The sequence below is a fragment of the Velocimicrobium porci genome (assembly GCF_009696045.1).
GTDB classification, from domain to species: Bacteria; Bacillota; Clostridia; order Lachnospirales; family Lachnospiraceae; genus Velocimicrobium; species Velocimicrobium porci.
The window spans coordinates 57,672-115,342 of sequence record NZ_VUMT01000001.1; the positions used below are offsets into that span (position 1 = coordinate 57,672).

Annotated in this window: 51 protein-coding genes, 1 riboswitch and 1 other annotated feature (1 of these 53 only partly in view); of the genes, 9 read left to right on the forward strand and 42 right to left on the reverse strand. The window is 35.2% G+C overall.

The genetic code is table 11. The features are described from left to right. Positions 1–172: 172 nt before the first annotated feature. Positions 173–1,963 (forward strand): methyl-accepting chemotaxis protein, encoded by a 1,791-nt coding sequence (locus tag FYJ58_RS00260; protein ID WP_154515495.1) that lies wholly within the window; start codon positions 173–175, stop codon positions 1,961–1,963. Positions 1,964–2,043: 80 nt separating this feature from the next. Here the strand turns inward: FYJ58_RS00260 and ade are convergent, their stop codons facing one another. The 11 genes from ade to gnpA form a co-directional block, all read right to left on the reverse strand. Beyond that, entirely contained in the window at positions 2,044–3,738 is a 1,695-nt protein-coding gene (gene ade, locus FYJ58_RS00265; RefSeq protein ID WP_154515498.1) for an adenine deaminase, read from the reverse strand. A 35-nt stretch (positions 3,739–3,773) separates the two neighbouring features. Next, complete coding sequence (xdhC, locus tag FYJ58_RS00270) at positions 3,774–4,283, reverse strand: xanthine dehydrogenase subunit XdhC (protein WP_154515502.1); 510 nt, start codon at positions 4,281–4,283, stop codon at positions 3,774–3,776. Then, positions 4,276–5,163 (reverse strand): xanthine dehydrogenase subunit XdhB, encoded by an 888-nt coding sequence (gene xdhB / locus FYJ58_RS00275; RefSeq protein WP_154515505.1) that lies wholly within the window; start codon positions 5,161–5,163, stop codon positions 4,276–4,278. The genes xdhC and xdhB overlap by 8 nt, the downstream gene beginning before the upstream one ends. A 1-nt stretch (position 5,164) precedes the next feature. After that, positions 5,165–7,471 carry a xanthine dehydrogenase subunit XdhA gene (gene xdhA, locus FYJ58_RS00280; RefSeq protein ID WP_154515508.1) on the reverse strand — a complete coding sequence of 769 codons (2,307 nt, stop codon included), beginning with the start codon at positions 7,469–7,471 and terminating at the stop codon, positions 5,165–5,167. A gap of 70 nt (positions 7,472–7,541) precedes the next feature. After that, entirely contained in the window at positions 7,542–8,807 is a 1,266-nt protein-coding gene (gene guaD / locus FYJ58_RS00285; protein ID WP_154515511.1) for a guanine deaminase, read from the reverse strand. A 75-nt stretch (positions 8,808–8,882) separates the two neighbouring features. Continuing rightward, positions 8,883–8,979: riboswitch (purine riboswitch) on the reverse strand. A gap of 71 nt (positions 8,980–9,050) precedes the next feature. Next, positions 9,051–9,227, reverse strand: a complete 177-nt coding sequence (locus tag FYJ58_RS00290) for a DUF6903 family protein (protein WP_154515514.1) — start codon at positions 9,225–9,227, stop codon at positions 9,051–9,053. 27 nt (positions 9,228–9,254) lie between these two features. Then, positions 9,255–10,127, reverse strand: coding sequence for a carbohydrate ABC transporter permease (locus FYJ58_RS00295; protein ID WP_154515517.1), 873 nt, complete (start codon positions 10,125–10,127; stop codon positions 9,255–9,257). Between the two features lie 12 nt (positions 10,128–10,139). Next, positions 10,140–11,033: a carbohydrate ABC transporter permease gene (locus tag FYJ58_RS00300; protein WP_154515520.1), complete on the reverse strand. Its 894-nt coding sequence runs from the start codon at positions 11,031–11,033 to the stop codon at positions 10,140–10,142. A 72-nt stretch (positions 11,034–11,105) separates the two neighbouring features. Then, a complete protein-coding gene (locus FYJ58_RS00305) occupies positions 11,106–12,071 on the reverse strand; it encodes a carbohydrate ABC transporter substrate-binding protein (RefSeq protein ID WP_328597759.1) in 966 nt (321 codons plus the stop codon). Then, positions 12,072–12,476 carry a hypothetical protein gene (locus FYJ58_RS15115; protein ID WP_328597760.1) on the reverse strand — a complete coding sequence of 135 codons (405 nt, stop codon included), beginning with the start codon at positions 12,474–12,476 and terminating at the stop codon, positions 12,072–12,074. A 173-nt stretch (positions 12,477–12,649) separates the two neighbouring features. Beyond that, positions 12,650–14,803: a 1,3-beta-galactosyl-N-acetylhexosamine phosphorylase gene (gene gnpA / locus FYJ58_RS00310; RefSeq protein ID WP_154515523.1), complete on the reverse strand. Its 2,154-nt coding sequence runs from the start codon at positions 14,801–14,803 to the stop codon at positions 12,650–12,652. Between the two features lie 326 nt (positions 14,804–15,129). Here gnpA and FYJ58_RS00315 point away from each other — a divergent pair, with 326 nt between their 5' ends. Beyond that, positions 15,130–15,969: an AraC family transcriptional regulator gene (locus FYJ58_RS00315; protein ID WP_154515526.1), complete on the forward strand. Its 840-nt coding sequence runs from the start codon at positions 15,130–15,132 to the stop codon at positions 15,967–15,969. A 77-nt stretch (positions 15,970–16,046) separates the two neighbouring features. On the opposite strand, the gene FYJ58_RS00320 is transcribed toward FYJ58_RS00315, so the two are convergent. Together FYJ58_RS00320 and FYJ58_RS00325 are read right to left on the reverse strand one after the other, a co-directional pair. Continuing rightward, positions 16,047–17,159, reverse strand: coding sequence for a phosphotransferase enzyme family protein (locus FYJ58_RS00320; protein WP_154515529.1), 1,113 nt, complete (start codon positions 17,157–17,159; stop codon positions 16,047–16,049). A gap of 53 nt (positions 17,160–17,212) precedes the next feature. Beyond that, positions 17,213–18,139 (reverse strand): nucleotidyltransferase family protein, encoded by a 927-nt coding sequence (locus FYJ58_RS00325; protein WP_154516247.1) that lies wholly within the window; start codon positions 18,137–18,139, stop codon positions 17,213–17,215. Positions 18,140–18,353: 214 nt separating this feature from the next. Between FYJ58_RS00325 and FYJ58_RS00330 the strand changes: the two genes are divergently transcribed. Then, positions 18,354–19,256 (forward strand): AraC family transcriptional regulator, encoded by a 903-nt coding sequence (locus FYJ58_RS00330; protein WP_154515532.1) that lies wholly within the window; start codon positions 18,354–18,356, stop codon positions 19,254–19,256. A 78-nt stretch (positions 19,257–19,334) separates the two neighbouring features. Here the strand turns inward: FYJ58_RS00330 and FYJ58_RS00335 are convergent, their stop codons facing one another. The 6 genes from FYJ58_RS00335 to FYJ58_RS00360 all read right to left on the reverse strand — a co-directional run bounded on the left by FYJ58_RS00335 (position 19,335) and on the right by FYJ58_RS00360 (position 28,728). Continuing rightward, positions 19,335–20,231: a DegV family protein gene (locus FYJ58_RS00335; RefSeq protein ID WP_154515535.1), complete on the reverse strand. Its 897-nt coding sequence runs from the start codon at positions 20,229–20,231 to the stop codon at positions 19,335–19,337. A gap of 118 nt (positions 20,232–20,349) precedes the next feature. After that, positions 20,350–22,461, reverse strand: coding sequence for a glutamine synthetase III family protein (locus tag FYJ58_RS00340; protein WP_154515538.1), 2,112 nt, complete (start codon positions 22,459–22,461; stop codon positions 20,350–20,352). A 219-nt stretch (positions 22,462–22,680) separates the two neighbouring features. Continuing rightward, positions 22,681–23,577, reverse strand: a complete 897-nt coding sequence (locus tag FYJ58_RS00345) for a mechanosensitive ion channel family protein (protein ID WP_154515541.1) — start codon at positions 23,575–23,577, stop codon at positions 22,681–22,683. A 36-nt stretch (positions 23,578–23,613) separates the two neighbouring features. Next, complete coding sequence (gene glgB / locus FYJ58_RS00350; protein WP_154515544.1) at positions 23,614–26,364, reverse strand: 1,4-alpha-glucan branching protein GlgB; 2,751 nt, start codon at positions 26,362–26,364, stop codon at positions 23,614–23,616. 10 nt (positions 26,365–26,374) lie between these two features. Then, positions 26,375–27,013, reverse strand: a complete 639-nt coding sequence (locus FYJ58_RS00355; RefSeq protein WP_154515547.1) for a YesL family protein — start codon at positions 27,011–27,013, stop codon at positions 26,375–26,377. Between the two features lie 218 nt (positions 27,014–27,231). Further along, a complete protein-coding gene (locus FYJ58_RS00360) occupies positions 27,232–28,728 on the reverse strand; it encodes an MFS transporter (RefSeq protein ID WP_328597761.1) in 1,497 nt (498 codons plus the stop codon). Positions 28,729–28,938: 210 nt separating this feature from the next. On the opposite strand from FYJ58_RS00360, the gene FYJ58_RS00365 reads away from it, so the two are divergent. Then, positions 28,939–29,451, forward strand: coding sequence for a flavin reductase (locus FYJ58_RS00365; RefSeq protein WP_154515553.1), 513 nt, complete (start codon positions 28,939–28,941; stop codon positions 29,449–29,451). A gap of 178 nt (positions 29,452–29,629) precedes the next feature. Here the strand turns inward: FYJ58_RS00365 and FYJ58_RS00370 are convergent, their stop codons facing one another. The 7 genes from FYJ58_RS00370 to FYJ58_RS00400 all read right to left on the reverse strand — a co-directional run bounded on the left by FYJ58_RS00370 (position 29,630) and on the right by FYJ58_RS00400 (position 40,030). Next, positions 29,630–30,802, reverse strand: coding sequence for a phosphoglycerate dehydrogenase (locus tag FYJ58_RS00370; protein ID WP_154516249.1), 1,173 nt, complete (start codon positions 30,800–30,802; stop codon positions 29,630–29,632). A gap of 33 nt (positions 30,803–30,835) precedes the next feature. Further along, entirely contained in the window at positions 30,836–31,918 is a 1,083-nt protein-coding gene (gene serC / locus FYJ58_RS00375) for a 3-phosphoserine/phosphohydroxythreonine transaminase (RefSeq protein WP_154515556.1), read from the reverse strand. 40 nt (positions 31,919–31,958) lie between these two features. Then, a complete protein-coding gene (gene ilvB, locus FYJ58_RS00380; protein ID WP_154515559.1) occupies positions 31,959–33,638 on the reverse strand; it encodes a biosynthetic-type acetolactate synthase large subunit in 1,680 nt (559 codons plus the stop codon). 25 nt (positions 33,639–33,663) lie between these two features. Then, entirely contained in the window at positions 33,664–35,322 is a 1,659-nt protein-coding gene (gene ilvD, locus FYJ58_RS00385; RefSeq protein ID WP_154515562.1) for a dihydroxy-acid dehydratase, read from the reverse strand. Between the two features lie 44 nt (positions 35,323–35,366). Further along, positions 35,367–36,452, reverse strand: coding sequence for a 3-isopropylmalate dehydrogenase (gene leuB / locus FYJ58_RS00390; RefSeq protein ID WP_154515565.1), 1,086 nt, complete (start codon positions 36,450–36,452; stop codon positions 35,367–35,369). A gap of 95 nt (positions 36,453–36,547) precedes the next feature. Then, positions 36,548–36,810: a binding site (T-box leader), on the reverse strand. Positions 36,811–36,943: 133 nt separating this feature from the next. Beyond that, complete coding sequence (locus FYJ58_RS00395; RefSeq protein WP_154515568.1) at positions 36,944–39,028, reverse strand: hybrid sensor histidine kinase/response regulator; 2,085 nt, start codon at positions 39,026–39,028, stop codon at positions 36,944–36,946. A 108-nt stretch (positions 39,029–39,136) separates the two neighbouring features. Then, positions 39,137–40,030: a LysR family transcriptional regulator gene (locus FYJ58_RS00400; RefSeq protein WP_154515571.1), complete on the reverse strand. Its 894-nt coding sequence runs from the start codon at positions 40,028–40,030 to the stop codon at positions 39,137–39,139. 183 nt (positions 40,031–40,213) lie between these two features. Between FYJ58_RS00400 and leuC the strand changes: the two genes are divergently transcribed. Together leuC and leuD are read left to right on the forward strand one after the other, a co-directional pair. Beyond that, positions 40,214–41,479 (forward strand): 3-isopropylmalate dehydratase large subunit, encoded by a 1,266-nt coding sequence (gene leuC, locus FYJ58_RS00405; protein ID WP_154515574.1) that lies wholly within the window; start codon positions 40,214–40,216, stop codon positions 41,477–41,479. Positions 41,480–41,512: 33 nt separating this feature from the next. Further along, on the forward strand, positions 41,513–42,007 hold the full coding sequence (gene leuD, locus FYJ58_RS00410; protein ID WP_154515577.1) for a 3-isopropylmalate dehydratase small subunit: 495 nt from the start codon (positions 41,513–41,515) through the stop codon (positions 42,005–42,007). Positions 42,008–42,087: 80 nt separating this feature from the next. Here the strand turns inward: leuD and FYJ58_RS00415 are convergent, their stop codons facing one another. The 3 genes from FYJ58_RS00415 to FYJ58_RS00425 all read right to left on the reverse strand — a co-directional run bounded on the left by FYJ58_RS00415 (position 42,088) and on the right by FYJ58_RS00425 (position 43,849). Beyond that, a complete protein-coding gene (locus FYJ58_RS00415) occupies positions 42,088–42,366 on the reverse strand; it encodes a late competence development ComFB family protein (protein ID WP_154515580.1) in 279 nt (92 codons plus the stop codon). Positions 42,367–42,395: 29 nt separating this feature from the next. Further along, a complete protein-coding gene (locus FYJ58_RS00420; RefSeq protein WP_154515583.1) occupies positions 42,396–43,301 on the reverse strand; it encodes a S8 family peptidase in 906 nt (301 codons plus the stop codon). Positions 43,302–43,378: 77 nt separating this feature from the next. Beyond that, positions 43,379–43,849 (reverse strand): methylglyoxal synthase, encoded by a 471-nt coding sequence (locus FYJ58_RS00425; RefSeq protein ID WP_154515586.1) that lies wholly within the window; start codon positions 43,847–43,849, stop codon positions 43,379–43,381. A 151-nt stretch (positions 43,850–44,000) separates the two neighbouring features. Between FYJ58_RS00425 and FYJ58_RS00430 the strand changes: the two genes are divergently transcribed. After that, positions 44,001–44,216: a chorion class high-cysteine HCB protein 13 gene (locus FYJ58_RS00430; protein ID WP_154515589.1), complete on the forward strand. Its 216-nt coding sequence runs from the start codon at positions 44,001–44,003 to the stop codon at positions 44,214–44,216. Between the two features lie 97 nt (positions 44,217–44,313). Here FYJ58_RS00430 and FYJ58_RS00435 read toward each other — a convergent pair whose 3' ends face one another. The 6 genes from FYJ58_RS00435 to FYJ58_RS00460 form a co-directional block, all read right to left on the reverse strand. Continuing rightward, positions 44,314–44,472, reverse strand: coding sequence for a hypothetical protein (locus FYJ58_RS00435; RefSeq protein ID WP_154515592.1), 159 nt, complete (start codon positions 44,470–44,472; stop codon positions 44,314–44,316). A 55-nt stretch (positions 44,473–44,527) separates the two neighbouring features. Beyond that, on the reverse strand, positions 44,528–46,165 hold the full coding sequence (locus FYJ58_RS00440) for an ASKHA domain-containing protein (RefSeq protein ID WP_154515595.1): 1,638 nt from the start codon (positions 46,163–46,165) through the stop codon (positions 44,528–44,530). A 361-nt stretch (positions 46,166–46,526) separates the two neighbouring features. Next, on the reverse strand, positions 46,527–47,066 hold the full coding sequence (gene rbr, locus FYJ58_RS00445) for a rubrerythrin (RefSeq protein WP_154515598.1): 540 nt from the start codon (positions 47,064–47,066) through the stop codon (positions 46,527–46,529). Between the two features lie 65 nt (positions 47,067–47,131). After that, positions 47,132–48,235, reverse strand: coding sequence for a chorismate synthase (gene aroC / locus FYJ58_RS00450; protein ID WP_154515601.1), 1,104 nt, complete (start codon positions 48,233–48,235; stop codon positions 47,132–47,134). 91 nt (positions 48,236–48,326) lie between these two features. Continuing rightward, entirely contained in the window at positions 48,327–48,884 is a 558-nt protein-coding gene (locus tag FYJ58_RS00455; RefSeq protein ID WP_154515604.1) for a hypothetical protein, read from the reverse strand. 46 nt (positions 48,885–48,930) lie between these two features. Continuing rightward, complete coding sequence (locus tag FYJ58_RS00460; protein ID WP_154515607.1) at positions 48,931–50,607, reverse strand: M3 family oligoendopeptidase; 1,677 nt, start codon at positions 50,605–50,607, stop codon at positions 48,931–48,933. A gap of 233 nt (positions 50,608–50,840) precedes the next feature. Here FYJ58_RS00460 and FYJ58_RS00465 point away from each other — a divergent pair, with 233 nt between their 5' ends. After that, positions 50,841–51,704 (forward strand): YitT family protein, encoded by an 864-nt coding sequence (locus FYJ58_RS00465; protein ID WP_154515610.1) that lies wholly within the window; start codon positions 50,841–50,843, stop codon positions 51,702–51,704. A gap of 61 nt (positions 51,705–51,765) precedes the next feature. Here the strand turns inward: FYJ58_RS00465 and FYJ58_RS00470 are convergent, their stop codons facing one another. From FYJ58_RS00470 to FYJ58_RS00495, 7 genes are all read right to left on the reverse strand, one after another. After that, positions 51,766–52,644 carry an aldose 1-epimerase family protein gene (locus FYJ58_RS00470; RefSeq protein ID WP_154515613.1) on the reverse strand — a complete coding sequence of 293 codons (879 nt, stop codon included), beginning with the start codon at positions 52,642–52,644 and terminating at the stop codon, positions 51,766–51,768. A 180-nt stretch (positions 52,645–52,824) separates the two neighbouring features. Further along, positions 52,825–53,019 carry a zinc ribbon domain-containing protein gene (locus tag FYJ58_RS15275; protein ID WP_334296393.1) on the reverse strand — a complete coding sequence of 65 codons (195 nt, stop codon included), beginning with the start codon at positions 53,017–53,019 and terminating at the stop codon, positions 52,825–52,827. Continuing rightward, positions 52,997–53,896 (reverse strand): RNA-guided endonuclease InsQ/TnpB family protein, encoded by a 900-nt coding sequence (locus FYJ58_RS00475; RefSeq protein ID WP_331464126.1) that lies wholly within the window; start codon positions 53,894–53,896, stop codon positions 52,997–52,999. Before FYJ58_RS00475 ends, FYJ58_RS15275 begins: the two co-directional genes overlap by 23 nt. Further along, positions 53,859–54,512: an IS607 family transposase gene (locus FYJ58_RS00480; protein WP_154515616.1), complete on the reverse strand. Its 654-nt coding sequence runs from the start codon at positions 54,510–54,512 to the stop codon at positions 53,859–53,861. Before FYJ58_RS00480 ends, FYJ58_RS00475 begins: the two co-directional genes overlap by 38 nt. 126 nt (positions 54,513–54,638) lie before the next feature. Next, the gene (locus tag FYJ58_RS00485; RefSeq protein ID WP_154515619.1) at positions 54,639–54,971 is read right to left on the reverse strand and encodes a branched-chain amino acid transporter permease; all 333 of its coding nucleotides are present in this window, start codon (positions 54,969–54,971) and stop codon (positions 54,639–54,641) included. After that, on the reverse strand, positions 54,961–55,662 hold the full coding sequence (locus FYJ58_RS00490) for an AzlC family ABC transporter permease (protein ID WP_328597762.1): 702 nt from the start codon (positions 55,660–55,662) through the stop codon (positions 54,961–54,963). The genes FYJ58_RS00485 and FYJ58_RS00490 overlap by 11 nt, the downstream gene beginning before the upstream one ends. A 31-nt stretch (positions 55,663–55,693) precedes the next feature. Next, positions 55,694–57,103 carry a beta/alpha barrel domain-containing protein gene (locus tag FYJ58_RS00495; RefSeq protein ID WP_154515622.1) on the reverse strand — a complete coding sequence of 470 codons (1,410 nt, stop codon included), beginning with the start codon at positions 57,101–57,103 and terminating at the stop codon, positions 55,694–55,696. Positions 57,104–57,325: 222 nt separating this feature from the next. On the opposite strand from FYJ58_RS00495, the gene FYJ58_RS00500 reads away from it, so the two are divergent. Next, positions 57,326–57,671, forward strand: the 5' portion of a protein-coding gene (locus FYJ58_RS00500; protein WP_154515625.1) for a hypothetical protein. Its footprint extends 140 nt past the window's final position; the window shows 346 of its 486 coding nt (coding positions 1–346); its start codon is at positions 57,326–57,328; its stop codon lies off the right edge, out of view.

Here is a 57,671-nt window from a genome sequence, read left to right on the forward strand (position 1 = left end):
ATTTTATTTTTGATTTTTGCAATTTTTTTAATTGACATCAATCCTTTGGTATTTTATACTTTTATCTATAAATACATTCCTTACTTAACGCTACCAATTAGCTTTTACTTAAAAGAATTTTCAAAAATCAAATGATAAAATATAAACTTTTTATCCAAGGAGGCTTTTAACTATGAAATGGTCAAAACGAACAGAACGCAGCATAAAAGAACGTATGACTTCTGTAACTAGTATTCTTTTATTAATTGCAATTCTTATTGAATCTGCTTTTTTTTATACTTGTTTGGACTATTCATACGACCAGGCAATCGAGAAAATAACGGATCATTTAGATAACTTAATCCAATCGGAAGTGCAAACTCTTATTAGCGTTTTAACTACAATAAACCAACGCTACGAAGATGGTGAAATCTCAGAAGAGGAAGCTTTTGCAACGGCAAAGCAAATTGTAAAAACTGCCCGATATAATAACAGTGATGAAACAAAACAGGGCTATTTCTGGGTAGATGACAAAGATGGAAACTGCATTGTTCATAACGACTCTGGCCTTGAACAAAAACAGAGATATAATCTTCAAGACGAAAAAGGTAATTATTATATTCAAAATCTATTAAAAGCCGGCAATCAGGCAGAAGGTGGATTTACTGAATATTGGGAAAAAAATGAACAAAATAAGCTCTCGCCAAAAAGAGTCTTTACTGCAAAGTTTGAACCTTTTAATTGGTATATAAGTACAGGTGTCTATACCGATGAGACAAATCCTATTATTGCAGAATCGCAAAAATCCTTTCAAATAAAAAAGATACTTGGTTCTCTTGTCTTTTTAGCAATCGGTCTTATTTTAGTTTTAATTGGTCGCAATAAGAGCAAGTATCATGCTAATGCAATTACTTTACCATTAAAAAATATCGCAGAACGTTTGACTCTCTTATCCAAAGGTGATTTGTCAACGCCTGTTCCTTCTATTCATTCACATGATGAAATTGAACAGCTGACTGTTGTAGCAAACTCTCTAACACATGATTTAAATGCAATTATAAATGACTTAGGAACGATGCTCGCCGAGATTAGTAAAGGAAATTTTGATGTTCATTCCAATACAAACTATTCCGGTGATTTCAAACAACTATACGAGGGAATGCGAAATATTAATATTCATTTAAGCCGTACTATGGCACAAATTACAGAAAGTGCAAACATTGTAAATAATGAAGCAAATCAAGTTTCAGTCAGTGCCCAAACTCTATCGCAGGGGGCATTAGAGCAGTCAGAGTCCATACAACAACTTTCAGATACAATGCAGCAAATATCAGAACAAATATCAGAAACAGCAGACAATACAATTGATGCCAGCAAAGAAGCAGCGAAAGCCGAACGTCTGATTGCACTTTGCAACCAAAAAATGAGTCAGCTAAACAATGCGATGGATAATATAAATGAATCTTCTGCTAACATTCAAGCTGTTATAGAAACAATTGAAGATATTGCCGGACAAACAAATTTACTTGCTTTGAATGCAGCAATTGAGGCTGCCAGAGCCGGTGAATCAGGAAAAGGATTTGCCGTAGTAGCAGATGAAATCCGCAAATTAGCGGAAAATAGTATGGCAGCCGCCGCTGACACAACAAACCTAATAAAAAATTCAACTGAAGCAGCAAAAAATGGAAAAGAAATAGCTGATGATACTTCAAAATCAATGGAAAACGTAATTCAACTTTCAAATAAAATTTCAAATAAAATTGAAATTATCGCAGAAGCTTCTAAAATACAGGCATCTGCAGTGCAAAACATAAATGACACTATTTCAAATGTATCAGCAATTATCGAAACAAACTCAGCAACTGCAGAAGAAAGTGCAGCAACCAGCGAAGAATTAAATGCTCAGGCCGATGCTCTTTCTAATTTAGTTTCTCGCTTTAAATTAAGACAAAGTGCGATTGAAGATATTATAAAAGATCTCTAATATTATTTTTGCCTTTTCATAATAAATATTTAAAAGGGCTTGAACTATTTTATCAGTTCAAGCCCTTTATTGATTTTTTGTCAAAAAAACATCTTATTTTCTACATCGTACATTCCATTTGGCGTAATACGATAAGATGGAATAACAGGCAATGCTAAAAAAGATAATGTGATAAACGGATCAATCTCTTTTGGTACTCCCATATCATGTGCTTGTTCAATCATAATTCTTAATGTTTCTTCTACTTCTTCATAGCTTTTTTGCGTCATTAATCCCATAATTTCTAAAGGCAATGTAAATGGTTCCTTTCCACTCCGAACAACCGTATATCCCCCTTTACAGTCAATCAGTTCCATTACCGCCCGATTCATATCCTCATCATTATCTCCGACCACAATTAAATTATGAGAATCATGTCCAACCGTAGAAGCAATTGCACCATTTTCAATCGAAAATCCCTCTACAATTCCAACACCTTTTTTTCCTGTATTATGATGACGCTCAAAAACTGCAATCTTTTGAAATTGCTTATTAGGCACAAATTCACCATCTTTTACATCAACTTCTTTTATCTCTCCGGTAGTCAAAATTTCCTTCGGTACTAATTCCAAAACAAATGCTTTTTGTTCTTTAAGAGGCAAAGAAAATTCTGACTTTCCCCGATAGTTAATATGCACGGTATCTGTTAATTTATTTCCTAACTTTTTCTCTTCTCTTTTTACTTCTTTTAGCCGTTTTCCTTTATAATAAACATCTTCTACTTCCACTTTTTCCAAATTCGAAAGAACCAAAAGATCCGCCTGATACCCGGCCGCAATTGCTCCCAAATGTTTCAGCTCATAGCAAGTAGCCGGATAAAGCGTTGCCATCTTAATTGCTTCTATTGGAGAAATCCCAAGCTCAATTGCCTTCTGAACATTATAACTAATATGTCCCTGTTGCTTTATGTCTTCAATATGCTTGTCATCCGTACAAAAACCAAACCGATTGCATGGCGTATGATGCTTTACAATTCCTGTTACAATCTGCTCCAGATTCTTTGCTGCTGTTCCCTCCCGAATCAGAACAAACATTCCGGCGCGCACCTCTTTTATTGCATCTTCATAAGTGCAGCACTCATGATCTGTCTTTATTCCTGCAAGTGCATAACAATCTGCTTCCTGCCCTTTAAAACAGCCTCCATGACCGTCAATCTGTTTGGAATAAAATAATTTTAATTTTTCAAGCATTCCCTCATCCGCATTTAATACAGCCGGAATATCCATAACTTCTCCTAAACCAAGAATTCTGTCTTCAGAAAGGTAGCTTTCCATGTCTTTTGCATTTAGCACTGCACCATTGCACTCAAATGGAAGGCATGGTACGCAAGACGGAACCATTACATAAATATTCGCCTGACACTCTTTTGTATCCTCTAAAATATAATCAATACCATCTTTTCCGGCTACATTCGCCGCTTCATGTGGATCAACAATAAAAGTAGTAGTACCTTTTCGACCAGCCTGATAAATTAACTGGCTTGGATTTAATAACGTGGACTCTAAATGCAGATGAGCATCAATAAATCCAGGGCAAATATATTTTCCGCTCATATCAATTTCTTCTTCACCTGCATATTGACCTACACCGACAATAACTCCCTCCTGAATTGCTATATCTGCCACAAACAATTCATTTGTGAACACATCGACGATAATTCCTTGTTTTAATACTAGTTCTGCTTTTCTTTTTCCAAGTGCTATATCTGCATAGTTTTTATTATACTTATATGACATCGAAATCTCCTTTTCTCAATTTAACAACTGGATATTTAGCAGTTCTTTTCTTCTGCAAAATTACGTTGCGTCACTTGATAAGTTTCCTCTACGATTCTTTCCATTGCATTTAATATATTTTCATATCCTGTACAACGACACAAATGCCCTGAAATAAGTTTTTTTAACTCTTCTCTATTATACCGCTTTCCTGTTCCCACAATTTCAACCGCCGACATAATTAAACCTGGTGTACAAAAACCACACTGTACCGCAGCCTCTTCCACAAATGCTTTTTGAATCGGACTTAATTCGCCATTCGGTCCTTTCAATCCTTCTGTCGTTAAAATATGCTTTCCTTCTGCACATACCGTCATATAAATGCAGGAATCAATTGCTTCGCCATCTACCAATACAGTACAGGCGCCACATTCTCCCACTTCACAGCCTTTTTTTACACTTGTTAAACCAAGACGGTTTCTAAGTGTTTCCAATAAGGATTCTCGTTCATCTACCGGAACCTCTACTTCTTTTCCATTCACAACCATATGTATTATCTTAAACATCGATATTTCCTCCCCCTGCAATAACTGTTTCCTCAAATGCTCTTCGAAGCATTTCTTCTACCAACTGCAAACGAAATTCCTTTGATGCTCTCCAACTGGAACGTGGATGAACCTCTTTAAGAACATTTTCACAAATACAATCTAATAATTCTCTCGAAACTGTCTTTCCCCGTGCCATCTGCTCTGCCTCTACACAACGCATTGGTACCGGTCCGGCTACACCATATCCTATTTTTAATTTTTCAATTGCTTTTTTATCCGGCGTTAATTTTGTCATAACAGAACATCCAAGTGTAGCAATCTCCATCGCTTTTCGCTTTCCATACTTAATATATCTGCCATGATATCCTTCATAATTTTCTTTTTCTATTCGAATTGCTGTTAATATTTCGTTTTGCTTTCTTACCGTTTTTCCGGCTCCCTGATACCACTCTGTAATTGGAATAATTCGAGTCCCTTCAGGACCTTTTAATTCCATCTTTGCATCTAATACACATAAAGTAGAAGCACTATCTGCACTTGTCACACCATTACAGACATTTCCACCTATTGTTCCCATATTTCTTATCTGCGGACCTCCAACCTGGTCAACTGCATCTCCCAGATTTGGTATATACTGTTTTATAATATCATCATTGGTAATATGAGAAAATACGGTTGCCGCTTTTATAATGATTGTTCCGTCTGAGTCCATCTCAATTCCTTTTAATTCAGGAATATTACTAATGTTAACCAAATGACATCCCGCCATTTTCCCTTCTCTTATTTTAATCAAAACGTCAGTTCCACCAGATATAACCTCAGCTTTTGGATTTTTTACCAGCTCTTCAATTGCTTCATCTACAGTTGAAGCTACAATTACTGATTCAATGTCGTACATGCTAATTCTCCCCCTTTCCTTTTATCAGACCATGCTCCATAAATTCTAATACCAGTTTTTCCGGATTTAAAGGTAATGTATCAAAAGCTACTCCCGTAGCATGCAAAATCGCATTTCGAATTGCCGGTGCCTGAGGAATTGCCGGTGGTTCGCCCAACGCTTTGTTACCAAAAGGTCCGGTCGGATCTTCTAATTCCACAAATGCAGTATTTAATTTTGGTGTGTCCATTGCTGTAGGCATTTTATAATCCAACAAATTATTATTGAGTGGTCTTCCGATTTTATCATATAGTAACTCTTCACCTAACGTATAACCAAGCCCCATACTCATACCACCGTGTACTTGTGCCTGGGCTAACTTTGGATTCAAAAGTTTTCCGCTATCATGAACATTTATAATATCTATAATTTCTACCGTTCCATATGGAATATCGACTTCAACCTCAACAAAGCAGGCACCTGTTGCAAATGTATTATTTTTGCACTGGCTTGTTGCCTCCGCAGTAATATGCTCACAATGCTCCAAACTATAAAACGCTTCTTCTGCAAGTTCCCCTAATGATAACAAAATTTCATTTGTATCTTTATCAACAATCTGATTTTGTTTCACATCCATTGTATCAGCCTTTTTCTGAAGCATATATTCTGCGTAAGCAAGAATCTTATTCTTTAAGATTTTACCTGTTTTCTTTACAGCCATACCACTTACATAAGACTGTCTTGAAGCATAAGCTCCCGTATCAAATGGTGTGATATCTGTATCCTGAACCGTTAAAATATGTATATTATCTTCTGTTATCCCCGTTACTTCCGAAGCCATCTGTGTAAATACAGTATCTGCTCCCTGTCCAATCTCAGTTGCACCCATTTGCAGCTGTATGGAACCATCTTGATTTAATATCATACGGCACGAAGCTGTTTCTAATGAAATTGGATATACCCCTGTCTTATAACAGAATATAGCCATTCCAACACCTCTTCGTTTTGAACCTGTTTGATTTTTATATCTTTCTCTCTTTTCGTCCCACTTAATATGTTCTCTTCCGATTTTAATACACTCCTGTAATCCATAAGAATGACAGGTTATTTTTGTATGCGGATCAACGTATCCTGCCTGCATACAATTTTTTAACCGAAATTCCAGTGGATCCATACCAATTGCATAAGCCAAATCATCAGCCAGACATTCTGTGGCAAAAGCTCCCTGTGGAATACCATAAGCTCGCATTGCCCCTGCTGTAATACAATTTGTATAAACAGTAAAGCTTTCGGATTCTAATACCTTTTCATCCCGGTACATCTGCTTAAAAATGTTGGCGCCATTTGCCACAATCGCATGTCCGTGAGAAGCGTAAGCACCTTGATTCGAATAAGCTTTAAATGTTCTTGCAACCAGCGTTCCATCTTTTCTAACTGCTGCTTTTATTTTATATTTAATTGCATGTCTTGTTCTTGTACAGGCAAGGGTTTCTTCTCTTGTCAATTCCAATTTCACACAACGACCACCTACCTGTGTACATAAGAAAGCATTTAATGGTTCATATAACACATCTTGTTTATTTCCAAAACCGCCTCCGATATATGGCTTAATTACCCGTACTTTTCCCCATGGAATTCCAAGTGCCTGACCGATTACTCTTCGAACGATATGTGGAATCTGTGTGGAAGAAACAACAACAATTCTTCCTTTTTCCATATAGGCAAATGAATGTGGTACTTCGATGTGGCAATGTTGCACCGGCTGCGTTTCATATTCTTTTTCCAGTGTAACCAATCCTTCTTCTTTTATTGCTTCTTCATAGGTTCCTTCACCTACCTGAAATGAAGAATGACCAACTATATTATCAGGACGTTCTTCATGAAGAATATCTGCACCTTCTTTCATTGCCTGTTCAACACAAAGAATTGGCTCATGCTCTTCATATTCCACCTTAATAAGCCGAACTGCCCGATTGGCAGCAATTTCATTTTCAGCAACTACGGCAGCAATATCATCACCATATACACGGACCCTTTGATTTAATAGCTTTCGATCCGCAATATCCTGATGAGCCTTTTCGGTTGACCATGGATGTCCCGGTGTTGGAAATTGATAATCCGGGACATCAAAACATGTCACAATTTTAACAACCCCAGGCACCTTAAGTGCCTCTTCCAAATCAAAACTTTTTACTACACCATTGGCAATCGTACTGTGTACAACTTTAGCTACCAATGCATCTTTTGGTTCCAAATCTCCTACATATTTTGCAGTTCCTGTAACTTTTTCCACTGCATCAACTCTTATTAGGCTGGTTCCAATACCCATAATAGTTCCCTCCTCTATCTGTCATCTTATTATATATAAATAGCAAATTGCCATTTATTAGCATAACAAATTATACAATACAACAACCTGCAATATATTTTGCATAAATATTTCTATCATCCGACAAGTATATCATTCGCTCTAAACGAGACCGAACCGTTAATTCCTGCGGATGAAGCAGACTAGTATCATCCAAAACAACTGCATCAAACTCATATCCTTTTTCAAAACTTCCAACTTTTCCAAAAAACTCGCCTCCGCCTTTTGTACCCATAAAAAAGGCTTCTTCTATTGTAAGTGGTGTTTCTTTTGTATTTAACAGTCGCCAGCGAAGTTTTGATACTTGTATCGCATCCGCCATAGCACGAAACATTGAAATCGAATGTCCTCCAGCAAGATCGGTTCCAAGTCCGATTTTTAAATCTCTTTCTAAATATTTTTTTGCCGGTGCAATTCCAGACGACAAGTTTGTATTTGACTGAGGGCAATGAGCAACATATACTCCATTTTCTTTCATTTTCTCAATCTCTTCCTCTGTTGAATAAACACAATGTGCCATAACTGTTTTTCCATATAAGCCAAACAGCCCTCTGCGGTCGTAAGCATCGCCATAACAAGTCGAATCCGGACAAAGCTCCTGCACCCATTTAATTTCTGATGGATTCTCTGACAAATGAGATTGTGCCGGCAATCCAGTTTCTTTCTGAAGCTGTGAAAGCCCCTTCATTAACAAGTCCGAACAACTTGGAATAAATCTTGGCGTTATAATAGGCAATACATTTTTATATTTTTTAATCGAGTTGCCTACCCATTCCTTTGTTTCTCGAATTGCTTCGGAAACATCATCTTCTCTTAAGTAATCCGGACAATTTCTATCCATATTTACCTTTCCTACATATGCTTTCATTCCCATTTCTTCCAATAAATCCATTAAAAGATAAGTTGCTTCTGTATGCAGTGTTGCAAAGATACAAGCCCTCGTTGTAGGACTATGCCGTAATTCTTCCACAAATTGTTTATAAGCTTTCTCCGCATAAGTAAGCTCCTTATATTTTGCTTCTTCTGGAAACGTATATTGATTTAACCAATCCAACAACTCCATATCCATTCCCAAACCACGGAACGAATACTGTGGAGCATGAACATGTAAATCAACCAACCCCGGAATAATCAACCGATCTCCGTAATCTTTTACCGTGATATTTTTATACTGTTCTGGAAGTGTGTCATAAACTCCCTGAGAAATTCCATCCTCACATATAACATATCCATTTTCTTTTATACATAACTTATCTTTTGATTCACTATAGATAATATGTCCGTGCAATGCAAACATTTATTATCATCGCCTCACAATCTTTTTATAATTTATGATATAAAAAAACCAACTACTCAGAAAACATAACCCATGTTCCTCCGAAGAGAAACTTATAGTCAACTATTTCCGGTAGTTGGTAGATACGTCCACCCAATTGTAAACCTATATAAGCTTCTTTATCAACTGTCAGCTCTTTTATTCATTTATCAAATTATATCACATTTTCCTATTTCTGTCAATCTTTTTATGTTTTTTTCTTACTTATTGGTTCTTTTTGTTATAAAAATAAAGCAATAAAAGTAATCCAAACAGACCAATTAACATTCTTACAAGATATGGAAAACCGACTGTTTTTTGTCCTGTTACAATCAATGCAATACAAAAGCCAAAAACTACTGTTGCTATAATACGTACAATCCATTTTTGCATATTTTCCATCTATAACACCTCCGACGTTCAAAATATTTAACCTTTTAATCCACCAAGACTCATTCCCTCTGTCAACTTCTTCTGAACACAAATATATAAAACCAATGTCGGCAACATTACAATTACAAGCCCTGCATATAACCGCCCATAATTTGCTGCTGCCTGCTGTGCCTGCATCAATTGCATTAAGCCTACAGGTAACGTCTTTGTTTCCCCTGTCAGCAATGTCATTGCAATGATATATTCATTCCAAAATGATAAGAAATTAAACAAAATGACCGTAACAATACTTGGTCGTGCCATAGGCATCATAATAGAAAACATCGTTTTAAAATATCCTGCTCCATCGACAAAAGCAGCCTCCTCATAATCTTTTGGTATGGATACAAAAAAACCGGAGAGAAGGTAAATTGTAAACGGCAATGCCGTAGAAGCATATACTAATGCTACAATAAATATATTATTGAGAAAAAATCCTGTTCCAAAAATATTTCTCAAAAATTTATCGCCATCTACAAACATTAAAAAAATAGGTACAACGATATAATTTACATTGATAAAAAGTCCACCCATAAACATAATGTTACACAATTTACTGCCTTTAAAGCGATATCGTGCCAATACATATGCTGCCGGAAGGGCGACTACAAGCAATATAACTAAAGCAATTGCCGTAACCAGTACAGAATTCAATAAGTAATCACCCATTTTTGCTTCTTGGAAAGCATCAATAAAATTTTGAATATACACTCCTTTTGGAAGTGTCCAAGGATTCCCATAAAATTCCGAATTTTCTTTAATCGAAGCAAGAAACACCCAGCCAACCGGAACTATAATGCTAACAGCAAGCAGCAACAGTACAACATAAATAAACACTTTATAAATTGTATTTTTTCCTTTACTATCCATACTGTTTTCCTCCTAAAATTCCAGCGTTTCACGCTTTGTCACAAAATTAATAAGTCCGGCTAAACTAAATGAAAACAAAAATACTACTACACCAATCGCCATACCGTATCCATAAGAAGAATTCGTATAGGCCTGCCCATACATATAGCTTAAGAAAACCTCACTTGCCCCATCCGGTTTTCCTCCAGTCATTGCTTTTACAAATAAGAAACTTAAATTAATCGAACTAATGATAAAGAAAGTAAGTGTTGTTCTAATATTGGTCCAAATAAGTGGTAATGTGATATGGAAGAACTGATGGATCCTTCCAGAACCTTCCAGATTGGCCGATTCATACAGACTTTCTGGAACACTTGTCATACTTGCCATATACATTACCATATAATATCCAATTGCCTGCCATACCATAGCGATTACTAAACTGTAAATAACAAGCTGTTGATTTCCAAGCCAGAGAATCGGTTTGGCATCTGCTCCCCGAAAAATCGATAATATACTATTTAACAGACCCTGACTTGGATCATAAATAGCTGAAAATATCGCTGATATTACAACTACGGATAAAATATTTGGAATATAAAAAATAATCCGAAAAAAATTCTGTCCTTTTACTTTTTCCCTTGATAAAATTGCTGCAAATATAAGAGAAAGAGTCATTGTTATAATTGTTACAAGAACAATTAATAAAATTGAATTTTGAAATGAGCGGTAAAATTTCTCATCAGTAAACAACAATTTAAAGTTATTAAGTCCCACAAATGTTTTGTTATTTGAAAAACCGCCCCATTTGTATAAAGACATTTTAAATACATTAATTGTAGGAATTATCATAAATACAATAAATAATATTACAGCCGGCAATGTGCAAATGGCAATAAAAGCAGTTCGACCTTTTCTTTGGCGCATTCCTACTCCTCCTTCCTCTTTTTAGAAGAGAAAAGGACATTTGTTAAAATGCCCTTAAACTCCTTCTCCTAACTAATTCATTGCTTTTCTCAGCTTATCGCTTACTTCTTCTACAGATGCCTGCCAATCTTTTACCGTTTTATCACCACTTACGATACTGTCAACGGTTTTAAATAACGTGTCATTCATAGAAACACCTTCGACTGGGTTTGTAGCAGCAAAGCCGCCCATTACAGCAACTGCACCATTATCGTATACACTATAGAACATTTTATTATCGCCTGTAAGTTTTTCAGAAATTCCAGTAATTGGCTGAATTGCATTCGACTTAGCAAAAATTTCTGCTGCTTTATCAGAATACATAAATGCAATCCATTCTTTTGCTAAATCTTGATTTGTACCTTCTGACGGAATCCACATCTGTTCAAAGAATGTGAAAGAAGATGGCTGTTGACCTTTGGAAATGGCCGGAACTGCTGTAAATCCCCATTCAAATCCATCTGCTCTTGGTGCAGCTTTCATTTCACCCGGTAACCATGTACCATTTGGGCAAAAGATTGCTTTATTATCTAAAATCAACTGTTGATTCTTTGTGAAGTTTTCATTATTTGCATTTCCTACTGTAGTAGGCTCTACATATTTTGCTAATTTTCCGATTGTATCAAATACTGCTGTGGCATTTTCTGATTCCCAAATACCATCCTTATATGTCATACATTCATTATAGAAATCCGAACCGCCTGAAGATTCCAGCAACGCATAAGTAAATGCATCAAAGTATCCGGTTGTAGGATATGTGAATAAAGAAATACCTTCTTTTTTTGCCTTTTCACCTAATTCCCACATTTCATCCCATGTCTTAGGAACTTCCCATCCTTTTTCCTTTAATAAACCTGCATTATAGAATAACCCACATGGGCTGTAAAACATTGGTGCATAATATGTTTTTCCATCATTATAAGGCATCGTTCCAAGTGTATCTAAAAAACCAGGAAGCATTTTATCTTTTACTTTCACATCTTCACCTGGAACAGTCATTTATAAAACGTCATCCAGACAAGTAAGCCCTTTCTCTTTTGTTATTGTTTCTGTAAGACCTGCATCACGACCAGTTGCACAATGAATGACATCCGGGTAATCTCCTGCTTTCATAGCCGGAGTAATGACATCCTCAATTTTCTTATCTACCTGAAGTTCAACTTTAACACCATCATGAGTCTCTTCAAATGCTTTTGCAACCTCCGTCCATAACTCGCTTCCATAACCACCTTCAAAAGCTGCTACTTTTAATACCTGTTCTTCTGTCTTTTTCGTATCTCCGTTATTGGCATTATCGCCACTTGTACTATTTGATTCCTTTCCGCCACAACCAGCTAATAAAGAAGCTGATAGAGCTGCAATCGCCCCAATTGTTATAACTTTAGTAAATAGCTTTTTTTTCATAAACTTATACCTCCTTGCTTTCCTTATCTTGTTGTTTTAATATTACTTTATTTTTTGCACTTTTTCTATCATTATCTTGTCTTTCGTTTTAGTTATGTTGCTTTTTGTATATTTTTTTCATATTTTTATTCTTATTTTAGTGCATTATTCACTATATTTTTTCTTTCTTCCATTTATATTTCATACCAAATTATTTCATTTGCTTTCATTTCCACCTGAAAACTACTTCCGTCACCACGATAAATCGTTGATTCTTGCGGTTCATATGTATTATTTACAACACAATATTTCCCATTTTTTACATAAGCATGTACTTCAATATTATAATTTGTGCTAAACCATTTATGCAAATTATCTTCATCATTAGAAGCCCATATCACCGCTCTGTAAAAAATTCTGCTATTTTCAAAGCTATATGGAAGTCCACTTATATATACGCACCGTCCTTTTCCAAATTCATGGACAGCCAGCTGAACTTCTTTATTAATTTGTTTTACAACCGTAGTTCCATCCAAGGCATAAATATTTTTCTTTCCTTCTCCAAAATTAATTTCACCTTTACAGTCTTCTATTATAAAATGTTCATGCTCATCCCAGTTATATTTATCCTTATTTAAATTAAATCCATTTTCTTTTTCAACCCCTAGGACATTAGCAAGCTGAAAAAATCGACCTTCCCATTGATAAGCTGTTGGTTCCCCAACACCAATAAATCCTCCTCCCTCATAGATAAAACGCTTTATGGCTGTAACAATTTGTTCATCAATCCAATTTTCACCACCACTGTAAGCTGTATTCGCATCGCCGACATTTACAATAACATCTATATCATCTAAAATATGTTCTTTTTCTTTTATATCATCAAAACTAATAAATTGTACATCAAATGGTGCACCACTCAATGCCTCAATAATTCCTGCATAAGAATAATTTTGTTTATAATACAGTGCATGATGTACCATATGGTTTCCCCATGCCCGCATTTTTCCCCAGCAATTCAAAACTGCTACCTTCTTTACGCAATAAGGTGTTGTATCTTTCATATTTTCATATAGTAATCGAAATTCATCACATACCGATTCCACATAATCAATAAATTCAGGAAACTGCAATGCTAATTTTAAATATCCACCATAACCGATTCGGTCAATTGGCTTTCTAAGGATTGCTCTTCTTGCCGTTACCCAGTTCTCTTTTGCCTCTTTTACTGGATTTCCTGTTTCATGAAAAGTATCTGGGAAAAAGTATGGTAAAAATCTTCCCTCTGTATATTTTACGCCCGGAATATCACTGATTAAACGCAATGTCGAACCATTACCAACACTTCCGACAACTGCATCCAAACCAATTTCCTGAAACTCTTCCATAAATGGCTCTGTTCCAATCCAATGATCGCCAAGAAACATCATCGCTTCTCTTCCATATTCATGAGTTATATCAACCATTTCCTTCGCAAGCTTAGCAACTTCTCTTCTCTGAAATGCTTGAAAATCTTTAAATTCTTTTGACGGAATCCGATAAGTATTGTTCATGTATCCCTGATCAATAATATATTCCGGTCGGAACTTATATCCTACTTCTTTTTCAAATTGTTCTAGTATATAAGGACTGACTGATGCCGAATAACCATACCAGTCCACATATTTTTCTCTTGCCAATTCATCAAAAATTAAAGTAAACTGGTGAAAAAATGTCGTATAACGTACTACATTAACATGCGGATTCTCTTCTAAAAATTTACGAAGTCTTTTCATAGAAAATTCATGCGTTTTTGGCTGGCGGACATCAAAAGTAATTTGGTGCTCTACATCCTTCCAGCCATTTGTTACTGCATTATACATATGAACAGGATCCCACATAATATATGCTAAAAAACTAACCGTATAATCATGAAATAAAGTTGTGTTATGAATGGTTACATTGCCGGATTCCTTACAATATTCCCAGTCATCTGTACAAACAATTTCTCCAGTCGTACGGTCAATTACTTCCCACCATCTTTTCATATCATCTCTCTCATTTACTTTTAACATATCCGGATATAAATGATCCATTAAATGAATAGATAATTCATTTGCATCTGCATTATAAAAATTAGTCATAATATACATTTGTTGAATCTCGTCGGGATTTTCTTTGGCCCATTCGTTATCTTTTCTAGTTGTATAATAAGTCGAATACACCTTTGCATCTATATTTTTTAATTCTTTCGGATAGTCCGTTCCATCACAATCCCGAATTGCATCTGCTCCCCAACGCTCTGCCAGTTCAATTGTTTCTTTTACCACATCAACATCTGTTGGTATCGTAACTCTTCCACGACTCATAACCTGCCTCCTTATTCTAACAAAACAAAAGCATCTAAAATTCCAAATATTACTTTGGCATTTTTACTACTTTTTTTATCCAAAGTTTATTTTATTTGTACCTTTTGCCTAATTATATATTTTCCCCAATCTTTATTTCAACTATTTTATTGCCTAATACGTTATATATCTTGTTTTGTATTGTCCAAACCAGACATGTTGTATAATACACACAAAATTATCATCAATAAATTGTTACAAATGTTGCTTTACTTTAAAAATAATGTTATGATTCTTTACAGAATGTGACTCTATAACTTCATTTATTAGAAAAGGACAAGACAAAAATGGCCCATGTACAATATTCAATAACAAATATTTATAATCAATCTCCGATTGAGCGCCTTTTATACATTTCTTCTGCTTCCTATGGGAAGGATTGGATTAGTATGCTTCATTCTCATAGCTTTACAGAATTATTTTATGTTATTGACGGAAACGGATACTTCTGTACAGAAAACGAGGAAATCTCTATCCAAAAAGATTCACTTATCATTATTAACCCAAATGTAAAGCATACTGAAAAATCTTCAACAGAAAAAGCATTGACATATATTGTTTTAGGAATTGATAACTTACGATTTGAATTTAAAAATCCAACATCAACAAGCTTTCAATCCTATAACTTTGAAGAATATAGAAATGAAATTTTACCTATTTTACAGACAATGCTCTCCGAGGTAAAACAAAAAAAGAAAAATTATGAGCAAATCTGCCAACATTATTTTATGGTTTTTTTATTAAAAATGCTGCGTATTACCGAAGAAGAATTCTCTTTTTCTTCTTCTAAAGATGTTCCAACAGAATGTGAAGCAATAAAAGAATACATTGACACACATTATCAGGAAACCATTACTTTGGATACACTAACGAATGTTTCACACCTGAATAAATTTTATTTAACTCACATATTCTCCAAAGCATATGGAATTTCACCAATTAATTATTTATTAGAACGAAGAATTTTACATAGTAAAGAACTACTAAAAAATTCAGACTTTAGTATTACACAAATTGCTCATGTAACCGGATTTTCTTCTTCGAATTATTTTTCACAATCCTTCAAAAAATATACTGGCACAACTCCGAAAGGTTATCGGCAGAAATATAATATTAAAAGAAAATAGCCAAAAAACTTGCTGTAAAATAATGAAAATCCACCATTTTGCAGCAAGTCTTTAATAAAAGACAATTGATTTCTACCCTATTTTTGATATTCAGTTACAATACTCTGTAACACTTCCCACTTTTCTTCCATGTCCTGTACTAACTTAAATTGTGTTCTACAACGATCTAAGTTCTGATTTTCTCTATGAATTTTAAAGTAGACATCTCCTTCCAAATAATCCGTTAAAAACCTCATACCACATTCAAAGGTCATAACCTTTGCTCCCATCGGAAGCATTTCAATCTCTTTTTCTGTAAGACTCCCTGCACATCCTTCGATGAAACCTTTTACATACAAGCGAAACAATTCCACATCACACGATATTTTACTAAGGTCTGTTTCATCTTCCGCCCCTGTACTGGCTCCAAACCGAATGGAGTCCCCAAAGTCATTAATAGCTAGTCCGGGCATTACTGTATCTAAATCAATAATGCAAATGCCCTTTCTCGTTTTTTTATCAATCATAATATTATTCAATTTTGTATCATTGTGAGTAACACGAACTGGCAATTCTCCATTTTCTAACATATCTCCTAATACACATGCCGTCTTTTGATGTTTTAAAACAAAGTCAATTTCTTCCGAAACCAACTTAACCCGTTTCATTTTATCTTCTTTAACTGCCTTTTTAAAAGCCTCAAAACGTTTTTTTGTATCATGAAATCCCTCAATCGTTTCATGCAATGTTTCCGCCGGGAAATCAGCTAAAAGTCTTTGAAATTTCCCAAATGCAACTGCACTTTCATAAAAATCCTCTGGTTTTTCTACAGAATCATAACTAATCGCATCTTCAATAAATTTATATACCCTCCAAGAATTCCCATTTTCATCAATATAAAAACTTTTATCATTTACAGAAGGAATTAAATTCAACGTCTCCCGTTCCGGGTTTCCTCCGTAATCTTCTATTTTTTTTCTTAAATGTGCTGTCACACGCTCAATATTCTCCATCAATTCTTCTGGCTTTTTAAAAATATGATGGTTCATCTTCTGCAAAATATAACGTTTTTCCATCCCATTTTGGTTCATTCTAAACTGATAAGTGTCATTGATATGCCCACTTCCATAAGGATACATCTCTATTAAACTTCCATCTACCTTAAAATTTTTTATTACTTCCTGATTCATTTTTTCCCATCTTTCATCCATATATTTTCTTAACCCACTTTTTTATACCTTTAAATCTTCTTTCCACTCATTTGCTATTCTCCCCACAAACGCTTTGGATACAGCCCTGATACTTTCAAACCTTTAATCGCCTCTACAACCTGTTCCTTATCTTCCCGATATGTTACTCCATACCACCGGTCAAACGATTTCATAACTTCAACCGTAGCAATCTGTTCCTTTAGTAATTTATCAACGACAGAAGGTAAAAAATATTCACATTTTAAAGGATTTTTTTGAAAATTTTCTTCTAAAAATGGTACAAACTGCTTTTCCAATTCACTCAAAATACTCTCTCCAAATCCCCACAGATTCATCGACACTGTACTTTCCTTTGAAAGCAGAGTATAACTTTTCCCTTCATCTTCCGTATATGCCACTTCATCCCCTATTATCTCAATTCTCGTACGTTCATTAATATTCTGTAAATACCCATCCTCACTGACTTCACATATTCCCCTTGCAACATGGCCATGTTCTGTCAATGTATTTTCTAAAACATAGCCAACCATAGCATAATGATATTTATCATCATCCTGTTGTCTGCACAAAAAATCATACATCATTTTATAAGCATGCTTTCCATAATAGTCATCTGCATTAATAACAGCAAATGGACCATGAATCACATCTTTACAGCAAAGAATTGCATGTCCTGTTCCATAAGGCTTTTTTCTGCCAGCTGGTACATGAAACCCCTCCGGTAATACATCCAATTCCTGATACGCATAGTTAACCTTTATTATTTTTTCCATCCGATTCCCAATACATTCCCGAAACTCCCTTTCATCTTCCCGTTTAATGATAAATACAAGCTCATCAAACCCTGCTTCAATTGCATCATAAATTGAAAAATCAATGATAATATGTCCTTCCTCATCAATTGGATCAATCTGTTTTAAGCCACCATAACGGCTTCCCATTCCTGCAGCCATAATCACTAACACCGGTTTCTTCATCATTCTACCCATGCCCTACTGCCCCAATATCAAAAATTAAACAAAGGACAGCTGCATTTTTCCTTTCCTTTTCGTTCTATTCGAACAATACGATTATAATTTCATTATATCTTCTTTTTCATAAAAGTCTTTGTACATTTTCATGGTATCTTTGCACATTTGTATACTTTTATGTTATGATAAAAAAACAATATGATTTGTACAGGAGGGAAAAAAGATGGCATATGAAAGCGTTCTTCTCAATAAAGTTATTGACATCAATAAAATTGTGACAATTCACTACTTCGAATACATGAGTAATTTTAGTTTTTATGGAGAATCTCATGATTTTTGGGAATTCCTATACGTTGACAAAGGTGAAATAAATGTTACTGCCGACAAAAGCACCTATACTTTAAAAAAAGACGAAATAATCTTCCATGAACCAAACGAATTTCATAACGTAAAAGCAAACGGACATATTGCGCCAAACTTAGTTGTTATTTCCTTCGAATGTACTTCAAAAGCAATGGATTTTTTTAAAAAGAAACGATTTAAAATTACCGAAAACGAACGAAATTTTTTAGCAAATATTATATTAGAGGCAAAAAATTCATTTATGCCTCCATTTGACAACCCATATGTTGAACACTTAACTAGAAACAATGCTTCCATCTTCGGAAGCGAACAGCTCATCAAAATGAACCTTGAAGCCTTTTTAATCTATCTAATACGACGTGAAAAAGAAAAAAAGATAGTACCAGAACCAGCACTACAGTTAAAGAAAAAAAGCAATTTAGAACTATATAAACAAATTAACCTCTATCTAAATAAAAACTTATCCTGTCACTTATCAATTGACCAGATTGCAAAAGACAATTTAATAAGCCGTTCTCAATTACAAAAAATATTTCAAGAACAGACACAGGAAGGTGTAATTGAACATTTTTCTAAAATGAAAATAGACACCGCAAAACAATTAATCCGAAATAATATTTACAATTTCACAGAAATTGCAAATCAATTGGGTTATTCCTCTGTCCATTACTTCTCTCGTCAATTTAAAAAAATAACTGGCATGTCACCTTCCGAATATTCAGCCTCCGTAAAAGGACTGTCAGAACATCCTTCTCCAAAATAGTAAAGGGGAGTAAAGGAAGGAGGGACTGTGACTGACTTTTTCCTGCCAGCCACAGCCCCTCTCTTGCGTATCTCGAAGTCATCCCATATCCCCTTTTCTGATAAGCGCCAATCCAATCGGATACGGTCCCGTATGTACTCCAATCGTAGCACCAATCTGAAAAATCGGAATTTCTTCAATATTAGAATAATCCTTCATTGATTCTAACAGTTCATCGCGAAACCTTACTGCTTCGTCATAATCATATCCATATCCAACACAAATACTATAATGATCAGGACTGTCCTTTATTTTATCAAAATGCTGTTTTGCCTGCTCAATTACTTTCTTTTTTGACTTTTCGCGGCTTCTCGTAATACCAAATGGGAAAATTTCTCCTTCTTTCAATTCAATCAGCGGTTTGATTCCTAACGTGCTTCCGGCAAGTCCCATTAACTTTCCAATTCGACCGCCTGCTTTTAAATAATCAATTGAACCAATTGTAAAAAAGATACGTCCTGTTTCCTTAATCTGCTCCAGCCGTTCAATCGCTTGCTCATAAGGAACTCCTGCTTCTTTTAGCTTGACAGCTTCCAGAACAAATAATCCTTGTAGCACCGTATTGATTTGAGAGTCAATAACTGTAATTACTGCTTCCGGATACTCTTCCAATACTGCTTCTTTCGCGTTGCAGGCAGAATTATAAGAACCACTGAATTTTGTCGTAATACAAATACATAAAACGGCTTTCCCTTGTTTTACAATTTCCGTAAAGATTGAAATATAATCACCCACCGATGGAAGGGAAGATTTTGGAAATATATTCTTTTTATCAACCATTTGTTGATAAAATTCCCGTACCCCAATCTCTTCCATCTCTTTCTTATAATTCATTCCATCAAATGTTACATAAAACGGAACTACTTTTATCCCTTTTTCTTTTGTTACATCTGGTGCTAAATCACATGAACCATCACTTACAATTTCATATTCCATCACATTCACCACTTCTTACCTAGTATTGATTACTACTTGTTTGTTATATAGTAAAATAACATATACTTCTCATTGTTGCAATAAACAATTCTTAAAATTTTCTAAAACTTTCGTTATTTTACACTTCAAATAGCAAATCTGCATAAGTTGGAACTGGCCATTCCTCTTTTCCGACAAGCATTTCTAAATAATCAATTGCCGCACGAAGCTGTTCCATTATTGGGACAACAACATCTTTGAAAAATTCCGCCTGTTCTTTTCCGTTTGTTTTTTCGCCAGCCTTATTTGTATTAATCTTTAATTCTTCTAATTCTTTCTTGGCATCTGTTAATAAGTTTGAACACTTTTTCAAAAGTTCTTCCTGTACCGATGTATCTGCTTCTGCACATGCCATTTTTACTTGATTAATTGATGTTGCAACTTTGGTTATAAAACTAATTACAGCCGGAATATACTGTTTGCTTACCATGTCAATCATTGTCTTTGCCTCAATATTAATCGCTTTTGCATAGGCTTCATAATGAATCTCTGCTCTTGACTGTAACTCTGCCTTTGATAATACGTGATGTTTTTCAAAAATGGCAATTGTCTTCTCATCTGTCAAGGAAGGAATTGCATCAACCATTGTACGAATATTTGGAAGACCTCTCCGCTCTGCCTCCTCAATCCATGCATCAGAATAACCATTTCCATTGAATATAATTCTTTGATGCTCTGATAAAGTTTTCTTAATTAAGTCATGTACTGCAATATCAAAATCATCTGCTTTCTCTAATTCATCCGCCATATTCGACAATACTTCAGCAACAATTGTATTTAACACTGTATTTGGTCCTGCAACTGACATAGAAGAAGCTACCATACGAAATTCAAATTTATTTCCTGTAAATGCAAATGGGGAAGTACGATTGCGATCAGTTGCATCTTTGTTTAAATCCGGTAACGTATGTACACCCGTTTTTAATCGTCCACCCTGTTTACTTGATTTTGCTTCTCCTGTTTCTACCAACTGCGATATAACATCTTCTAACTGCTCTCCCAAATAGATTGAAATAATTGCAGGAGGTGCTTCATTTGCCCCAAGACGATGGTCATTTCCCGGATTGGAAGCTGACATACGAAGCAATGGAGCATTTTCATCAACCGCCTGAATGACTGCTGCCAAAAATAATAAGAACTGTACATTTTCATGTGGTGTCTTACCCGGATCTAGTAAATTCTTTCCTGTATCGGTTACAAGTGACCAGTTATCATGTTTTCCTGAACCATTTACCCCGTCAAATGGTTTTTCATGAAGTAAACATTCTAAACCATGACGTTTTGCAACTTTTTTCATCAGCTCCATTATAAGCTGATTGTGGTCAGTCGCAATATTAGCAGTAGAAAAAATCGGTGCCAGCTCATGTTGTGCAGGTGCAACTTCATTATGCTGGGTTTTAGCTAATATACCAAGCTTCCAACACTCCTCGTTTAATTCTTTCATAAAGGAAGCAACCCGCTCTTTGATTGATCCAAAATAATGGTCATCTAACTCCTGTCCTTTTGGAGGCATTGCACCAAATAAAGTACGTCCGGTAAAAATTAAGTCTTCTCGTTTTAAATACTTTTCTCTGTCTACCAAAAAATATTCCTGTTCTGCGCCAACAGAACAAGATACCGTATCCACCTCATCATGACCGAATAATTTCAAAATTCTTACAGCTTGGTCACTTACAGCTTCCATAGAACGAAGCAGTGGTGTTTTTTTATCCAAAGCTTCACCGGTATAAGCACAAAATGCTGTCGGAATACATAATGTAACTCCTGCCGCATCTTCCTTTAAAAAAGCCGGTGAAGTACAGTCCCATGCAGTATACCCCCTTGCCTCAAAAGTAGCACGCAGACCACCTGATGGGAAGGAAGAAGCATCTGGTTCACCCTTTACAAGCTCTTTTCCTGAGAATTCCATAATAACTCCGCCATCTCCTGTTGGAGCAATAAAGGAGTCATGCTTCTCTGCTGTTATCCCAGTCATAGGCTGGAACCAATGGGTGTAATGCGTTGCTCCACGTTCCAAAGCCCATTCTTTCATTGCATGAGCAACTGCACTGGCGATTTCCGGATCCAGTTCAACATCTTTTTCTATTGTTTCCTTTAACTTCTTATACACTGGCTTTGGTAAGTGTTCTTTCATTGCAGCATCATTAAATACATCCATTGCAAAAATTTCTTCAATTACACTCTGTTTCATAATTACCTTCCTTCCGCTTATTCGTTGTCTTATCATAATTTCGCTTTTTCTAAAAAAATACTATGAAATTATATCCTGTTGTATTCTCCTTAAAAAAAGAGAAAAAGGTGCCCTCAATTCCCTGAGAACACCCCATATAAAAATAAAATACCACTTTTTTGTTCAAAAGGCAAAGACTTTTTTAATATTTTTCAAATTGCTCAGACAACCATCTCTTTTTTATTTTATTAGATTTGAACTTCCAGACAAATCTGTCCGTATTGTAACATCCAATTGATTAAATGGAATTGAAATATGATTTTCATCAAATCGTTCTTTAATCTCTTCTAATAACGCCCATTTCAATTGCCAATAATCTTCTTTTTTTGTCCACATACGTACACCAATTAAAATTGCACTATCCGCAAATTCACTCACAAAAACATCTATCGGCTGTTCTTTTAAAACACTATCGTATTGCATAATAATTGCAAATAATAATTCCTTTACCTGTTTTATATTCGCTGAATATTCAATGGGTATTGATAAGTCAAGCCTTCTGTTTTCCTCATTTGTTACATTTATAATGCTTTGGTTTGATAAGCCTCCATTTGGAATTACAATCTTACGATTATCAATGGTTAATAATTTCGTATAAAAAATATCAATTCCGGTAACGGTTCCTTCATCTGCACCTGCAATAATATAATCACCAATTCGGAATGGTTTCATAATTAAAATCAACACACCACCGGCAAAATTTTGCAGACTTCCCTGAAGAGCTAATCCAAGAGTAAGACCTGCAGAACCTAATAGGGCAACCAGAGAACCCGTCGCAATTCCAATAATATTTATTGCAACAATAACCATTAAAATATTCAGCGACACACTGATTAATGATAATAAAAACTTTGAGACTCCCTCATCCAGACTGGAACGTTTAAACGAACGATCCAATATTTTTTTTAACCAGCGGATTAATCGGCGAGCTATTACAATAAAAATTAAAGCAAAAACTAAATTTTTACCAAGTGTGATTAACGCTGGAATTAACTTTTCTATCCATGTAATCGCTTCTTTCGTCGTAATCTCGTTTGACGTACCACTCGTAGCCAAAAATCCGAATAAAAGATTCATATATTATTCTCCTTTTGTCTTCTAAATTTCCTTTATCTATTGCTCTGCCTTCTTTGTTTTTGTCCGTTTTGTAGGCTCTTTTTTACTTGACGTTTCTTCTTTATTCTTTTTCTCTGTAGCTTTTCTAGTTTTTACTTTTTTCTCTGGTTTTTCCTTACTTTCGATTTGCTCCGCCTTTTTTGCTTTTGTTTCAAGACGTTCTACCGGTTTTTCCTTGCTTTCGATTTGCTCCGCCTTTTTTGCTTTTGTTTCAAGACGTTCTACCGGTTTTTCCTTACTTTCAATTTGCTCCGCCTTTTTCGCTTTTGTTTCAAGGCGTTCTACCGGTTTTTTCTTACTTTCGATTTGCTCCGCCTTTTTCGCTTTTGTTTCAAGACGTTCTACCGGTTTTTTCTTACTTTCAATTTGCTCCACCTTTTTCACTTTTGTTTCAAGACGTTCTACCGGTTTTTCTTTACTTTCAGATCCTTTCTCCGTTTGCTTTGATTTTGTATTTCTTTTACCTGTTATTTTATTAGCCGCTGACTTCGTCTTTCCCGCTTTCTTTTTCTCTGTCTTCTTTTCTTCTACCGGAGTACAGGTAAATACGGTTATACCAAGTGGAGGTACTGTAACCGCAATTGATTCCTTTCGACCATGATATGGAATTGCCTTCGAATATTTTAATCTAGGATTATAATGTCCCTGTCCGCCAAATTCTACTCGATCACTATTAAATGTTTCTTTATATTTTCCCTTAAATGGAACTCCTACTCTGTAATCTTCCCGAACAACAGGTGTAAAGTTACAAATAACTAATAACGTTTCTTCTTTTTTGTTTGTTTTTCTTAAAAATGTAACAATACTTTGTTCCGAATCACTACAATCAATCCATTCGAACCCGTCCGGTTCATAATCCAGCTCGTATAATGCACTATAATCCTGATAAAGGCGATTCAAAGCACTTACATATTTTTGCATTTTGCGATGGCTCTCATATTCATCCAACAAAAACCAATCCAGCCCTTTCTTTTCGCTCCATTCCGAAAATTGTGCAAACTCCTGTCCCATAAATAATAGCTTTTTCCCCGGATGAGTCATCATAAAGCCATATAATGCTCTCAAGTTAGCAAATTTTAGTTCAATATCTCCCGGCATTTTTCCAATTAAAGAAGCTTTTCCATGAACAACTTCATCGTGGGATAATACCAGCAAGAAATTTTCACTATAAGCATACATCATACTAAATGTAATTAAATTTTGATTACCGCTTCGGAATAATGGGTCTAATTTCATATATCTAAGGATATCATTCATCCATCCCATATTCCACTTCAGGTCAAAACCAAGACTTCCTTCTTCTACTTCTCCAGTTACCATAGGCCATGCTGTCGATTCTTCTGCAATTATAATCGCTCCATCCTGTCGCTTTTTAAAAACAGAATTCAAATGTTTTAATACTTCAATTGCCTCTAAGTTTTCTTTTCCTCCATAAATATTTGGAATCCACTCTCCATCTTCTTTTCCATAGTCCAAATAAAGCATAGAAGCAACCGCATCCATACGAATTCCATCTGCATGATATTTTTCTACCCAAAACAGTGCATTCGCAATTAAAAAATTAGCTACTTCCGGTCTTCCATAATTAAAAATCAGCGTACCCCAGTGAGGGTGAGAGCCTTGTCTTGGATCTTCATGTTCGTAAAGGCAAGTGCCATCAAAATTAGCAAGTGCAAATGCATCTCTTGGGAAATGAGCCGGTACCCAGTCTAAAATAACACCAATTCCTTTTTTGTGCATATAATCAATAAAATACATAAAGTCATCTGGCGTTCCATATCGGGAAGTAGCTGCATAATAACCAGTCACCTGATATCCCCAGGAACCATCAAACGGATGCTCCATAACCGGCATCAACTCAATATGTGTATAGTTCATCTTTTTAACATAAGAAGCAAGCATTGGTGCAAGTTCACGATAACTGTAAAATGCATTATCTTCATCGCCAATATAATCTTCCGGTTTCTTCCATGAGCCCAAATGTACTTCATAAATCGACATAGGCTCTTTTTTAATATCTGATTTTTTTCTTTTTTCCAGCCATGATTCATCTCCCCACTTATATGTCTCAAGATCCCATACCACACTTGCATTTGCCGGACGAAACTCAGAATAATATTCATATGGATCTGCCTTTAAAATTGGAAGTCCGCCTCTTGTTTTGATTTCATATTTATAAATCATGCCTTTTTTAACACCGGGAATAAATAATTCAAATACACCAGAATCATATAAACGTTTCATCTGATAGATTCTTCCATCCCACTTGTTAAAATCCCCAACTACACTGACACGAATCGCATTTGGTGCCCATACTGCAAATAAGACACCATCAACTCCGTTGAGTTTCATTGGGTGTGCACCCAGTTTCTCATAAATTGTATAATTAATGCCATTTTCAAATTTCTCTATTTCATTTTTGGTAATACAATCCGGAAAAGTATAGACATCAGACCGGCTAATTTCTTCACCTGTTTCATATGTTACAACGTAATGGTATGGAAGAATTCTTTTGCCTTTTATTAAAACAGCAAAAAAACCTGCTTCGTCCTGCATTTCCATCTTATGTAATTTACCTGTCCGTTCCATTTTTACCTGTACTGAAACAGCTCCCGGAAAAAAGCATTGAATTAAAATTCCCTGCTCTGTCACATGTGCTCCCAATATATCTTGTGGCTTATCCTCCTCCGAATATACAACAGCTTCAATTTCTGCCCAATCCATTAACTCATATAATTTTTCGTCCATAATGTCCTCCTTATTCTAAATACCATTCATCAATTGTTTCATCTTCAGAAGATTCTATATATAATTTTAAAATCCGTTCCATTGGCAGTGAACATAGCAATATAGTTACTGCCGGTGAAACAAATATAAGAACCGGAATTATATAATTCAAAACAACCATTCCAATTACAATTACTGTCATCGGTAATGTAAATGGAAGATGTTTAATTGACAGTAGAAATGCCATTTTTATAATAGAACTCTTATTCATCGAAAAACGGGATAATACAGGAAATATATATATTGTTGCTATTATAAGCAATATTCCCATTAAAAAATACACTCCTCTTAAAATTCCGCCGAATGTTCCTGTCATTTGTAATGTAAAATGGATATTTAGTCCTAAAACAGATGAGAAACCGAGAATAAACAACCACAATATAGTAGCTTCTCCAAAGTTTTCTTTAAAAGATTTCCAGAACGACTGCCATACATAGCTTCTTCCTCTTCGAATTACTTTCACACAAGTATAATAGAGTGCCGTAGTAGAAGCACCAATTGTAACAATCGGTAAAGAAAAAACAAGCCATAAAACACTTACAATTGCAATATCAGCAAGTTTCGAAAGTGCTCCCATTACTCCACTGTCAAGATTAAATAGATTATTCATTCTTTTCCCCTTCGTTTCTTTATTTTATTCATGCAATAAATAATTTTTTCCATATTTGAAAAAACATTCTGTACATTTATAAATAGTATACCATAATTTTTATGCAGAACAAAATAAAATCTTACATTTTTTATTTAATCTCTTTTCAGTTAACAGGAACCATGCAATTTTTTTCAATTATTGAAACTAAAATGATTTGCAATAAGATCAAGACAGAACTATGGCACTTGTTTTCGTCTTTTAAGCCTATGAGTTTTCTTTCTATGAGCTTTTTCCACCTGTATTTTAGTCATCGTCGCCTTATCCAGTTTATAAAACTTTAATGCTATAATTGAACAAACCCAGCCCAAAATCGGAATGATACAATACAAAAAAATAGTAATCCATTTTACTTTTCCAGTAAGAGGATCTGAAATTTGAGGAAGTCTTTTTCCGTATCCAATGAGAATCAATACCAATCCAACAAACGCTGTTCCAAGTGCTGTAAATATTTTATCAATAAAAGAAAACATTGCACCCATCAGCCCCGGCACATACTTTCCACTTCGATAAATTTCATAATCCGAACAATCTGCTATCATCGGAACAACCATATTATTGGTAATTGATTTACTTCCATTTAATAAAACAAAAATAATAAAAAATGCTACTGTTATTCCATTCATATGATGAAAACTGAAATGAATCTGATTAACATTTCCAACTGCCAGCAAAATCGCCATCATGATTTGAAATAAAATTGCCAAATTTGTAAAAAGAACCAGTGCATGTTTTTGTCCAAATTTCTGAGCCACCTTAATTCCCAATGTCACAATAACTAAAGTCGGCAATGCTGTAACTAATCCAATCAAACCTGCAATGGAATAATCCTGCATCATAATTCCAAACAACATCACTCCAACTGCTGCATGGCTATATACCGTTGCGGCAAATTTATCCGTACAGGCTGCAATAATCAACATTCGAATTGGTCGGTTACATCGAATAATTTCCCAATAATCTTTTATAAAAATCTTTTGCTTTTTCTTACTGCTGTCTCCGAAGTATTCTTTCCTGTCCTTATTCCAAATTCCAATTATTGCAAGAACCGTACAAATAAATGCCAGGATAATTACAGTAACTGCCAATACCTGATATATTTTTTCATTCGTAAACCCATTATATTTTGGAACAAGATAGTTAGAAACATATAATGCTGTCCCCCCATAAGAAGCCATAATAAATAAAGAATCAAAATAAGTTGATATTGGTCTTTGCGCCGGATTATCAGTCAGAACTGTCTGACCTGATTTTCCAACAACAGTCTGCAAGGTAAAACCTACAATAAAAATTGCATATAAAAAAATAAAGTATAGAAGCCGAAACTCTACATTCACATGATGAGTTGTAAAAAACATCAGAAAACAACTGACACTCATTAATAAATTTCCAACCAACATAAACGGTCTGAATTTTCCAAACCTTCCTTCTAGAGAATCAAGCAAAAAACCTGCAATCGGATCTGTGATTCCATCAAAAACTTCCATAGCAGTCATAAGCATGGATACCAGAACAACTCCAAATCCCGCAATACTGTTCGCATAATATGATACATACAACATCATTGCAAGATAAAGATTCAATGCAGCATTGTTAAGCGAAAATAAACACATCTGCCATAAGCTTGTATTATTGTATGTAATTTCTTTTATTTCTTCCTTTTCCTTTCGATTCACAGTCATTCTTTTCCTTTCATATGAATAAACTAAATAGAACAAGTAATCATTTTTAATGGATTTTCAATATTGAAAAATAAGTAATCTTTTTTTCTTATCTTCTATAAAAATTATACTACACTTTCTTCCGATGTCATCTTATTTTTCTATTGAAAATTTCTTAATATTTTACTATACTTAATGAAAAGATTAGAATTAGGAGGTCATACTATGCATACATTTCAACCAATACCAGCCGACTTATTCGATTTTAACCCATTTCAAAAAATTGGAAAAGACTGGATGTTAATAACTGCCGAAAAAGACAAGAAGGCAAACGCAATGACTGCATCATGGGGTGGTATCGGCGTGATGTGGGGCAAAAATGTTGCCTTCATTGTTGTTCGTGACAGTCGTTATACAAAAGAATTTATTGATAATTCGGATACCTTTTCCCTTTCCTTTTTCCAAGACAGTAAAGATAACAGAATCGCGTTAAAATATATGGGTTCTGTTTCCGGAAGAGATGAGGATAAGATTGGAAATGTTCATTTTCATGTAAATCATTATGATGGAATTCCTTTCATTGACGAAGCGTCTATGGTCCTCGTATGTAAAAAAATGTGTAAACAGCCAATAACACAAGAAAGCTTTATCGACCCTACAATTGATGAAGCATGGTATAAGGACAAAGATTACCATAACTTATATATCGGCGAAATTGTAAAAATTTTAGCAAGATGATTGTCAGTTAATCATTATAACACTGATTGCGGACTCTTCGGAGTCCGTTTCCTGTTTTTAAAGAACAAAGTGGAGCGTTTTTGCTTTATAGGAGACGAAGTTTCCTATAAAGCAAAAACGGGACCATTGCTCCAGTCAATTCTTCATCTGCTTTTGCAACAGTCCCTGCCACTTTCATTTAATTAGTATAGTTTAATATTCTAACTTTTCGTACTCCTTCAATTTTCTTTATTTTCTCTAGTGTAGAATCAGATGGAATAACTCCAGTATCAATTACAGTATAGGCAAATTCACCCTTCGATTTATTTACCAAATTATCAATATTAATACCACATTCTGACAATGCAGCAGTAAATTGAGATAACATATTCGGAATATTCAAATGACAAATTGTAATTCTACATACAGAATTGCAGAATCCAACATCACAATTTGGATAATTCACTGAATTTTTAATAATACCATATTCCAAATAGTCCATAATTTCTTTTACTGCCATCTTAGCACAATTATCTTCTGACTCTTCCGTAGAAGCTCCTAAATGTGGAAACGCAATAACGCCATCCATATTCGCTGTTTTCGAATTTGGAAAATCCGTCACGTACTTAGCAACTTTTCCTGAACTCAATGCCTGCTCCATGTCCTCATCATTCACAAGTAAATCTCTTGCAAAATTCAGAATAATTACGCCATCTTTCATTATCTCCATCGTATCTTTATTAATCATGCCTTTCGTATCTTCCAACAGAGGAACATGAACAGAAATATAATCACACTGTCTGAAAATATCCTCATTTGAATCAACTAAAGATACATTTCTTGACAGCTCCAAAGCATGCTCAACAGATAAAAAAGGATCACACCCATAGACCTCCATCCCGAGTGCCTGACCGGCATTTGCAACCAATACACCAATTGCCCCAAGTCCAATAACTCCTAATTTTTTGCCTTTCGCTTCTTTTCCTGCAAATGCCTTTTTTGCCTTTTCCATTGTCTTATTAATATTCTCATCATCACGATTCTGACTAATCCATCTCATCCCGCCAACTAAATCACGAGAAGCAAGCATAAGTCCTGCAACAACAAGCTCCTTGACTCCATTTGCATTTGCCCCCGGTGTATTAAAAACAACAATCCCTTTCTTCGCAAACTCCTCTAAAGGAATATTATTAACACCTGCCCCTGCCCTTGCAACAGCAAGCAGTTTCTCAGAAACTGTAATTTCATGCATAGAAGCACTACGAACCAAAACTGCCTGTGCCTCACCTAAGTCCTCTACCTGCCTATACTTCTCTGTCAACTCTTTCATTCCAAATTCAGAAATTGGATTTAAACATTTTATATGAAACATCATTTATACTCCTCTCATAATATCAAATACCAATTATCTATTTACTTTTTCAAAATTTTCCATAAATTCAACAAGCTTTTCAACACCTTCCTTTGGCATTGCATTATAAATACTTGCCCGCATACCACCTACCGTGCGATGACCTTTTAAATTCTCAAGACCTGCTTCCTTTGCTTCTTTCACAAACTTAGCATCCAGTTCTTTATCACCTGTCACAAATGGAACATTCATAAGTGACCGGTCTTCCTTCCTTACGGTTCCCTTAAATAACCTGCTCTGATCTAAAAACTCATATAATAATTTTGCTTTTTCCTCATTTTTCTTTTGGATTATTTCCAAACCACCTATATTTTTAAGCCACTTAAAGACCTTTCCACAGATATAGATTCCATAAGCTGGAGGTGTATTATAAAGTGACTTCGCATCTGCATGAATCTTATATCTTAACATAGTTGGCGTTCCAGTCAATGGTTCCTCTGAAATCAAATCTTTACGAATAATTACAATTACAACACCAGCAGGTCCGATATTTTTTTGTGCTCCTCCATAAATAAGCCCATACTTCTCAACCTCCATCGGCTCAGACAAAAAACAGGAAGAAACATCTGCTACCAAAGGTTTTCCATTTGTATTTGGAAGTGTTTTAAATTTCGTACCATAAATTGTATTATTTTCACAAATATAAACATAGTCTGCATCTTCACGAATCGGAAGATTGGAGCAATCCGGTATATAGCTAAAAGTCTTATCCTCCGAAGAGGCAATCGCTCTCGCATCCCCATATATACACGCTTCTTTAAATGCTTTTTTCGCCCACTGTCCAGTAATAATATATTCTGCTTTTTTATTTTTCATCAAATTCATTGGTATCATTGCAAACTGAGTAGATGCTCCACCCTGAAGAAACAATACTTCATACTCTTCTGAAATATGTAATAAATCACGAATATCCTGCTCAGCTTCCGTAATAATCTGCTCAAACGCTTTCGAACGGTGACTCATTTCCATTACAGACATCCCACATCCTCTGTAATCAAGCATTTCCTCCTGTGCTTCCTTCAAAACCTCCTCCGGCAATACTGCCGGACCTGCAGAGAAATTATAAATTCTTCCCATATCTTATTAATCTCCTTTCATTCGCTCCCCGGAATCTTTTTTAATCTTTCTTCAAATCAGTGGCATCAAATGCTTCTTCAATCGCAGCACCTGCCGGCACCATTGGAAATACTTTATCATCACAATGAATCTCACAGTCTAATACAACTGGTCTTTGAAGCGCAATTGCCCTTTCAATTGCCGGTGCAACTTCTTCTTTTTTTGTGACGCGGATTCCCTCGGCACCCATTGCTTCTGCTAACTTCACAAAATCCACTTTGTCATTTAAAATCGTATTCGAATACCTGCCACCATAGAACAGATTTTGCCATTGTCTTACCATTCCAAGCACATGGTTATTAATAACAATCTGAATAATTGGAACCTGATACCGAACTGCTGTCGCAATTTCATTCATGTTCATTCGAAAACAGCCATCCCCCGCAATATTAACCACTATTTTCTTTGGACATGCAAGCTTCGCACCGATACATGCCCCTAAACCATATCCCATCGTACCAAGACCTCCTGATGTAATTAGAGTACGAGGCTTCGTATATTTATAATATTGGGCAGCCCACATTTGATGCTGACCAACCTCCGTTGTAATAATCGCATCTCCATTTGTAATTTTATATAATTCTTCTATAATATAAGGGCCTGTTAATTGTTCTTCTTCATAACTAAGCGGATGCTTCTTCTTTAAGTCATTAATTTCTTCAATCCATTCTTTATGGCATAACTGGCCAATCTTTCGATTCAATTTTTCTAAAACTACTTTTACATCACCAATAATGCTTGCATCCGTCATAACATTTTTATTAATTTCTGCCGGGTCCACATCGATTTGCAGTATTTTTGCATTTTTTGCAAATTTCTTGGCATTTCCTACAACTCTGTCACTAAACCTGGCACCAATTGTAATCAAAAGATCACATGCCGTTACACCAAAATTGGATGTTTTCGTCCCATGCATACCAAGCATGCCTGTATATAATAAATCAGTTCCCGGAAATGCTCCTTTTCCCATGAGAGAATCTGTTACAGGAGCATCTACTTTATGTGCAAATTTAACAAGCTCCTCGTTCGCTTCCGAAATAACAGCTCCGCCACCTATGAAAATAAATGGTTTTTTTGATTTGCATATCATCTGAACTGCCATTTCGATGTCGCCTTCCTTAATCCTGTCAGCAGAACGTTCTATTTGCTTTGGTATCTTTCTTTCATATTCAGCTTCATTTGCCGTAACATCTTTTGCAATGTCTACCAAAACAGGACCCGGACGCCCGGTCTTTGCAATCGTAAATGCACGGCGAATCGTATCTGCTAACAAATTTACATCTTTTACAATAAAATTATGTTTTGTAATTGGCATTGTAACACCCGCAATATCAATTTCCTGAAAACTATCTTTTCCAAGTAACGAAACTGCAACATTTGCCGTAATCGCAACAAGTGGAACAGAATCCATATAAGCAGTCGCAATTCCGGTTACAAGATTGGTGGCACCCGGTCCTGATGTCGCCATACATACTCCTACTTTTCCAGTCGCTCTCGCATATCCATCTGCTGCATGTGCTGCTCCCTGTTCATGAGATGTCAAAATATGATGAATCTCATTGCTATGTTTATATAATGCATCATATATATTTAAAATTGTTCCACCCGGATACCCAAAAATAGTATCTACACCTTGCTCTTTTAAACATTCTATTACGATTTCCGATCCTGTTAATTTCATTTGGCACCTCCACTTCTTTTATTTCCTACTCTAAAATTGCACCCCTGTTACCTGATGTAACCATTTTCGCATACCGACCCAAATAACCAGTTGTAACTTTCGGTTCTACCGGCTTCCATAACTTTCTGCGTCGTTCCATTTCTTCTTCTGATATATCAAGCTCCAGGCGATTTTCAGGAATATTAATTTTAATTCGATCTCCTTCTTCTACAAGTGCAATCGGACCTCCAACTGCAGCTTCCGGAGAAATATGTCCAATTGATGCTCCTCTTGAAGCTCCGGAAAACCGTCCATCTGTAATTAATGCAACACTTGAACCAAGTCCCATGCCGGCAATTGCAGAAGTCGGATTAAGCATCTCCCTCATTCCAGGTCCACCTTTTGGACCTTCATAACGAATTACTACAACATCTCCTGCTACAATTTTCCCGCTTTTGATTGCATGAATTGCATCTTCTTCACAATCAAATACACGGGCAGGACCTTCATGAACCATCATTTCCGGCACTACGGCAGAACGTTTGACAACACCCGAATCCGGTGCCAAATTCCCCTTTAATACGGCAATTCCTCCTGTTTCACTATATGGTCTTTCAATTGGACGAATTACTTCCGTATTGCGGTTCACACATCGTTCTATATTTTCTTTGACAGTCTTTCCAGTAACTGTAATTAAATCAGTATATAAAAGTTTCTTTTTGTTTAACTCGTTCATAACCGCATATACACCACCAGCCTCATTTAAATCCTCCATATAAGTAGATCCAGCTGGTGCAAGATGACATAAATTTGGAGTTTTCGCACTTATTTCATTTGCAATATCTAAATTTAAGTCAATTCCTACTTCATAAGCAATTGCCGGTAAATGAAGCATTGTATTTGTAGAACATCCTAATGCCATATCAACGGTAAGTGCATTATGAAATGCTTTTTCGGTTAAAATGTCCCTCGGTCTTATATTCTTTTCCCATAGCTCCATTACTTTCATTCCTGCATGTTTCGCAAGTGCAATTCGTTCTGAATAAACTGCAGGAATCGTACCATTTCCCTGTAACCCCATACCAATTGCCTCTGTCAGGCAGTTCATAGAATTCGCTGTATACATTCCTGAACAGGAACCACAGGTTGGACATACATTTTGCTCAAATTCTTCTACCTCTTCTTCTGTCATAGTTCCGGCTGCATAAGAGCCAACTGCCTCAAACATGCTAGAAAGGCTTCGCTTTTTCCCTTTCACATGTCCTGCCAGCATAGGACCTCCCGATACAAAAATAGTCGGAATATTCACTCTTGCTGCCGCCATCAATAAGCCCGGTACATTTTTATCACAATTTGGCACCATAACTAAAGCATCAAAAGCATGTGCCATTGCCATAGCTTCTGTAGAATCTGCAATCAAATCCCTCGTTACAAGCGAATATTTCATTCCTACATGCCCCATTGCAATTCCATCGCAAACCGCAATTGCTGGAAATACAACCGGAGTACCTCCTGCCATTGCAACTCCCAATTTAGCTGCCTCTACAATTTTATCCAGATTCATATGCCCTGGTACAATTTCATTATAGGAACTGACAATGCCAACGAGTGGTTTTTCTAATTCTTCTTTTGTCATTCCCAAAGCATGAAACAATGACCTATGTGGTGCCTGCTGTATTCCCTTTGTTACTGAATCACTTCTCATACTAATCTACCCCTTTTCCTGGTTCCATTTTTTTACCTTATCAATTATTTTATTTTTTGAGCTATCTGCGTTCCCATTTCTTCGGTTCCTACTTGCTTCATGCCATCTGACATTATATCAATTGTACGATAGCCATCTTCTAACACTTGTTTTACTGCCAGTTCAATTGCATCAGCCTCTTTCTCTAAATCAAAAGAATAACGAAGCATCATAGCCGCCGATAAAATGGTTGCAATCGGATTCGCAATATTTTTTCCTGCAATATCTGGTGCAGAACCATGGCTTGGTTCATATAGTCCTAATTTTGTATCATTTAAACTTGCAGATGATAACATGCCAATAGATCCCGTTATCATACTTGCCTCGTCCGATAAAATATCGCCAAACATATTTTCTGTAAGAATCACATCAAATTGTCCGGGATTTTTCACAAGCTGCATTGCACAATTATCGACTAACATATGCTCTAATTCGATATCCTGGTATTCTTTTTTTACTTCTTCTACTACATTTCTCCACAACCGGGATGAGTCCAAAACATTTGCTTTATCAACACTGGTAACTTTCTTTCTTCTTTTTCCTGCAATCTCAAATGCCCTTTTCGCAATTCGTCTGATTTCGGTTTCTGTATAAGTCAGCTCATCATAGGCTTTCCTCTCCCCCTGTTCAATTACTGTTTTTCGATTGCCAAAATAAAGACCACCCGTTAATTCTCTGACAATAACCATGTCAAAACCATTTTCTATTATACTTTTCCTTAATGGGCAGGCTTCCGCTAATTCCTCAAATAGCAAAGCCGGTCTTAAATTCGCAAACAAATTGAGAGATTTTCGTAACTTTAATAAACCGGCTTCCGGCCTTTTCGACGGCTCCAGCTGATACCACCGTGACGTTGTCGTATTACCTCCAATTGACCCCATTAAAACAGAGTCACTTTTTTTTGCCTTTTCAATTGTATCATCCGTAAGCGGAATTCCATAAGCATCAATGGATGCTCCCCCTAATAGCAATTCCTCATAAGAAAATATGTGTCCATATTGTTTTCCAATTTGATCTAAGACTTTTTTTGCTTCCCTTATTATCTCCGGTCCTATTCCATCTCCTGGAATTACAGCTATTTTATACTCCATTCACTTCGTTCCTTTCCTTATTTATTCGACTTTTAAATACTCAGCTTATTGATAAATTTATTGGAATATATAAGAAAATCGCCCTAAGCCTATAAGCTTAGGGCGAACATTGTCCGCGGTACCACCTAAATTCAGAGAATCTCTCTGCCCTCATCAGACATAAATTGATATTCTGTCCTTCCCGTGTAACGTCAGGTCACGTTGAAGTCTACTGAAAAAAGAATTCTTTTTTGTTCTCCTTCAAAGCTCAAGGGCCACTTTCCATAGTATATCCCGAAGATTCTCACCACAGGATTCTTCCTACCATCTTCTCTCTGTGCGTTCCATATTATGTACTATTCCCTATCAATGCTGATGTCAATTTTTAATTATTAACTAGTATAATCATAATATTTAGCACTGTCAAGCAAAAATGTCTAAAAATTTTAGCACTGCGTCGTGAGAGTGCAAAGAAGTAATCTGATAGATAATATTTACTTTCCTGTTAAATTTTATAACAATTTTTCTAAAACTTGTTTAAAATCTTTCTCCGTAAATGGCTTTGATATATGAGCATTCATTCCGTTTTTTAATGTTTCGTGTATATCTTCTGCAAAAGCATTTGCTGTCATTGCAACAATTGGTACTTTTCCCGCATCATCACGTTTCAATTTCCGGATTATTTTTGTTGCTTCAATTCCATTCAGCGTTGGCATCATAATATCCATAAAAATGATATCATAATAATAGCAAGAAGAATTTCGGAATTTTTCAACTGCCTCCCTCCCATCCAAAGCAATATCCGTAATTATTCCATAAGATGACAAAATAAAACAGGCAATTTCACTATTCAGTTCGTTGTCCTCCACTACCAATGCCCTCTTTTCTTTATACAGCTTTTGTTCTGGATCATCTTTAAATTCTTCATTCTTACTTTTACATTCACCCTTATATAATTCAAATTCATATCTCAAAGAAACTTTTGTACCTTCACCAACCTTGCTGTCAATTCGGATTGTTCCTCCCATTAACTCGACCAGCCGTTTTGTAATTACAAGTCCAAGTCCGCTTCCTGTCTGAGCATAAGATGTTTTTTCCTGCTCATAAGGAGTAAATACACGGGATAAAAACTCTTCACTCATTCCAATTCCCGTATCCTCCACGATTTCTTCTACTAAAAGTGTATTTTCTCCAATTTTTTTTCTTCTACAGATACATCGAATCTGTCCACCACTCTCTGTATATTTTATCGCATTTGAAACAATATTCAATAAAACTTGAATATTTCTCTTTTTATCACTTAGAATAACTGCTTCTTCCCCTTCATCTTCCATAATAAAAGCAATCTTAATCTGTTTTTCTTCTGCTAATGGAATCATAATTTCTTTCACATAACTAAATACCTCTTCCCGAAATACAGGTTCTTTTTCTAACACAATTTTACCACTCTCAATTCTGGACATATCAAGTACATCATTTATTACATGTAACAATTGGTTAGCAGACAAGCTCGCTTTATCTAAGTATTCCTTCATATCCTCAAGCGAATCTGCTTTTTTCATCAAATTCTGCATTCCAATAATTCCATTTAATGGGGTTCGCATTTCATGTGACATATTTGATAAAAAATTACTTTTTGCCTCCGATGCCTGTTCTGCCTTTAACCGATTCTCATAGACCTTTGTATAAGAAATACTTATGATACAAACCAAAAGACCAAACGAAGCTAATAACTTTATCATCATCAGATGAATATCATGGTACAAGTCACCTCCATCTACTAATATCAAAGCATATAACCCATTACAAATCTTTTTACTAAATACAGTCAAACGATTTTCCTCTATATATACGCCTTTTTCTGTATTCTTTTTCGTAACAATTTCCATAATTTGATCCACTGGATATTCTGACACATCATGAATATTTTTCCCGATTTCCTCTGGATTCTGACTTGCAACCATCGTTCCATCCTTACTTACGATGCAAACTTCCCCTGCGCTGACAAGATTTATTTCTTCGATTGCCTGCTGAAAAAGTTCCGATTTTACATCAACTACCAAAACATCCTTTCCGGCATTTAACGCCTTGCTTAAACTGACGACTACGGCTCCTGTTTGTGCATCAACATAAGGATTTACAATATAAATTCTATCATCAATTACTTTTCCTGCGATATTCCATGGTCGTTTTTTCAAATCGTACTCCCCGGTTGGACACCACCCGGAGCTTGTAACCAACTTATTATCAAAACTTCCATAAAACCCACCTAATCCTTCATCAATATGCTCCTTTATATTCTTTGACATCTTCCGTAACATTTCTTGAATTTCTTCATTATCGGCACCTTGCTCACACATTGACTCAATCGTAATAGAAGCAGTTTCCAAGGTACTTTTATTTTGTTCAATTTTAGTAATGGAATATGCGGCAACACTGGAAACCGCATTCATTCCAATTGTATCTGTTTTTTTTCTCATCATCTGATAAGTATCCATATAAGTCAAATATATTATAATAATCGCACCCAGAAAAATAAGCAATTGCATGATTAAAAATTGCCTATACTTTTTTATAATTTCCCAAAAATTTCTCATATAGATATTCTCTCCATATCTTCTATTGATTTCTCTGCAATTTAGTTCCACTTATCTAAAGCATTTTGTCTTGATGAGGTTATTATAGCATAATTTAGAGATATACTTTCAAAAAAACTTACTATCCTCTAAAAATTTTTTTGTCGCCTCTGTCAAAACTGTCTGTTCACAATATGCCAACCCAATCTCTCTTTGTTCTATTTTATTTTTTAATGGCAGTTCTATCAACGTCCCTGTTGTTAATTCTTCCTCAACAAATTCTTTAATAACACAAGCGACACCAAGCCCTAATTTGGTAAATTCAATTAATAAGTCCATGGTTCCTATTTCTAAAACATGTTTTACATCTATTTTATACTTTTTAAAATAATCCTCTATATACTGCCTGGATATATTTTCCGTTTCCAGCAACATAATATTTGCTTTTTCAAAAAGAGCATCATCCTCTCTATATGTTTCTAACCCCATTCGTTTTAAATAACTCGGAGAAGCAACAAATACATCCTGAATCTGTTGTAACGGATAAAATCTAATTCCTTTTTTCTTTGCAAAAGATCCAACTAATCCAAGCTCTATCTTATTTTCTTCTAGCATATTTAATGTATGAAGTGTTGATTGACAAGATATCGTTACTTTTATATTTGGATACTTTCTCATAAACGGTTCTAATTTAGGTAATAAAACATATTTGCATAATGTTGTACTTGCACCCAGACGAACCTGTCCTGTTTCCAGTTCTTTAATTCGTTTCACCCGATTCTCCGCTTCAAGAAGACAGGAAAATACTTTTTTTGTCGCCTCATATAATATAATTCCTGATTCTGTAAGCATCACACCTCTGGAACTGCGTTCAAATAGTTTTGTATTTAAATTTGTTTCTAATTTATGAATTGCCTTACTGATTGCGGGTTGACTGATGTACAATTTTTTTGCCGCATAAGATATGTTTCTATTTTCTGCTACTGTATGAAAAATATAATATAATGATAAATTTTCCCGCATACACTCCTCCTATTTTTCCTAAAAGACTAAAATTTATATTTTTATTTTACATTTTCCCGTTATTATATTCAATCATTTCATAACTTTTAGTTATAATATTTATATCCTTTATCTATTTTACCAAGCCTTTCTTTTATGCTACAATAAACAAAATATATTTTGTGGTTTAAGGAGGCTGTTGCAATGGGAATGACAATGACACAGAAAATTCTGGCAGAGCATGCGAATCTGGATTATGTAGAAGCAGGCCAATTAATTGAGGCGAATTTAGATCTTGTGCTTGCAAATGACATTACCGGTCCTGTAGCAATTCACGAGGCAGAACGTCTTAATAAAAAAACCGTATTTGACAAAGATAAAATTGTTCTTGTTCCAGACCATTTTACACCAAATAAAGATATTAAATCAGCAAATCATTGTAAATGTGTCCGCGAATACGCCAAAACACATGAAATTACAAACTACTTTGAAATCGGAGAAATGGGGATTGAACATGCACTAATCCCTGAAAAAGGATTAATCGTAGCAGGTGAAACTTGTATCGGTGCCGATTCTCATACTTGTACTTATGGTGCTTTAGGAGCATTTTCAACCGGTGTAGGCAGTACCGATATGGGTGCAGGAATGATTACAGGAAAAGCATGGTTTAAAGTTCCTTCTGCTCTTTCGTTTATTCTAACCGGGAAACCTCCAAAATGGGTTAGCGGAAAAGATATAATCCTTGCAATTATTGGAATGATCGGTGTCGACGGTGCATTGTATAAATCAATGGAATTCTCAGGAGATGGTATTAAATATTTGACAATGGATGACCGTTTTACGATTGCAAACATGGCAATCGAAGCAGGTGCTAAAAATGGGATTTTTCCTGTAGACGCTTCTACAATTACTTATATGAAAGAACATTCATCAAAAGACTATAAAATATATGAGGCGGATGAAGACGCCGTTTATGAAAAAACATATACAATTGAATTAGACAAATTAGAGCCTGTTGTCGCATTTCCTCATCTTCCGGAAAATACAAGACTTGTATCCGAGGCAGGAGATGTTCCAATTGACCAGGTAGTAATTGGTTCCTGCACAAATGGACGAATCGAAGATTTAAGAACGGCTGCTAAAATTTTAGATGGCAGACATGTCGCTCCCGGTGTCAGAACAATTATTTTCCCCGCAACGCAATCAATTTATCTTCAGGCAATTTCGGAAGGATTAATTCAGACTTTCATAAAAGCCGGTGCCGTTGTCAGTACTCCAACTTGTGGTCCCTGCCTTGGCGGACATATGGGAGTATTAGCTGCCGGTGAACGGGCAATTTCTACTACAAATCGTAATTTTGTTGGGCGAATGGGGGATGTTAACTCAGAAGTGTATCTTGCCAGCCCGGCTGTTGCCGCTGCAAGTGCTGTTACCGGAAAAATCAGCCAGCCTTCTGATCTTTCATTATAAATAAAATTAGATAAAAGAAAGGATGAAATTTCAATGCAAGTACATGGAATGGTCCATAAATATGGTAATAATGTTGACACAGATGTAATTATACCTGCCAGATATTTAAACTCCTCTGACGGAAAGGAGTTAGCAAAACATTGTATGGAAGATATCGACAAAGAATTTGTTCAAAAAGTAACTCCTGGTGATATTATTGTAGCCGGCAAAAATTTTGGATGTGGCTCTTCCAGAGAACACGCCCCTCTATCAATTAAATGTGCAGGAATCAGTTGCGTTATTGCAGAAACATTTGCAAGAATTTTTTATCGCAATGCAATCAATATTGGTCTTCCTATTATTGAATGTCCAGAAGCTGCAAAAGAAATAGAATCCCAAGATAAAGTATTAATTGATTTTGATTCCGGAATCATTTATAATCAAACAAAAAACACACAGTATAAGGGCCAGGCATTTCCTGAGTTTATGCAAAAAATCATAAAAACAGAGGGACTGATGAATTATATTAACCAGACATACAAAGATTAATACCTGAAACCTACATACAGAATAAGAGCTTCTTCTTATATTATCATCTGTTAGAAGAAGCTCTTGTCCCATTTTATTAACTATTCAGCTTTATCATGAAGCGGATTTTCTCTTACAACTTCTGCCGCCTGTGCAATTAAGATTAGTAGCTCATGCTCAAATTCCTTATCAAATTCTATAATTTTCGAAAATAATTCCCCCTTTTCTGAAGCCACATATTTTGCAGGAATCCTATTTAGTACATATGCCACAATATCCGACGTACACTGCTTGCATTTACAACATTTTAACGTTGGTTCAAGTTTTTCCAGCTTATTTGCTACAACATACTCCATTACATTTTTTACTTTATATTCCATACGCTTCCCCTTTTCCTCAAACAGGCGGGTTAATCTAACAATAAATTTCTCACATTTATCATTCCCCACCCTTGTTTTTCAAACTCATATCCTACATCAACTGCTCTATTTTTTAACCGAATTTTAACCTCTCTGGGCGTCATATTTGGGTGTTTCGACAACAGTAAAGCAACTGCCCCTGCAACAACAGGTGTTGCCATCGAAGTTCCACTTTTGACTGCATACCCAACCCTGTTGTTCATACAAGATACAATATTAGTACCAGGTGCTATTATCTCAGGTTTTACAATACACTCCTGGGTTGGTCCCCTGCTCGAATAATCTTTTCTTCGATTCCCTGCAATCTCGACTAATACATCATCATCCGATGCTCCAACCGTAATTATTTTGCGGCTGTTTCCCGGAGCCCCAATTGATTTCGGATTAGGACCATTGTTCCCTGCAGCTGCCAGAACAATAATCCCGCTATCCCAAACTTTATTTACACCTTGAACTAAAAGAGAATTCTCATCAATTTCTTTATCCGATCCCGTGCCAACAGAAATATTCATAATACGAATATTATATTTCTTTCTATTTGCAATAATCCAGTCCATACCCTCCAGTACATCTGAAATATTGCCATTTCCTTTATAATCTAAAACTTTTACGCCGATTAGATGACATCTTGGTGCAATCCCAACATATCTTCCATCCGAAGCTTCGCCACTCCCGCCTAAAATGCCCGATACATGACTTCCATGCCCGTTATCGTCATAATTTTCTTTTCTTCCATTTATAACATCTTTAAAAGCTACAATTCTGCTTTGATGATTATAAAAAAAGTCTATATGATTCGCAATTCCTGTATCAACAACTGCAATTCCTATATCCTGTCCAAGAAACTGGTTTTTATGAGCCCAACTTAAATCAATTAATCTTGCAACCCGATTCATATTACATAAAAAACCTTCCTGTTTTTTATATCATATTCGGTTTTCACTTCAGAAGTGACAATATCAACAAATTTCTTTTATAATGTTTTGGCACGCTCTGTAATACTTTTTTTAAAATTAATTATCGTATGATCATATTCTTTATCCATATAAGTAGAAGTTATCATAAAATCTGCTGTAGCCTTATTATTCGCAATCGGAATATCATATACCTGTGCAATGCGAAGTAATGCTTTTACATCCGGGTCATGAGGCTGTGCTTCCAGCGGATCAGAGAAGAAAATTACAAAATCAATTTTTCCTTCTACAATTTTAGCACCAATCTGCTGATCGCCACCAAGAGGACCACTATTATAACCTCTGACCGGCAAGTTTGTTTTATCAGTAATCATTCTGGCGGTTGTTCCGGTGCCGCATAAAAAATGCTGTTTTAAAATTTCCTTATGCTGTTCGCACCATTCAATCAATTCCGCTTTCTTATTATCATGGGCAATCAATGCAATGTTTTTTTGCCTTTGAATTGTTAATGTAATAAACTTATCTTCCAATTTAACTTCCTCCTTAGCATTATAAAATCCTTCTCTACTTTTTATTTTAACATTATACCTCTTTTGTTGCAAATTTATTTTCAATTTTTTGGAACCATTTCGAACCTACTGACATAAGATACATTGTAAAAGATTTTAGGAGGAAAACAACATGAGTGATTTAGCTGCAACAAACTGTGGATGTGGATGTAACGAAGGAGGAAATAACATTATTTGGATTTTAATCTTACTATTCTGCTGCGGTAATGGCAATGGCTGTGGAAACGGAATTTTCGGTGGAAACAACGATTGCGGATGCATTATCGTAATTCTTTTACTTCTTTGCTGCTGTGGAAATGGTAATGGTTTTCAATCCCTTTGCTGCTAATTAGTTTTTTGAAAGCTGGTGTTGGAGCTTAGCTCCGGCACCACTTTTTTTATTTTTTTAGAGGTCGTAAACATGACCTCTAAAAATAGTTTTACAATTACTTTTCTTTCTCATAACATTTTCTGCACGGTTCACATTCCAAATCAATTTCATAAATCGTATCATCTTCAATTACTAATTCCGTATGTTCCACTCGTTTATTTTTAATCTTTTTTTCAAAAGAATTTTTACTTTTATAATCACTATCCCGCTTCATATTTCATTCCTCCATACTTACTACATTATAATATATGAAGTTATAGGACTATTTGCTATCCCGCAAAATCCATGCAAGACAAAAACATTTTTTGAAACTCTGAATCCGATGCAAGCTCTAGCACTTCCGTTTGTCTTGCAAGTTTTTCACATCGCAGAATTGCCTGTTCATCACAAAGCACTTCCTTTGCTCCCTCTCCTGCTGCATTTCCTAACACAACGGTTTTTCCTCTCCATTCCTTTGGAATAAGTCCAATCAAAAAAGCACTCTCAATCGACATAAAACTGCCAAACGCACCCGCAAGAAATACGTTTTTAATATCCTTTTTTTCCCAGTTCTTTTTTTTCAATAAACTTAAAATTCCGGCTAAAATTGCGGCTTTGGCAAGCTGAAGTTCTCTTATATCCTGCTGTGTAATATAAATTCCCTGTTCCCGTTCTGTCATAGATGGAAACACTAATATAAAAGCTTTTTCTCCATTTATCTCACAGAGGCGGTTTTGATTTTGTTTTGCCTCAAATTGTTTCAATTCCTTTTTTTCACAAATTCTTCCTGTTTTATCAATAAAACCATAAGACAACATAACAGCCACTGCATCAATTAATCCCGAACCACATATGCCAGCCGGCTTTGCTTTGTCAATTGTTGCAACTGCAATTTGTCCCCGTTCCATCCAAACATGGTCAATGGCTCCGCTTGCTCCCCTCATCCCACAAACAATATTCGCCCCCTCCAGTGCCGGTCCTGCTGCAGTGGAACAGGCAATTGTTGTTGTCTTATTTCCAATTACAATTTCACCATTTGTCCCAATATCAATCAGACATGAAAGATTCTCTGTTTCATCAAGATTAGCATTTAACATCGCAGAGGATGTGTCTGCCCCGACAAATCCTCCAATATTAGGAAGAAATAAAACATATCCATCTGAATTCATATGAAACATTGTTTCCTTTCCTTTTCTCCAAAACCAACGGTAGAAACCAGGATGATATGGCACTTTTAGCAGGCTTTCAATTGAAATTCCGGCTAAAAAATGATTCATACAGACATTTCCGGCTATCGACACTGCAAGAATTTGCTCTTTATTAATCCCTATTTTTCCCCTCATATGGTGCAATAATTGATTCAATCCTTCGAACGTTTTTGTTTGTAGCTCTGTTGCGCCATGAACTGCCGCATACCGGCATCGTTCCATAACATCAGCCCCATAAACTGTCTGAGGATTTAACATGCTATCTGCTGCAATTTGTTTTCCTGTACTTCCATCCATTAAATAACCTACAATTGTAGTCGTTCCTATATCAAATGCCACCATATACCAATCATCTGACTTAAGCTTTAATTGTACCTGCCTCCCTTGAAAGGAAAACAGAGCCCCATTCCCCGTCTTACTTTCTTCCATTTTCAAAATTGGATTCCAAAAAAATGGAAAATTCTTTCCTTCTGAAAGTATATGATGCTCTGCAACCTCTGGCAGATAAACACTTAAATCTTCTAAAACAAAAGTTTTACATGCCAAAACATCTTTTTTCCTTCCGCCTGCGCAAATTGTAACTTTACATTTCTTACAATTTCCATTACCTCCACATGGTGCATCTAGTATAATGCCAGCCTGTCTGGCAGCATTCAATATTGTAGAACCTTCTTCAACAAACTGTTCTATATTTATAGGATAAAATGTAACTTTGTACATCAAAAACCTCCATTCCACCTGAACTCTCTTATTTATTTTTATTCTAAAATTTGTTTTTTTCTTTGTCAAATTTATTCCTGAAGCGCAACAGAAAACACATGAATGGAAGGTAGTAACAAAGTGGACAAGTCCACCTCAACTCCCTGTATCCCTCACTCATGAGGGACTTGCTCCACTTTGCGTGCCAGATGCGTGTTGCATGCTTTTTGCAACAATACTCCTTTCGCATCTGTGCACATCCTCGCGGAGCGTTTTTGCTTTATAAGAGACAAAGTTTCCTATAAAGTAAAAAAAGCTACTGTAAAACAAATCCGAATCGTTTATTTTACAGTAGCTGGTTTTCCTTTTTAATTACTAATAATTAATAATTTTCAGCCTTTATCTGAAAATATGCCTTTGGATGTGCACACACCGGACATACTTCAGGTGCTTTCTTTCCAATTACAATATGACCGCAATTTGCACATTGCCATATTGTATCGCCATCTCTCGAAAATACAATATCTTCTTTTATATTAGAAAGCAGCTTACGATAACGCTCCTCATGTTCCTTCTCTATCTTTCCTACCTCTTCAAACAAAAAGGCAATGTCATCAAATCCTTCTTCCTTTGCTTCTTTCGCAAATTGATCATACATCTCTGTCCATTCGTAATTTTCTCCAGCTGCCGCATCTTCGAGATTTTCCACAGTTGTTCCAATTCCATCATGTAATAATTTATACCAAATCTTTGCATGCTCTTTTTCATTGTTTGCTGTTTCTTCAAAGATAGAAGCAATCTGTACATAACCTTCTTTTTTTGCTTTCGAGGCAAAATATGTATATTTATTTCTTGCCTGAGATTCACCTGCAAATGCTGCTAAAAGATTTGCTTCTGTTTTTGTACCACTTAATTTTCCCATAGTTACATCCTCCTTTGAATTAATTTGATATACTTATCATAAAGTTTTTTTACAAAAAGTCAATACTATTTCATATAAAATTCACAAATTTTATCCAAACGTGAGGTCATATTCTGAAAAATCATATCTACCAAAGTAATTGCCGCCATAGACTCCACCACCACTACAGCTCTAGGTACAATGATTGGATCATGGCGGCCTGTTACTATAATTGGAACTGCTTCACCGTTATTATTGACTGTATTCTGAAGTTGCCCTATCGACGGAGTTGGTTTAAATGCTGCCCGGAAAATAATCTCTGAACCATCACTGATTCCTCCTAAAATTCCTCCTGCATAATTCGTTTTCTTTTGAACTCTTTGCATTTCATCTACACAAAATTCATCATTTTGTTCAGAACCATTCATACTCGCCGCCTGAAAGCCTGAACCAATTTCAAATCCTTTAACGGCTCCAATTGACATTACCGCTTTTGCAAGATTTGCATCAAGCTTATCAAAAACCGGTTCTCCAATTCCTGCCGGCATGCCTGTAATAATACATTCTACCATTCCTCCTGTAGAATCTTTTTTCTCCATCTGCTGTTTTAAGTACTCTTCTGCCTGCCTTGATGCTTCTAAATCCGGCATACAAACCGGACTTTTTTCAATATTTTCCCGATTGCATCGGCTATAATCAATTGTAATTGTTCCGATTGATTTTGTATAAGCAGTTACTGTAATTTTTAATTGTTTCAAAAGTTCCAAAGCAATTGCGCCAGCCGCTACTCTTCCAATCGTTTCTCTTCCAGAAGAACGGCCTCCACCTCGGTAATCCCGAAACCCATATTTTTGGTCAAATGTATAATCTGCATGTCCAGGACGATATAAAGATGCAAGTTCACTATAATCTTTTGAACGCTGTGTCTGATTAACTACACGCATAGAGATTGGTGTTCCAGTCGTCTTTCCCTCAAAGATTCCTGATTCAATTACAACTGTATCATTTTCCTTTCTTGGAGTAGAATACTTGTTTTGTCCCGGTTTTCTTCGTTCTAAGTAGGATTGTATCATTTCTTCGCTTAGTGGAAGTCCTGCCGGGCACCCATCCACTACAACTCCTACTGCTTTTCCGTGGGATTCTCCCCATGTTGTTACTTTGAATTGTGTTCCGTATGTTGATCCTGACATTTTTTCCTCCTGTACTAGTGACGCAGGCAAGACTGGTAGGAAAAAGTCTTGTCTGCGTTCTCTTGCTGAATTCTGGCTTTCTGCTTAATGTTTAATTCCTTAATTTTACTCCACAACATGGGCAGTGCTTTGCTATCCCACCATAACGGGTATATGTTGGTATTATATGATGACAATTTGGACATCTGTCTTTTGCTATTACAAAGTATATATTATATAATATTGTTATGATTATAATTGTTATCCATATGTACTGCATGTGTTTAAACAAGCAAAGAAGGACTGATAAAAGTACTATAAACACTGATATGACAAATCTTATAATTGATTTTGACACAATCTCATCAAATTCTTTGATAATCTGAGCTTCGCTTTTTTCTTTTTTTAAATGAACAGATTCAGAAAATACATACCCACAATTTCTGCACTTGTCTAAATAGGTAGTTGCTCTTATTGGCAAGCGTTTTTTACATTTAGGACAGCGCCAGCCGATATATGCAATTAGGTAAAAAAGTAAAAAGCTTAGAAAGGAACTTGCAAATACGATTATGTTTACTTTTTCTGCTGTCATATTGTATAACAAGGATAATAAGCTTATTATAAAAAATAGATTAGACACATAACGAAAAAATTTTAATTTTTTTGTCATACCATATTTCCCCCTTGTACGCTTGTCTTTTATTATTCGCTTATATTCAAGCTGTTAATTTTTTTTCTAATTTATCAACGATTTCTTTTATGCATCCATCTTCAAATGGACTATTTAGTCCTACTTCTTTTATCATGTTTGTAAAGAAATCACTGGCTGATAATGTGCATAGTGTAAGATAACTTTCCCACGCTTTTTTGTAGTCTTCGTCCATTTTAACTTTGTACTGCAATGCACAAGTCTGTGCTAAACAGTAATCAATGTAGTAAAATGGAAAATCATATATATGTAATTGTTTTTGCCAATAACCACCTTTTTCGAAAAATTCGTCTCCTTCATAGTCCAGATGTGGTTTATATTCTTTTTCTAATTTTTTCCATGCGCTATGACGCTCTGCTGGTGTCATTTCTGGATTTTCATAGACGATATGCTGGAATTCATCTACCATACAACCATATGGAATGAAAGCTGCTGCATCTTCTAAATGCATTGCAATGTAATCTTCTGTTCTTTCTCCAAAGAATAGATTCATCCATGGTTCTGTGAAAAATTCCATCGACATAGAATGAATTTCTGCTGTTTCCATTGTAATATCTGCATGTTCTCTAATCGGATCTTTTCCCGATAAATATCCCTGGAATGCATGACCACATTCATGTGTGATGACATCTACATCTCCGCTTGTTCCATTGAAATTAGCAAATACAAATGGTGCATGGTACTCTGGAAGATATGTCATGTATCCTCCTGCCCGCTTTGTTTTTCTTCCTATTACATCAAATAATTCGTTTTCTGCCATAAAATCGAAGAATTCTTTTGTTTCAATGGAAAGTTCACGATACATTTTTTGACCATTTTCTATAATTTCTTCTGGCGTTCCCTTTGGAATCGGATTTCCTTCTTGAAAGAATACACTGTCATCGGCAAATGTTAATTTTTCTAACCCTAAACGCTGTCTTCTTCTGTCATGTAGCTTCTCCGCAAATGGGACAAAATATTCTTTTACCTGCTTACGATAGTTTTCAACCATTTTTTTATCATAGCAGTTGCGGTTCATTCGGTAATAACCTAATTCGACATAGTTGTCATATCCCATTTCTTGTGCCTGCTTTGTACGATTTTTTACCAATTTATCATAAATGGTATCCAGTGTTTCTGCATTTTCTGCAAAAAATCCTGACATTTTTTTTACTGCTTTCTTTCTTACTTCACGGTCTTTATCGGTTAGATATTTTTTCAATAAAGAAAGATTTAATGTTTCTCCATCCCAGTCAATTTTTGCACTGGCAATTAATTTATCATACTGGGTTACTAAAGCATTCTCTTCCTGCATTAATGGTATCAATTTTTTATCAAATGATTTCATGTTTATTTCTATATTCTTAAATGCTACTTTTCCTATTTTTTCTTCTAGATAATCTCTATATGGTGACTGGTAAAGCATTTTTGAATAAGTAACAGACAAATTATGTAATTTAGGTTCAATTTCATCATAATAAGTCTGCTCTTTATCATAAAATTCATCCGTTGTATCAATGTCATGACGAATATGAGCAATTGTTATCATTGTTTCTACTTTATCATTTAGCTTATAGTATTTCTTGTGTACCTCAAATTGTTCTTCCCCATTCTGTGCCTGTTTGAATTCTTTTACTATCTGGTCAAACTCTTTTTCTACTTCCTCATATTGAATTCGCTTATAAGGCATTTCTTTAAATTTCATACTCCTTTTCTCCTTTTCTAATTTTCTTACTCTCCTATTTTACCTCATAATAGGAAAGATTTCTAGTGTACAAACGATTCAAAAAACTTTTGTCAAAAATTTCTTTTCTTTACAGATAGAAAAAAGAGTGCTATAGTTATAAAAGCGGCACACCAAAAAGGTGTGTCTTTTCTTATGCTCTTTACCATAGTAGCGTATTATCACACTAGAAAAAATCAAAGGAGGAGCTTCTTATGAAACGGAGTTTATCAAAAAATATTTTGCATTTAATTGGAATTTTAGTCGGCAACATAATCTACGCACTTGCCGTAACTATGTTTATTCTTCCAAATGAATTAATTACAGGTGGTACAACCGGTCTTGCTTTATTTGTTAATAATCAGACAGGTCTTTCTATAAGTACTTTTGTTATGATTTTTAATATTCTAATGTTTATTTTAGGTGCTGTTGTCCTTGGTAAAAAGTTTGCTTTAACAACATTGATTAGCACTTTTTTCTATCCGATTGCGTTGGAAGCATTACAGCATTTTCCTGAATTACAAAAGATGACACAAGATACTTTATTGTCTACTATTTATGCCGGTCTTATGATTGGTTTCGCAATCGGACTTGTAATTCGATGTGGGGCTTCTACTGGTGGCATGGATATTCCTCCGCTTGTATTAAATAAGAAGTTTGGTCTTCCGGTTTCTGTTATGCTTTACTTCTTTGATTGTCTTATTTTATTATCACAAATGCTGATTTCTGACAAAGAACGTGTACTTTATGGTATTTTGCTTGTACTAATTTATACAATTGTATTAGATAAGGTTCTCTTATTCGGCGACTCAAAAATGCAAGTAAAAATTGTCAGCGAAAAATACGAAGAAATCACCGATATGATTATTCACCAACTCGACCGCGGTGCAACTTTACTTCATTCTGAAACTGGTTATTGCAAAAAGAATATTAAGGTCGTTCTTTCAGTTATTTCGAATCGAGAACTTCCTAAATTAAATGATATGGTTCTCTCAATTGATCCAAATGCTTTTATGATTGTAAATCAAATCAGCCAGGTAAACGGAAGAGGATTTACTCTTGAAAAAGAATATAAATAGTGATAAAACAATACCGCCAGACTCTGTCACGAGATTGGCGGTATCATTTTTATGTCGGAGGTTATTCAATTGTTATTGTATACTCAGCATCAAACTGACCACCGACTTCTAATTTATTTCCCCATTCCCTTTCTTCTAACGTGCCATCAAAATCATACCGGTCACATCTTCCATACCATGGTTCAATACATATAAATGGAGCATTTTTCTTTGCTGGCGACCAAATTCCAAAAAGCGGTGCAAAAAAGTCAACTGTCACATAAGGTTCCTTTTCGGAAGTTAATAATGACACCTGATGTGCCTGATAATTTTCAATAACAAGTGCGTCTTTGTCAAATAAATCTTCTGTAATTTTAAACTTTCCATCTTCTAATGGAAGTATATTTCCATCATAAGCAAGTAATCCATCTTCATTTACAAGTGAATATTCCACTTTTTCATCGCAATCAAATCCAATATAATAATCGCTTTGCTTTTCTCCTTCTCTAAGTGGACATAAAAATGCAGGATGCCCACCAATTGAAAAATACATTGTTTTTCTGTCTTTGTTTTTTACTTTCCACATTACTTTTATTTTATTCGCAACAAGACGATATCCTATCTCAAGTTGAAATACAAATGGATACTGCTCCAATGTTTTTTCATCGGAATGTAAACCAAACCAAATCTCATTTTCTTCTTTTTTAATCAGTGAAAACTCCATATCTCTCGCAAAACCATGTTGGGATAATGTATATGTTTTCCCATCATATACATATTTCTTTCCTTTACAGCTCCCAACAGCTGGGAAAAGAATCGGCGAACTTCGTTTCCAATATTTCTCATCGCCATTCCATAAATATTCCTGCTCGCTTCCTTTGTCTTTTATCGAACAAAGCTCTGCACCTTTCGATTGAATCGTAATTATTAAAGTTTCGTTTTCCAATACATAAGAACTCATCTCTTCTTCTCCGTTACTGAAAACTTATAAAAAGTTATAAACTTTTATGTTTCATTCCTACTTCAATGTGTATGCTTTTGCACTGAATAAATCCAGATACTACTCACAAGTTCTTGTACACTCCATAGGCGTAAATTCCTGACTAACGTACCAGTACATATCTGCATTAACTTGAAAATGTTATGCTACAGATTGTTTCAAACCATTTTCTCCATATCTTTTTAGATTCAAAGAAGCTTGGTAATCTCTATCTATCACGTTTCCACATTCACATTTGTAAATACGGTCTGATAACTTTAAATCTTTCTTGATATTTCCGCAACAACTACATAGTTTAGAACTTGGAAAGAATCTATCTGCAATAATTATCGGAATATTCTTCCATACAAATAAAACTTGGTTCTCGTTTTATGATTTCAGATGTTGTCTGATGTAAATAGTTTTGACGAAGATTGGTTAGTCTGTGATTTAACTTTAAAAGTTCTTGTTCACTTTTTATAAGGTTACTTGTTTTACAGTAATTTTCTCCTTTCTTATTTTTCTCATATCTTCTTGATATGGAACGCTGTAACCTGCGTTTTCTTTTCTCTAATTTCTTTACTTTTTGGGTTTTATTTATATTCTGATATTTATGCCCATTCGAACAGATTGCTAAATCTTTTATTCCTAAATCAATTCCAATTCCTTCGTTTGATGGAAGGGCAGAACTGTCTTCGTATTCCATTCCAATTGTAATCCACCAATTTAATCCGTCATATTTTATACGAGGATTCATGTACTTTACGTTTGCAATAGGAATACGACCATGTTCTGCAAGCCTGATCCAATTTAATTTCTGTTTGTTTTTCTTTTTCGAAGCAGCAAATCCTTCTACTTTTACATGAGTGTCTGTAAATTGGATTTTTACATTATCCTGATAGAATTTTGGCATGGAATGTTTCTTACTCTTAAATCGTGGAAACTTTGTATACCCATTAAAGAAATCTCTATACGCTTCACAAGCGTCTTTAATTGCTTGTTTGGTTACATTATTAGAAATATTACTCAACCAAGCATATTCATCAGTTTTCTTTAATTGTGTAAATTCTTTTCGTAAATCTCCATCCGATATAAACTTACCACCGTTTTTATAATTATCCTGTTCTCTACTCAAAGCCCAGTTATAAGCAAATCGGGCCGTATTGGCATATTGAAATAATTTGGTTTTTTGTTTATTATTTGGAATCAGCATTACTCGAATTGTTTTTATCATTGTCTTCACCACCTTCTTCTATCAGTTCTTTAACAAGTTTTCTTGCTTTATTTGCACGTTTTCCTTGTAACTTACAACTGAATGCAGTTATTATTTGTACTAAATCTTCAACAAGTTCTTGTTGTTCTGATTTTTCAGTATCATCAATTATTTCTATATCGCAATTATATAAACTTGCAATATATTCAACTAATTCAAACCCAAATCGTAATAATCTATCTTGATACAAAACTACAACCTTTTCGACTTTGTTCTGAGAGATTCGTTTAATCAGTTCTTTTAATCCTTTTTTCTTATAATTGATTCCAGAGCCAATATCACTAATAATCTCAAAAGGCTTGCCTTGTGCAGTTAAGTACAATTTCATATTCTCTATTTGACGTTCCAAATCATCTTTTTGTTTATTGCTTGAAACTCTACAATAGCCAATGGTAATTCTATCAAGATTTGGTTTTATATTCACCACTTGATTCAATTGTTCGTGCGAATAATATCTATATCCATTGCTAGAAGTATGATGTGGATGAAGTTTTCCGTTATTGTCCCAATTCCGTAATGTTTGTGCTGAAACTCCTAAAATCTTTGAAAATTCATTGATAGAATAGTATTTGCTCATAATTAAAATCTCCTTATAATGTTTATACTTTATTCTATCAAGATAAGTTATAAAATTCAACAGATATTTATAACATTTTATAAGTTTAATTTATCCGTTTACCACCTCCTATTTATCATCTTAGTTTTAAAAAATTGCCTGAACTAATATCATATAACAAGCTGTTCCTACTCCTATACTTAAAAGATTATTTCTTTTCCAAACATGAAGTACCGCTACAATTCCAATCGCAACAAATTCCGGGATTCCCCTTGGTGCAACTGTAAAATCAACCGTTCGAATACAATACACAATTAATGTAATTATAATTGCCGGAGGAAGCACTTTACCCAAATAGGTAACAGCCTCGGGAACTTTTCTTTTTCCTCCAAAACATAGAAATGGAAGAACTCTTGTGCCAAAAGTTACAACTGCACACAGAGCTATAATTCCAATTACTGTATTTGTATCAACATTCAAGCTGTTCTCCTCCTGTTTCAATCATTTGCTTTTTTACCATCAATAATAGACTGACTGTCACAATTAAAGATGGAAGAATAAAATTATCTGCCCCGAATATACACAAGCAACCCACACTGGATATTCCTCCAATCCAAACCGGAATATGATTTTTGCTTTCTAACCATTGTTCAATAAAAATAACAACAAATAACGCTGTCATTGCAAAATCAACTCCTGTTGTGTCAAACGGAATCAGTTCTCCTGCAATCGTTCCAAGTATTCCGCCTAAAATCCAATAACAGTGGTCAAATAATGCAATAAAAAATGACGCCTTTTTTTCATCGATACCGTCCGGCACTTTAAGTGAGCATAACACCGAATAAGTTTCGTCTGTCAATGAAAAAATCATATATGGGTATGCTTTCCCCATCGCCTGAAACCGCTCTATAAATGAAAGTCCATAAAATATATGACGACTGTTAAGCATAAATGTCATAAATGCCATATTAAACCAGCTAACGCTTCCGCTTAAAAAACTGATTAATAAAAATTGACCTGAACCTGCATAGACTGTAAGGCTAATAAAAAATGCCCATATAAAATTATAACCTGCCTTTTGAAGAAGCAGTCCAAATGCCATCCCTAAAAATAAATAACCACATAATATAGGCAAACTTTGGACAAAAGCATAACAAATTGTTTTTTTCACTGTTTCTATTGTACCTTTCTAACAAATTTTATCATTCCAACGTTTTTATTTCATACTTAGGAATATTTAATCTCTCGCATGCTTCATTAATAACTCTGACTAACTCCACATCTGTTAAAACAGTTACCCGACCTTCATCATATTGTTCATCTACCCATGCTTTTACCATAGCAACCAATTCACAATTTTTATCAACTTGCTTTTCTTTTGGCAGTCGGAAATAAGTATTCATCCAATGGGCAATTCCTGCCAAACCAGATGTATTCGATACCGCAACTAACACTGGACGATTTAAAAACTTATCTGTATCAAATATATTATAAATCTCTTCATTTTTCAATAACCCATCTGCATGAATTCCTGCTCTTGTTACATTAAAATTCTTCCCAACAAATGGTGTTCTCTCTGGTATTTTATAGCCAATTTCTTTTTCATAATATTCTGCTAATTCTGTAATTACTGTCGTGTCCATCTCGTCCAGGCTTCCTCTTAACTGTGCGTATTCAAATACCATTGCCTCAAGTGGAGTATTGCCCGTACGTTCTCCGATTCCAAATAAAGAACAGTTTACGCCACTGCAGCCGTAGAGCCATGCTGTTGTCGAATTACTGACTGCCTTATAAAAATCATTATGCCCATGCCATTCCAAAAGCTCTGACGGAACACCTGCATGAGTTGTCAGTCCATAAATAATGCCTGGGACAGAACGTGGAAGCACTGCTCCCGGATAATTAACTCCATAACCCATTGTATCACATGCACGGACTTTAATCGGTATCTTATATTCTTCCATAAGTTTCGTAAGTTCCAGACAAAACGGAACAACATAACCGTAAAAATCTGCTCTTGTAATATCTTCTAAATGACACCGTGGGCTTATTCCGGTCTCCAAGCATTCTCGAATAACACTAAGATAGTGTTCCATCGCCTCTTTTCTTGTCATCTTCATTTTATAAAAAATATGATAATCAGAACAGCTGACAAGAATTCCTGTTTCCTTCATTCCCAAATCTTTTACTAATTGAAAATCTTTTTTACTGGCACGAATCCAACTGGTTACTTCCGGAAACTCATAACCACGTTCCATGCATTTATAAACAGCGTCCCTGTCTTTCTTACTATATAAAAAAAATTCAGATGCCCTTATAAGTCCATTTGTCCCGCCCAAGCGATGGAGATAATCATAAATTGTTACAATCTGCTCCGTTGTATATGGTGTTCTTGATTGCTGTCCATCCCGAAATGTGGTATCAGTAATCCAAATCTTATCCGGCATATGATGTGGGACAATTCTATCATTAAATGCAATCTTAGGTATTTCATCGTAGGGGAATAGGTTACGAAATACATTTGGTGTTTTTACGTCAACAAGCGGATAAATATGCTCTTCCAGTTCCAATAAATTATTATGTGAATTCATTCGTACCTGTCTATTTTCCATAGTGTTACCTTCTTTCTTTTTTCACCATATAATTTTTTAAAGACTATTGTACGCTTTTTCATTCTAACATGCAAGTATTTGTATTTTTGAATTAATTTCGTTAAATGTTACCATTCACTCCCAAAAAGCAACCATTTGTCCTAATAAGAAAAAAAATGAAGTTTCTTATGTTATAATAATAAAATCAAGAGTACTACATAATATCTGAATGGAGGAATGTTTATGAAAACAAAAAAAATGATTATGCTTATAGCAACAATGATTTTGGGAATTGTATTTTTAACGGGCTGTGGTGATCCGGTGGCAGATGAATTTGAAAAATTTCTAAATGAAGATATGGTAAAGATTAATGCAAACTATGAAGATTTAAAAACGGAAATGACTAAATGGGAAAATCTCAAAGATAATAAAGAGCTTGAAGCAAGTCTTAACGATACTATTTTACCTAATATTAATGAATCACTTTCTATGCTTTCTAAAATTGAAGTAGAAACAGATGAAGTAAAAGCAATTAAAGCTAAATATCAGAAAGTATTAGATACATATAAAGAAGGATTTGAACTTTTGC

Coding starts and splice junctions, on each gene's coding strand:
- FYJ58_RS00260 (WP_154515495.1), top strand. CDS start 173: ATGAAATGGTCAAAACGAACAGAACGCAGCATAAAAGAACGTATGACT.
- ade (WP_154515498.1), bottom strand. CDS start 3,738: ATGTCATATAAGTATAATAAAAACTATGCAGATATAGCACTTGGAAAA.
- xdhC (WP_154515502.1), bottom strand. CDS start 4,283: ATGTTTAAGATAATACATATGGTTGTGAATGGAAAAGAAGTAGAGGTT.
- xdhB (WP_154515505.1), bottom strand. CDS start 5,163: ATGTACGACATTGAATCAGTAATTGTAGCTTCAACTGTAGATGAAGCA.
- xdhA (WP_154515508.1), bottom strand. CDS start 7,471: ATGGGTATTGGAACCAGCCTAATAAGAGTTGATGCAGTGGAAAAAGTT.
- guaD (WP_154515511.1), bottom strand. CDS start 8,807: ATGTTTGCATTGCACGGACATATTATCTATAGTGAATCAAAAGATAAG.
- FYJ58_RS00290 (WP_154515514.1), bottom strand. CDS start 9,227: ATGGAAAATATGCAAAAATGGATTGTACGTATTATAGCAACAGTAGTT.
- FYJ58_RS00295 (WP_154515517.1), bottom strand. CDS start 10,127: ATGGATAGTAAAGGAAAAAATACAATTTATAAAGTGTTTATTTATGTT.
- FYJ58_RS00300 (WP_154515520.1), bottom strand. CDS start 11,033: ATGCGCCAAAGAAAAGGTCGAACTGCTTTTATTGCCATTTGCACATTG.
- FYJ58_RS00305 (WP_328597759.1), bottom strand. CDS start 12,071: ATGACTGTTCCAGGTGAAGATGTGAAAGTAAAAGATAAAATGCTTCCT.
- FYJ58_RS15115 (WP_328597760.1), bottom strand. CDS start 12,476: ATGAAAAAAAAGCTATTTACTAAAGTTATAACAATTGGGGCGATTGCA.
- gnpA (WP_154515523.1), bottom strand. CDS start 14,803: ATGAGTCGTGGAAGAGTTACGATACCAACAGATGTTGATGTGGTAAAA.
- FYJ58_RS00315 (WP_154515526.1), top strand. CDS start 15,130: ATGGCCCATGTACAATATTCAATAACAAATATTTATAATCAATCTCCG.
- FYJ58_RS00320 (WP_154515529.1), bottom strand. CDS start 17,159: ATGGATGAAAGATGGGAAAAAATGAATCAGGAAGTAATAAAAAATTTT.
- FYJ58_RS00325 (WP_154516247.1), bottom strand. CDS start 18,139: ATGATGAAGAAACCGGTGTTAGTGATTATGGCTGCAGGAATGGGAAGC.
- FYJ58_RS00330 (WP_154515532.1), top strand. CDS start 18,354: ATGGCATATGAAAGCGTTCTTCTCAATAAAGTTATTGACATCAATAAA.
- FYJ58_RS00335 (WP_154515535.1), bottom strand. CDS start 20,231: ATGGAATATGAAATTGTAAGTGATGGTTCATGTGATTTAGCACCAGAT.
- FYJ58_RS00340 (WP_154515538.1), bottom strand. CDS start 22,461: ATGAAACAGAGTGTAATTGAAGAAATTTTTGCAATGGATGTATTTAAT.
- FYJ58_RS00345 (WP_154515541.1), bottom strand. CDS start 23,577: ATGAATCTTTTATTCGGATTTTTGGCTACGAGTGGTACGTCAAACGAG.
- glgB (WP_154515544.1), bottom strand. CDS start 26,364: ATGGACGAAAAATTATATGAGTTAATGGATTGGGCAGAAATTGAAGCT.
- FYJ58_RS00355 (WP_154515547.1), bottom strand. CDS start 27,013: ATGAATAATCTATTTAATCTTGACAGTGGAGTAATGGGAGCACTTTCG.
- FYJ58_RS00365 (WP_154515553.1), top strand. CDS start 28,939: ATGCATACATTTCAACCAATACCAGCCGACTTATTCGATTTTAACCCA.
- FYJ58_RS00370 (WP_154516249.1), bottom strand. CDS start 30,802: ATGTTTCATATAAAATGTTTAAATCCAATTTCTGAATTTGGAATGAAA.
- serC (WP_154515556.1), bottom strand. CDS start 31,918: ATGGGAAGAATTTATAATTTCTCTGCAGGTCCGGCAGTATTGCCGGAG.
- ilvB (WP_154515559.1), bottom strand. CDS start 33,638: ATGAAATTAACAGGATCGGAAATCGTAATAGAATGTTTAAAAGAGCAA.
- ilvD (WP_154515562.1), bottom strand. CDS start 35,322: ATGAGAAGTGATTCAGTAACAAAGGGAATACAGCAGGCACCACATAGG.
- leuB (WP_154515565.1), bottom strand. CDS start 36,452: ATGGAGTATAAAATAGCTGTAATTCCAGGAGATGGAATAGGACCGGAG.
- FYJ58_RS00395 (WP_154515568.1), bottom strand. CDS start 39,028: ATGAGAAATTTTTGGGAAATTATAAAAAAGTATAGGCAATTTTTAATC.
- FYJ58_RS00400 (WP_154515571.1), bottom strand. CDS start 40,030: ATGCGGGAAAATTTATCATTATATTATATTTTTCATACAGTAGCAGAA.
- leuC (WP_154515574.1), top strand. CDS start 40,214: ATGGGAATGACAATGACACAGAAAATTCTGGCAGAGCATGCGAATCTG.
- leuD (WP_154515577.1), top strand. CDS start 41,513: ATGCAAGTACATGGAATGGTCCATAAATATGGTAATAATGTTGACACA.
- FYJ58_RS00415 (WP_154515580.1), bottom strand. CDS start 42,366: ATGGAATATAAAGTAAAAAATGTAATGGAGTATGTTGTAGCAAATAAG.
- FYJ58_RS00420 (WP_154515583.1), bottom strand. CDS start 43,301: ATGAATCGGGTTGCAAGATTAATTGATTTAAGTTGGGCTCATAAAAAC.
- FYJ58_RS00430 (WP_154515589.1), top strand. CDS start 44,001: ATGAGTGATTTAGCTGCAACAAACTGTGGATGTGGATGTAACGAAGGA.
- FYJ58_RS00435 (WP_154515592.1), bottom strand. CDS start 44,472: ATGAAGCGGGATAGTGATTATAAAAGTAAAAATTCTTTTGAAAAAAAG.
- FYJ58_RS00440 (WP_154515595.1), bottom strand. CDS start 46,165: ATGTACAAAGTTACATTTTATCCTATAAATATAGAACAGTTTGTTGAA.
- rbr (WP_154515598.1), bottom strand. CDS start 47,066: ATGGGAAAATTAAGTGGTACAAAAACAGAAGCAAATCTTTTAGCAGCA.
- aroC (WP_154515601.1), bottom strand. CDS start 48,235: ATGTCAGGATCAACATACGGAACACAATTCAAAGTAACAACATGGGGA.
- FYJ58_RS00455 (WP_154515604.1), bottom strand. CDS start 48,884: ATGACAAAAAAATTAAAATTTTTTCGTTATGTGTCTAATCTATTTTTT.
- FYJ58_RS00460 (WP_154515607.1), bottom strand. CDS start 50,607: ATGAAATTTAAAGAAATGCCTTATAAGCGAATTCAATATGAGGAAGTA.
- FYJ58_RS00465 (WP_154515610.1), top strand. CDS start 50,841: ATGAAACGGAGTTTATCAAAAAATATTTTGCATTTAATTGGAATTTTA.
- FYJ58_RS00470 (WP_154515613.1), bottom strand. CDS start 52,644: ATGAGTTCTTATGTATTGGAAAACGAAACTTTAATAATTACGATTCAA.
- FYJ58_RS00475 (WP_331464126.1), bottom strand. CDS start 53,896: ATGATAAAAACAATTCGAGTAATGCTGATTCCAAATAATAAACAAAAA.
- FYJ58_RS00480 (WP_154515616.1), bottom strand. CDS start 54,512: ATGAGCAAATACTATTCTATCAATGAATTTTCAAAGATTTTAGGAGTT.
- FYJ58_RS00495 (WP_154515622.1), bottom strand. CDS start 57,103: ATGGAAAATAGACAGGTACGAATGAATTCACATAATAATTTATTGGAA.